Genomic DNA, 57,671 nt, shown 5'->3' with positions numbered 1-57,671 from the left:
AAAGGTTTCTCTTCCTCTTTTTTAGCATTTGATACCGTAAATTGAATGGCGTTTACAGCACTTTTGGTACGCAAATAATACATACCAGTCTTTAAGCCACTTTTCCAAGCGTAAAAATGCATTGAAGTTAATTTGGAATAGTTTGCATCTTGCATAAATAAGTTTAGCGATTGTGATTGGTCTATAAAATAGCCTCTCTGACGAGACATGTCAATAATATCTTTCATGCTCATTTCCCAAACGGTTTTATACAATTCTTTCAATTCTTGTGGAATGATATCAATATGTTGAACAGATCCGTTAGCCCTCATAATCTCTTCTTTCATTTCATTATTCCACAAACCTCTTTCAACTAAATCTTCCAATAAATGTTTGTTAACAATAATAAATTCTCCGCTCAGTACCCTACGGGTATATATATTAGATGTATAAGGCTCAAAAGCTTCATTATTCCCTAAAATTTGAGAAGTAGATGCTGTTGGCATTGGTGCCACTAATAATGAATTTCTTATGCCGTTTTTAACTACGTTTTTTCGTAATGATTTCCAATCCCATCTTCCACTTAAATCGTCTTCAGAAACACCCCACATATTAAATTGAAATTCACCTTGCGACATTGGGGAACCCTTAAATGTTGAATATGGTTCTTTTGCCTTCGCAATTTCCATTGATGAAGTTACTGCCGCAAAATAAATAGTTTCAAAAATTTCTTGATTTAATACTTTTGCTTCGTCACTTGTAAAAGGCAAACGCAATAGTATAAATGCATCTGCTAAACCCTGAACTCCAAGTCCTATAGGTCTATGCCGAAAGTTTGAGTTTTCGGCTTCTTTTACAGGGTAATAATTACGGTCAATAACTGTATCTAAATTACGTGTAATTTTTTTGGTGATTTTATGAAGTTTTTGGTGATTAAAAAATTTGGTTCCATTTTCATCTTCTTCAATAAACATAGGCAGCGCAATAGACGCCAAGTTACATACCGCAACTTCATCTTTTGCTGTATATTCCATGATTTCTGTGCATAAATTAGAAGAGCGGATGGTTCCTAAATTCTTTTGATTGGATTTTCGGTTGGCAGCATCTTTATACAACATATACGGATTTCCGGTTTCAATTTGGGCTTCCAATATTTTTTCCCAAAGCAAACGTGCTTTTATTGTTTTACGTCCTTTCCCAACTTTTTCATAGCCCGTATAAAGCTTTTCAAATTCATCACCATAGGTATCAAACAAATGCGGACATTCATTGGGGCACATCAACGTCCAGTCCCCGTTTTCCTCCACGCGTTTCATAAATAAATCGGGAATCCACATCGCATAAAATAAATCTCTGGCACGTTTTTCTTCTGCACCTGTATTTTTACGTAAATCTAAAAAGTCGAAAACATCGGCATGCCAGGGTTCTATATAAATGGCAAAAGAACCTTTTCGTTTACCGCCCCCTTGATCTACGTAACGAGCTGTATCATTAAATACTTTTAGCATAGGAACAATTCCATTTGACGTGCCATTTGTTCCTCTAATATAAGAACCTGTCGCACGAACATTATGAATTGATAACCCTATCCCGCCAGCAGATTGAGAAATTTGTGCAGTTTGTTTCAACGTGTCATAAATTCCTTCAATGCTATCATCTTGAATTTGTAATAAAAAACATGAAGACATTTGTGGTTTTGGCGTACCTGCATTAAAAAGGGTTGGAGTGGCGTGTGTAAAGAATTTTTTCGACATTAACTCGTATGTTTCAATAGCTTCGTCAATATCTTCTTGATGAATTCCAATGGCAACACGCATTAACATGTGCTGAGGTCGTTCAGCAATTTCTCCATTTATTTTCAACAAATAGGAACGTTCTAATGTTTTAAATCCGAAATAATCGTAGCTAAAATCCCTGTTGTATATAATCGTTGAGTCTAATTTTTCAGCATTATCCATGATAATTTTATACGTTTCATCAGATAACAAAGGAGCTTTTTTTCCTGTACGAGGATTTACATACTTGTATAAATCCTCCATAACTTCAGAGAACGTTTTCTTTGTGTTTTTATGTAAATTTGAAACGGCAATACGGGCTGCAAGTTTAGCATAATCTGGATGTTGAACGGTCATTGTTGCAGCAATTTCAGCTGCTAAATTGTCAAGTTCAGATGTTGTTACTCCATCATACAATCCTTCAATAACTCTCATTGCCACTTTAACGGGGTCAACAAGCTTATTTAAACCATAACACATTTTTCTTACACGAGCTGTAATTTTATCGAACATTACTGGCTCTTTTTTCCCATCTCTTTTTAGTACGTACATTTTATATATATATTTAGTTAGTAGGGGTTAAATGTTGTTATATGTTATACGTTAAATGTTATTTGTTATTTGATTTCATTTTCGTCAGATAATTGATATAACCGTTTAAAAGCGAATTTGTTTTAAAAAATAAAACCCTAAATTCTGTTAAAATAGATTCATCAATATAACTATCATCTAAAGCGGTTATAACTTGATTTAGAGATTCGTGCAAAGAGCCTCTTCCCACTCTGCAATATTGAATATTTTCCTGAAAATGATATCTTCCAAAACCCTCAGCAATATTATCCGATATTGAACGTGAAGAACGTCGAAGTTGACTAATCAAATCATATTGCTCATCTTTTGGGAGTTTTTTAAGAACCTGTTTTGAAACAAATAATTTTATTTCTCTGGCCGCTTTCCAGCATTCTAGCTCCTCAAATGAATGAATAGTACTCATTATTTCTTTTCACATTTATTAATTATCAGCCTTAAACTAAGTCAAATTTGGTCAATAACACTCAGACATAAACAACATATAACTATTAACATATAACTTTTAACTTTTTTCTGCTAAAAATCCGCGTCAAAGCTAATGCTCCCTGTACCTCCGCTTTTTACACCTGCTTTTTGATACTCTGAAACCCGTTTTTCAAAGAAATTTGTTTTCCCTTCTAATGAAATCATTTCCATAAAATCAAATGGATTTGATGAATTATAAACTTTATCACAACCAAATTCAGTTAATAATCTGTCAGTCACAAATTCCAAATATTGTGTCATTAATTTAGCATTCATGCCTATTAAACTTACGGGTAATGATTCAGTTATAAATTTACGCTCAATGTTTAAAGCATCAACAAGAATGGCTGTAATTCGTTCTTTTGGAACTTTATTTACAATATGATTGTTATGTAAATGCACTGCAAAATCACAATGCAATCCTTCATCACGAGAAATTAACTCGTTTGAAAAAGTTAAACCAGGTAATAATCCACGTTTTTTCAACCAAAAAATAGAGCAAAAACTTCCTGAAAAAAAAATTCCTTCAACAGCGGCGAAAGCGATTAAACGCTCTGCAAAACTTGGACTGTCAATCCATTTTAAAGCCCAATCGGCTTTTAATTTTATGGCAGGAAATACTTCAATTGCTTTGAATAATTCATTTTTTTCAAGTTCATTTTTAACGTATGTATCAATTAATAATGAATAAACTTCTGAATGAATATTTTCCATCATTATTTGAAATCCATAAAAGAATTTCGCTTCAGAATATTGCACTTCACTTACAAAATTTTCAGCTAAATTTTCATTAACAATACCATCTGAAGCAGCAAAAAAAGCTAAAATGTGTTTGATAAAATAACGCTCATCATCATTTAATTTATTTTCCCAATCATTAACATCTTGGTGTAAATCAATTTCTTCAGCTGTCCAAATACTAGCTTCTTGTTTTTTGTACCACTCCCAAATATCTTGATGTTGTATTGGGAAAATAACAAATCGATCTTTATTTGGTTGTAAAATGGGTTCAATAAACGACATTAATCTTTGGTTTTTTTAGATAGTTAAAAAATTGTTTGTTTTTTGAGTAAAAACGAGTGAAACAAAGATTGAAAAAAAATAGCCAAAAAAAAAGGTCACTTATTCACATTTAGAGGTAAGTTTTTAACATTTTATGAGTTATTACATAAACGATTAAATAGTCTTAAAAGCTGATAATCAATTGTTTGTGTTTTTAAATAATCCCTAACCAGCCTGATTTATTGAGGTTCACAGGAAAACGCTTAATTGAAGTTTAAAATTTAAACTATTTGTAAGTTTTTTATTGATTATGACTTTCAGCCACCTTTTCCAATTCCATATACCAATCCTTCCCAAATTTCCTAATCAAAGCGTCCTTCACAAATTTATATACAGGCACTTGCAATGCTGCACCCAAGGAACAAGCGTCATCACAAATTGGCCATTTATGATAATTTACTGCTGAAAATTCGCTGTATTCCATAATTCTAATTGGATATAAATGACATGAAATGGGTTTTCTCCATTTTATTTTTCCTTTATTATACGCCTCTTCAATTCCGCATTTTGCTATTTTTTTTTCATCAAAAATCACATAAGCACAATCCTTTTCATCAATTAAAGGTGTTTCATATTCTCCTTCATTAAAAATGAATAAGCCTTGGTCTTCTATGGCAGCAATTCCTTCTTTTCTTAAAAATGGTTTTACTTTTGGATAGATATCCATCAAAATTTTAAGTTCACTTTCTTCTAATGGCGCACCTGCTTCTCCATCAATACAACACTTGCCTTTGCAAGCAGATAAATTACAGACAAATTCCTTTTCTATAATATCTTCTGAAACTATGGTTTTTCCTAATTGAAACATTTTGCAAAAATAAGCTAATTTTTTAGATTACTTTTGCAATATACTTTATTGATTCTTATCAAAAAAATAGTTAAAAAAAACTAAAATGGTTTTAAATTTTAAAGAAATATTTACCGCAACTATGATTTTGTTTGCTGTAATTGATATAATTGGATCTATTCCAATTATTATTGAATTGCGTTCAAAAGTTGGTCACATTCAATCTGAAAAGGCTTCAATAGTTTCAGCAATTATTATGATTGCATTTCTTTTTATAGGTGAAAGAATGTTAAATTTAATAGGTATTGATATTAATTCTTTTGCTGTAGCCGGTTCTTTGGTTATTTTCTTTTTGGCCTTAGAAATGATTTTAGGAATTCAACTGTATAAGGATGAGAGTCCCGAAACTGCAAGCATAGTTCCTATTGCCTTTCCTTTAATTGCGGGAGCTGGAACTTTAACAACATTATTGGCCATTAGAGCTGAATTTGCAACCATTAATATTGTAGCAGCTATTATAATAAATACTTTTTTTGTTTATGCCGTTTTAAAATCATCAAAAAAAATTGAAAAGGTATTAGGAAAAGGAGGGCTTGGTGTTATTAGAAAAATATTCGGCGTTGTTTTATTAGCCATTGCCGTTAAATTATTTGCTACTAATATTCAAAACTTGTTTCAAATGTCGTAAGATAATTTAATATCTTATTATACAATTTTTCCGTTTGAAACTACTCCACCGTTACAGATTTAGCTAAATTTCTTGGTTGGTCAACATTACAACCTCTCATAACTGCAATATGATAGGATAATAATTGTAATGGTATGGTAGTTAACAACGGTGTAAAAGGTTCAACTGTATCTGGCACTTCTATTATATGATCAGCTAATTCCTTTACAATAGTGTCGCCTTTAGTTACAACCGCAATTATTTTTCCTTTACGAGATTTTATTTCTTGTATATTACTAACAACTTTATCATAATGACCACTTTTAGTGGCAATAATAACAACTGGCATAGATTCATCTATAAGTGCTATAGGCCCATGTTTCATTTCTGCTGCTGGATATCCTTCTGCATGTATGTACGAAATTTCTTTCAGTTTTAGGGCTCCTTCTAAAGCAACTGGAAAACTATATCCTCTGCCTAGATACAAGCAATTAGGAGCGTCTTTAAAAATGGACGCAATTTTTTCGATTTCATTATTTGTTTTTAATGCTTCTTCAACTTTAGAAGGAATTAAACTCATTTCTTGAATATAATTGTTCAAGTTAGAATTTGAGATTTCCCCTTTTAAATTTCCTAATTTTAAAGCCATTAATGCCAATACGGTAATTTGGGTTGTGAACGCTTTTGTTGAAGCAACTCCAATTTCGGGACCAGCATGAGTATAAGCCCCAGTATCAGTTTCTCTTGCTATAGATGAGCCAACCACATTACAAACTCCAAACACAAAGGCACCTTTAGATTTTGCTAATTTAATAGCAGCTAATGTATCGGCGGTTTCACCTGATTGGGAAATTGCAATTATAATATCGTTATTGTTTATAACAGGATTTCTATATCTAAATTCAGAAGCGTATTCAACTTCTACTGGAATTCGTGCTAAATCTTCAAATAAATATTCGGCTACTAAACCCGCGTGCCAAGAGGTACCGCAGGCTACAATAATAATTCTATTGGCATTTAAAAATTTAGCAATGTGATTATCAACACTGCCCATTTTTATAATACCTTGGTCAGCTAATAAACGTCCTCTATAAGTATCTAAAATTGCTTTAGGTTGTTCATGAATCTCTTTAAGCATAAAATGCTCGTAACCTCCTTTTTCAATTTGTTCAAGATTTAATTTTAACTCTTGAATGTTAGTTTCTACTTCAGAATCATCGTATATTTTTCTAACATTTATATCTTTCCCTAGTCTGATTATTGCTAATTCTTCTTCCTCCAAATAAATGGCGTCTTTAGTATATTCTATAAAGGGAGAAGCGTCTGAAGCAACAAAAAATTCTGAATTATTTTCTCCAATCCCTATGGCAATGGGGCTCCCTAACCGTGCAACAATAAGGGTGTTAGGATCATTATTATCAATAACAGCGATGGCATATGCGCCAACTACGTTGGTTAACGCCAATTGTACCGCTTTACCTAATTTACAATTGTTTTTAATTTTTACTTCTTCAATTAAATTAATGAGAACCTCAGTATCGGTATCACTATGAAAAACATATCCTCTTTTGATTAATTCCTTTTTAATGGTGTCATAATTTTCAATAATTCCATTGTGAACAATTACTAAATTTCCAGAATTAGATACGTGCGGGTGAGAGTTAACATCGTTTGGAACACCATGAGTAGCCCAACGTGTATGTCCCATTCCTAAAAAACCTTTGGTGTTATTATTATCGGCAATATTTTTTAAGTCGGCAACTTTTCCTTTAGTTTTATAAACATTAAGTGTATTATTGGATGCTAAAACAACACCAGCGCTATCGTACCCTCTATATTCTAAACGCTGTAGCCCATTAATAATAATTGGGTATGCTTCTCTCGGACCTAAATAACCTACAATCCCACACATAAATAATTTATATTAGTTCTTAATATTAATTTCCGAATATAAAACTTCTAATTTCAGTTTTTTATCTCCGGCACTTGCATGATGTCCAAACAATACAACACCTTTTGGGGTCCAACTATTTTCTTTCACTTTAGTATCGGTGACATCTACAGGTAAATCACTTGGATTATATACTTTTAAACCTAACCTCACTAAATTTATAGGATCTTTTGATTTTAACAATTCAGAAATATAATCGGTTATTTTAAACACATATTTATACGGTTTCCCATCTGCATCTTTTACTAACTTACCACTCACTTTAGACAATCCTTCAGTCATTACATCAAGAATATGAACTTTTTCGTCGTAATTAAACAGAATTAATTGTTCAGGCACAATTGCACTTGAAGCATTTTGATCTACGTAAAAGGTAAGATTGGCCTCAGTAATTAACCTATTTGCATTTTGTATTGCAGTTAAATCAACACCATTAAAAAGGTCAATGGTAGCAAGTGATCCAGCAGCTCCTTGAACATACAATCTTTCTGCCCCACTTTGTTTAGAATTAGAATAATTTCTTTCAAAAACATTTGCTTTTATAGTTCCAAAAAGAAAATCATAAGAACGTTTCACCCTTACGTTTTGTTCACCTTTAGTTCCATTTCCATTTAGATCTTCGTCAGCTGTTTCATCTGCATTGTTAGAATAGTAAATAGTCATTTTTGCATTGCTAATGTTTAAAGATAGTAAATGAGATTTTTCAGAATTTAACACTGAAGCTTCAATATACAAGCCCCTAAAGTAGCTTTGAAAACTTTCTGTAGATGCGAAATTTGAGCTACTTGCATTATCTATAAAAAGTTGTTTAATTAGCGTTTCATTTAAAGGAAGTTTTATACTCGGACTCTTGTCTGTATTTTTTATGGTATCTTTTTTATAAACAGTAATACCATCTGCTAAATATCTTTTAATATATGAAACGGTATCGTTTGGATTTACTTTAAAATTCCCTGAATAAAGAGGTGTAGGCCCTTTTTGAAATTGTTTATCAGAATAGTAAATTGCAAATTTAGTAGGATCATTAGGGTCTAAAGTATTTAAAAAAGTATTTAACTCATAAACATTCAATTTAAACTCTGTGTTTGTATCTCCAATAATCGAATCGATTGAAAATTGAGGTTTCCCGTCGGTCAATTTATCTTTTTTAGTTACTTGATATGGAATAGACACAATAACCGAATCTATACCTGCATTGGTCCCATAGGTGTAATTTGTACCAATAACTGGCACATTCAATTGCGTAACAATTGACGCTTTTAAAGATCCAAATTCGTTATCGGCATAAACTCCCAACAAATATTGACCTGCCCCATTTGTTGGAACTCTTTCAATATTTTGAGTTGAGGTAAGTACTTCGTATGCTGTTTTTTTTGATGTGAAGATGTTATTATCTATAAGGCTTACACCAATACTTTCAATGTCTTTTTCACAAGATATGGTCGAAAAAACAAGGACAATAAATATTCCTAAGTATTTTATTACTGTTACAACTTTGGTTGTCATATATAAATTTATGTTTTTAATAATACTATAACATTTGGTTTTTATAGAATTCTGTATAAGCGTCAGCAAAATTATCTTCAGAAGCATAATTTAATACTGGGACCTTACTTTTGCTTAAAAAATCTTCTAATTCAGGATTTATCTTTTCACTAGAAATAACTACAGCATCGGAATTTTCTATGGCATTTTTTAGAATGTTAATATAGGTTGGGTTAGAAATAAAATCAATTTTTGATTCGTCAATATTGTCAAATTTTATTTTGTTCTGGAAATCATTATTTAAAGAGCCTTCAAAGCCAAAATTATAAAGTGATGTAATAATTTTACTATCAGTAAATAATGCATCGTTTTTGTAATACTCCTTTATATACAGTGGTAATAAAGATGCTAACCAGCCGTGTACATGAATTATATCTGGAGCCCAGTTCAATTTTTTTACAGTTTCAACCACTCCTTTGGCAAAAAAGATTGCTCGTTCGTCATTATCACTAAACAAATTATCTTCTTCATCAGAATAAAGAGCTTTTCTTTTAAAATAATCATCATTATCAATAAAATAAACTTGCATTCTTTCTTTCGGTATTGAAGCTACTTTTATAATTAAAGGCATATCCATGTCATTAATTACCAAATTCATACCCGATAACCGAATTACTTCATGTAATTGATGTCTTCTTTCATTAATTAAACCATATCTTGGCATAAAAATTCTTGTTTGTCCACCAATTCCATGAACCAACTTGGCTGCTTCAAATGAAGTGGTTGACAATTGATTTTCAGGTAAATAAGGTACAACTTCCGAAGAAACAATCAATACTCTTTTATCTTTCATATATCGGATCTTTATTATAAAGAATATGCAAAATTACGAAAATTAATGAAGAAATTAGTTGGAAAGATGTAAGTTTGCACGCTTTTAACGTTTATTTACAAATTGGTTATGTTAGTTTTTGCTAAAATTAAATCGGTTCAAGATAAACTGAACTCGTTAAAAAAAGGAATCACTGTTGGTTTTGTGCCAACAATGGGAGCTTTGCATAAAGGTCATTTGTCATTAATTGAAAAAGCAAAAAGAGAAAACGACCTTGTAATTGCTAGCATTTTTGTAAATCCAACTCAGTTTGATAAGAACGAAGATTTAGTGAATTATCCCAAAACAATTGACCAAGATTTAACTTTTTTGAAATCAATTTTTTGCGACATTGTTTTTACTCCCACCGCTGAAGAAATTTATGAAAATAACATTACCTCTCAGCCTTTTCTGTTTGACGGTCTCGAGTTTGAAATGGAAGGTAAATTTAGAACCGGACATTTTGACGGTGTTGGAACTATTGTAAAAAGACTCTTTGAGGTTGTAAAACCACATAGTGCCTACTTTGGAGAAAAGGATTTTCAGCAATTACAAATTATTAGAAAAATGGTGGAAAAACACCATTTGCCTGTTAAAATAGTGGGTTGTCCAATTTATAGAGAAGAAGATGGCTTAGCCATGAGTTCTAGAAACACGCGACTTTCTCCAGAACATAGAGCTGCAGCTCCATTTATTTATAAAACCCTTAAGGAGGTAAAAATTAAGTTTGGCACAAAAAGTGCGGCTGAAGTTTGTGAATGGGTGAACAAGAAATTTGAAAATCACTCATTATTGAAGTTAGAATATTTTGAAATTGCTGATGAAAACAACTTAAAATCAATCAGTATAAAAAATGCACAAAGTAAATACCGGGCTTTTATAGCTGTATTTGCTGAAAAAATTAGACTAATTGATAATATAAGTTTATAAATATTAAGTATTTAACACAAAATTATTATTTTTGCGCCATGCGAATACAAGTTGTAAAATCAAAAATTCACAGAGTTAAAGTTACTGGAGCCGATCTTCAGTATATTGGAAGCATTACAATAGATGAAGATTTAATGGATGCAGCTAATATAATTCAAGGTGAAAAAGTTCATGTTGTTAATATTAACAATGGAGAACGTTTGGAAACTTATGTTATACCAGGGCCAAGAAAAAGTGGAGAAATAACTTTAAATGGTCCAGCTGCTAGAAAAGTAGCAAAAGGTGATATTATAATTATTATATCATACGGAATTATGAAATTTGAAAAAGCGAAGACTTTTATACCAACACTTATTTTTCCTAATGAAAATGATAATTCATTAACCTAAATTGGCATTTAAATTAAAAAAAACCATTTTTATATCACTTCCAATTGCATTGGGAGTTTTTTTAATTTGGTATTCTTTTTCTAGACTTTCACCATCAGATATAGAATCAATTAAAAATTCCTTTAAAACGGCAAATTATTGGTGGGTTGGTCTATCAGTGGTTTTAGGTATTTTAAGCCATTTATCTCGTGCTTATCGATGGCAATTTTTACTTGAACCAATGGGTTACAAATTGAACATTGCCAACAGTGTAATGACCGTTTTAGTTTCTCATCTTTTAAATTTGTTTGTTCCTCGTTCTGGAGAATTTGCAAGAGCCGCAAGTATTAAAAAATACGATAAAATTCCTTTTGAAAAAGCAATAGGAACCATTTTTGCTGAAAGAGTTATTGATGTATTTATGTTGTTAATAATAATTGGATTTGCATTTTACTTGCAAACAGAATTAATTGCTAGCTATATTTTTACAGATAATTTAAAAAGCAGTGTTTATTCTAAAGTATTTGTTTTTGGTGTATTGCCCATATTGGGCTATTTTACGTATCGATTTTTAAAAAAATCAGAAATCCCTTTAATCATTAAAACCATGAAATTTGTTGATGGTTTAATAGATGGTTTAAAAAGTATTATTACAATGAAAAAAAAATGGAAATTTATTTTTCATACTTTTTTCATTTGGGGAATGTACCTTCTTATGTTTTATGTGGTAACATTTGCATTACCCGAAACAACAAACTTATCCCTTTCAGCCATTATTGTTGGTTTTGTATTAGGTGCTATTAGTATGGCCTTAACAAACGGGGGATTGGGTTCCTACCCAGTTTTAGTTGCAAGTGCCTTAATTTTATATCGAATAGATGACAATGCAGCACGCGCTTTTGGTTGGATAATGTGGACAGCACAAACACTTATGGTTGTCGTATTTGGGAGTTTATCCTTAATATTTTTACCTATCTATAATAAGAAAAAGTAATTGGTTATATTTGATAAAAATTAACAATTAGTTGCTATTTTTAATGAATTTATTCAAATTAGGAGAATAGAATTCGAGATTAGGCAAACTTTAAAAATTGGAATTGCACAGATATGACCAAAACAAAAACTTCTTTTTTTTGTCAAAATTGCGGAACTCAATATGCTAAATGGTTAGGGCAATGCTCTTCTTGCAATGAATGGAACACCATTGTTGAGGAAATAATTCAGAAAGAAGAAAAAAGAAATTGGAAACAAAATAACACTCCCAAAAAGGTTAATAAACCCTTAAAAATTGATGACATTACCATTTATAAAGAGGATCGAATTGCCACAAAAAACAACGAATTTAATAGAGTTTTAGGAGGTGGTCTAGTCCGGGGTTCTATGCTATTATTAGGTGGTGAACCTGGGATTGGAAAATCTACCTTATTATTGCAGATAGCACTGGATGTGCCTAAAAGAGTTTTATATGTCTCAGGTGAAGAAAGTCAGACTCAAATTAAAATGCGAGCCGAACGGTTGAGTAGCAAAAACAATAATTGTCTAATTTTAACGGAAACGAATACCCAATTAATTTTTAAGGCAATTGAGCAAGTGCAACCAGAACTTGTTGTAATTGATTCTATTCAAACACTACATACCGATTATATTGATGCATCTCCAGGCTCAATTTCTCAAATAAGAGAAACCACTGCAGAACTTATTAAATTTGCTAAGGAAACTGCGACACCTGTACTTTTAATTGGTCATATTACAAAGGATGGCGCTATAGCTGGACCAAAAATTCTAGAACACATGGTTGATGTGGTGTTGCAATTTGAAGGAGATCGAAATCACACCTACCGTATTTTAAGAGCACAAAAAAACAGGTTTGGTTCTACTTCTGAACTAGGTATTTATGAAATGCAAGGGACAGGTTTGCGAGAAGTTGAAAACCCTTCTGAAATATTAATTTCTCAAAAAGATGGAGACTATAGTGGTACCGCCATAGCAGCAACTTTAGAAGGAGCGCGCCCATTAATGATAGAGGTTCAAGCTTTGGTGAGTACTGCCGTTTATGGAACTCCTCAGCGTTCTTCAACGGGATATGATACAAAACGGTTGAATATGCTTTTAGCCGTATTGGAAAAAAGAGCTGGTTTTAAATTAGGTGCCAAGGATGTTTTTTTAAATATTGCTGGTGGAATAAGAGTCGATGACCCTGCAATAGATTTAGCAGTCATTAGCGCTATATTATCTTCAAATGAAGACGAACCTATCGCTCAAAATATTTGTTTTGCAGGAGAAATTGGACTCGCAGGAGAGGTGAGGCCAGTAAACAGAATTGAACAGCGTATTTTAGAAGCTGAAAAATTAGGTTTTGAAAGGATTGTTGTTTCAAAATTCAATAAAATTAACAAGTCTAATTTTGCAATAAAAATTTTGAGAGTTGCCAAAGTAGAAGACCTTATTGCAAACTTATTTGCATAAAAAAACCGAGCTCGGTTTTTTTTTATTTTTTATTTACTTCAAGAATGTACTTTTCTAAAGCCATTGTCATGGAAGGAGTTTCAGGTGTAGGTGCTTGAATATTACACTTTAATCCAGCCTCGGTAGCAGCTTTAATGGTAGAATTGCCAAAAACAGCAATTCTAGTATCGTTTTGTTTAAAGTCAGGAAAGTTCTTAAATAAAGAATCAATTCCCGATGGACTAAAGAAAACTAAAATATCGTAAAACACATTTCCTAAATCAGATAAATCACTAACAACAGTTTTGTAGAAAATGCCTCTCACCCAATTGATACCAATTTCATTTAAAATTTCAGGAACCGTTTCTTTTAGTTTATCGGAAGAAGGGAGTAAAAAGGTTTCATCCTTATGTTTTTTAATAATTTTAACTAAATCATCAAAAGTGCGTTCACCAACATATATTTTTCTTTTACGGTAAACAACGTATTTCTGTAAGTAAAAAGCAACAGCTTCAGATTCGCAAAAATATTTCAAAGAATCCGGTACAACATATCTCATTTCTTCTGCAATTCTAAAAAAGTGATCAACGGCATTTCTGCTATTTAAAATAATTGCAGTAAAATTTTTTAAATCAATTTTTTGAGCTCTAATATCTTTAGCTAAGACACCCTCAACGTGTATAAAAGGTCTAAAATCAATTTTAATTTTTTGTTTTTCTGATAATTCTAAATACGGGGAGTTTTCGGCTGTAGGTACGGGCTGAGAAACCAAGATTGTTTTCACTTTCATAAACTTCAATTGTACTTTAAATTGTTAGTTTAAAAATAATCACTAATGGAGCTATTTCCAGTGCGCAAAGGTATAAAATAAAATAAAACAAGTGACTTAAAATAAAATTTTTATTATTTGCTATAAATAGGGCATATCTAAGCGCAAGCGTAAATGCTAAAATAATGAGAGTTATGTTAAGAAAAATAACTTCAAAGTTTTTAAAATAAACGCTCAAAATTAGGGTTGGTAGAATCCATAAAATAACATTATTAAAATAACTCATTTTATCAAAAGCCAATTTATTTTTTTCATAATTAAAATTAAATAACAACGCAATAATTAAATTGATTAAAAATTTAAAAATAAAGTACAAAGTAAAACCAGAAAATATTATGAAATACCCTTTTGGGCTTAATAAATAATCATACTTTAAAAAATAGAAATTGGACAAATACACTACTAGAGAAAGTGAAATAACCAATATTAGAAAAGCCGGAATTTGAAACAAATTAAAAGTTATGTTTTTCTCTTTGTTATAGTAAATATGTAGGTATTTTTTAGAAAAGAATAATACAAAGGTGTGTTTTAATCGTTCATTAAAAAACGATTTTAAAAAAGCTAATAAAAGCATAACAATTATAAAAAGAGCTGTAATCCAGTCTTTGTTAATAGTTGTAATTTCACTTGCTTCAAACATATATCAGGAGCTTTTAAAAATGTAAATTTAGGAATAAATTATTGTATCTTTGCGCCCTAATTTTAAGGTATGTCAAACACACTGGTAATAATACCAACTTATAATGAAATAGAAAATATTGAAGCTATTGTAAGGGCTGTATTTTCTCAAGAAAAGACCTTTGATGTTTTAGTTGTTGATGATAATTCTCCTGATGGAACCGCAGCCATTGTGAAAAAGTTACAAAATGAATTTTCAAATTTATTTATTGAAGTTAGAAAAGAAAAAAATGGATTAGGTACCGCTTACATACATGGTTTTAAATGGGCTTTGGGGAGAAATTATGAATATATAATTGAAATGGATGCCGATTTTTCACACGACCCAAGTGATTTAATTCATTTGTATAATGCATGCTCTATTGAAGGAGCCGATTTTTCAATTGGGTCGAGGTATTTAAATAATAAAATTAATGTAGTTAATTGGGATTTTAAACGATTGTTTTTATCCTATTTTGCTTCAAAATATGTTAGAATTATTACCCAAATACCTATCTTTGACACAACCGCTGGTTTTGTTTGCTATCATCGTAAAGTTTTGGAATGCATTTCATTAGATAAAATTAAATTTGTGGGATATGCATTTCAAATTGAAATGAAATTTAAATCATGGAAACTAAATTTTAAACATAAAGAAGTATCGGTTATTTTTACAGACCGAAAAAGGGGAACTTCAAAAATGAGTGCTTCTATAATTTCAGAAGCGGTTTTTGGCGTTATAAAAATGAGAGTTTTGGGTTTACCCAAATAAAGAAAAAAGGAAAAAAGTTTAAATAGCTATGAGTTTAACACTTATAAAAAACGCCCAAATTGTAAACGAAGGAATAATTTTTGAGGGCGACGTTTTAATTGAAGGAGAATATATTATTGATATAGATTCGTCAATAAGTTCAAAATCGGCAGATACTACCATTATTGATGCTGAGGGAAAATACTTAATTCCTGGAATAATTGATGATCAAGTTCATTTTAGAGAACCTGGATTAACACATAAAGCTACCATAGAAACTGAAAGCAGAGCTGCTGTTGCTGGTGGAATTACGTCTTTTATCGAAATGCCTAACACCAATCCAAATGCTACCACCCAGGACTTATTAGAAGATAAATTTGAAATAGCATCAAAAACATCGTATGCTAATTATTCGTTTATGTTTGGTGGAACCAATGATAATTTGGAAGAATTATTAAAAACGAATCCAGCCAATGTTGCAGGTATCAAATTGTTTCTAGGAAGTTCAACTGGAAATATGTTGGTGGACAATGAAGCTGTTTTGGAAAAAATATTTTCTTCAACAAAAATGTTGATTGCCGTTCATTGTGAAGATGAGGAAACGATTAAAAATAATTTAGAAAAGTATAAAAAAGAGTATGGAGATGATATTCCAATGGATTGTCATCCAAAAATACGAAGTGCTGAGGCCTGTTATATTTCATCGTCAAAGGTAATTAAATTAGCAAAAAAAACAGGAGCAAGACTGCATGTTTTTCATTTGTCAACTGATAAAGAAACTACTCTATTTTCAAATAAACTTCCAATTGAAAAGAAAATGATTACGGCGGAGGTTTGTGTGCATCATTTATTGTTTAATGAAGAAGATTATAAAACAAAAGGCTCTTTAATTAAATGGAATCCAGCAATTAAAACGGTATTTGATCAAAAAGGATTATGGAAAGCGCTATTGGATGATCGAATTGATGTAATTGCAACAGACCATGCTCCACATACTAAAGAAGAAAAAGAGCAAGTATACACGAAAGCACCAAGCGGAGGCCCATTAGTACAGCATGCGCTACCTGCTATGTTAAAAGCACAACAACAAGGCAAAATTTCAGTTGAAAAAATAATTGAAAAAATGTGCCATAATCCTGCTAAACTTTTCAGAATAGAAAAAAGGGGTTTTGTTAAAAAAGGATATTATGCCGATTTGGTTTTGGTTGATATTGCATCGCCTTGGACAGTTACTAAAGAAAATATTTTATATAAATGTGGCTGGTCTCCTTTTGAAGGCACTACTTTTTACTCAAAAATAACCCATACCTTTGTAAATGGTCATTTAATTTATAATAAAGGTAAATTTAATGATACTATAAAAGGGAAACGTTTGTTATTTAACAGAAATAATGATTAAATATTTTTGCATATTATTAGGTGTTTTAATGCTAGTTTCTTGCACTAGTAATACTATTATTAAAAAACCAGACAACCTTATATCAAAGAATAAAATGGTTGATTTATTAACGGATATGCACATTGCAAATGCAGGTGAAAACATAAAAAATATACATTTACAAAGAGCTGTAAATTACTATCCGTTAGTATTTGCTAAATACAATATTGATAGTACTCAATTTAAAGAAAGCAATTATTACTACACCTCTAGAATTGATGATTATGATGAGATTTTAGCACGAGTTGAAGCTAGATTAACTGCGTTAAAAGAGCAATATGATCTTGAAAGAAAAATTTCAGATTCAATAAATAGAGGTTCTAAGCCAAGGATTTTAAGGGGTGAGGATGTAGAAATGGAATAAGATTTCTTCACTTAACTATTTTCATTTTTATAAGTATCACATATTTGTTTCAATGTTTCTGAAACTGGCTCAAATTTAAAGTTAAGTGCCGTACTAATTTTTTGAGCACTATAATAATGTTTGTTATTAATAGAATGTGCTGTTTGTTTAGTTAAAACAGGTGGTTTTCCAGTTATCAAAGATTTTAACCAACCCAATCGCCAACCAATTTCACCTATAAAAGGGGTAACTTTAATGGAAGGTTCTTTTTTCCCAAAACAACGAGCAATTTCTGAAAAAACTTCTTTAAAGGATTTGTTTTCAGCAACCAATAAAAATCGTTGGTTAATAATTTTAGAATTCATTAATAAAATCATACAATTTACCACATCTTTTACAGCTACAAACCCCGTAACACCTTCAGAATAAAAAGGAAGTCCGTTGTGAATTTTGCTAAAAATGGCACCAGAACCTGTATTCCAAAAACCTACGCCAAAAATAACACCTGGATTTACAATAACAACAGGTACACCTTCTTGAGATGCACGCCAAACTTCCATTTCAGCTCCGTATTTGGTAATAGCGTACCCATAATTATTTTTCTCCGAACTCCATTCACATTCTTCGTCTATCATCGTTTTATTTACAGCTTTTTCAATAGTGGCAATGGAGCTTACATAACATAGTTTTTTTACTTTTTTTTCAATGCAAAAATTTACAATATTGGAAGTTCCTTCTATGTTAATTTTTCGCATTTTCTTGTAATCTTTTGGATTAAAAGAAACCAATGCGGCCGAATGATACACCTCAGTAATATTATCGAAAGCATCTTCAAGAGCACAAACATCGGTAATGTCAGCTTCAACCCATTTTATTTTTGAAAAAAGGGCTTCATAATTATTGGTATAGTATTTAAATACCTTTTTTACAGCAATTAAATTGCTATTTTTTCTGTGTAACGCTTTTATTGTATCATTTTTCAAAGAAAGGTGATACAATAAATGAGAGCCAACTAAACCTGTTCCGCCGGTAACTAATATCATAAAACGAAAGTAAAAAAATGTTTCTACATTTTAACCTTTAAAAACTAAAAGTTAAAATGGCTTCCTTTAAGCTAAAATTTTATCTTTGCTAAAATTTTAAAAACATAAAATGAATTTTGTTGAAGAATTACGTTGGAGAGGAATGTTACATGACATTATGCCTGAAACTGAAGAATATTTATTAAAACATAAAACTACAGGCTATATTGGATTTGATCCAACCGCCGATTCTCTTCATATTGGAAGTTTAGTTCCTATTATTTTATTGATGCATTTTCAAAAAGCTGGTCATAATCCAATTGCATTGGTTGGTGGAGCCACTGGAATGGTCGGTGATCCATCTGGAAAATCGGATGAACGAAATTTATTGGATGAAGAAACATTGAACAAAAATGTAGCTGGTGTAAAAGAACAGTTGGCTCGTTTTTTAAATTTTGACAGTACTTCTGAGAATGCGGCTCAATTAGTTAATAATTACGATTGGATGAAAGATATTTCATTAATCGATTTTGTGCGTGATATAGGAAAACACATTACTGTTAACTATATGATGGCAAAAGATTCGGTTAAAAACCGATTGGATTCCGATTCACAAAACGGAATGAGTTTTACTGAATTTACGTATCAATTATTTCAAGGATACGATTTTTTACATTTATACAAAGAAAAAAATTGCGTATTGCAAATGGGAGGTTCAGACCAATGGGGAAATATTACTACTGGAACTGAACTGGTTAGAAGAAAAGTACAAGGGAAAGCATATGCCATAACCTGCAAATTAATTACCAAGGCAGATGGATCTAAATTTGGTAAATCTGCCGGAGGAAACATATGGTTAGATTCCAACAGAACATCGCCTTATAAATATTATCAATATTGGTTAAATTCATCAGATGAAGATGCTGAAAGTTATATTAAAATTTTTACTTTTTTAGATAAAGATACTATTGAAGTGTTAATTGCTGAACACAAACAAGCACCACATTTACGGTTACTTCAAAAGAAAATTGGTGAAGAAGTGACTATTATGACCCATGGAATTGAAGCCTATGATAATGCTATAAAAGCTTCCAGTATTTTATTTGGAAATTCAACGGCTGAAGATTTAAAAAGCTTGAATGAACAAACTTTTTTAGATGTTTTTGATGGAGTACCTCAAGCGGAAATTGAGCGTTCGGCTATTGAAAACGGATTAGGAATTGTGTCTGCATTTTCTGAATCAGGTTTCTTAAAATCGAATGGAGAAGTTCGAAGAGCTTTAAGTGAAAATTCTATTTCAGTTAATAAAGAAAAAGCAACCGAAGATTTTGTGATTACCATTTCCGATTTAATAGCTGATAAATTTGTGTTATTGCAACGCGGTAAAAAAAGTTACTTTTTATTGAAAGTTATTTAAACTTTGTTAAGAGTAGGATATTGCCTCCTTTTAGCCTGTCTTGAGTGACAGTCGAAAGGTTTGTAATAATGTTTGATTTGGTAATTGTAGCCTTAAACATTTGACTTTTCAATCTTCAAACTTTCAATTTTAAAACTCACTTCAACAACATTAAATTACATCCTCTAATATCTGAGTTATCAAACCTGCCTAACACTTCAAAAGTCCCGTCTTGGTATGTTTTTCCTAAATCTTGGGTAGCAATAAATGAGCAAGAATTTATGTTTGCTAAATCAATAACATTAATTCCGCCCGATTTTCCATTTGGTAAAATTGTAAGGGCATCTTCAGTATCTCGTGTTAAAATTTTCATCCAGGGCGGACAGGAAAATAGTCCATTACCTTTAGAATATGCCTGACTCAATAATTCGGTCATTCCATATTCTGAATGAATGTTAGAAATTCCAAAACCTTCGCATAAAATTTGGTGTAATTCCTCTCTAATGAGTTCTTTTCTTCTCCCTTTCATTCCACCAGTTTCCATAACAATAGTGTTTTTTAGGTTGAATTTATATTTTTCAACCAAATCTAACAAAGCAAATGAAACTCCAATTAACAGGGTTTTTTCGCCTTTTTTATCTAATTCGGTTAAATTTTTAAATAATTCATCTAAATTATTGAGGTAAAATCCACTTGTTGGTTTTTTTGATTGATGAATCAAATCATTTACCATATAGATTAAAGACGACCCATTACGTTCAAAATAGGAAGGTAACAAGGCTAAAATGGTATAATCTTCAATATTTCCATAAAAATGCTGAAAACCTTTTTGAAAACTTTCTTTATATAAAGAAACATCCGTAACAAAATGCTTACTTTGCTTCATTCCTGTAGTTCCGCTACTTAAAAAAACTTCCTGAACAGTATCTTTTGAAGCAATTATTCGGTGCGATTTAAAAAACTGAATGGGTAAAAACGGAATTTTGTGAAAGGCGTCTATTTTAGTCGGGTTTTGCTTTAAATGAGTTATAAAAGAGGCGTAAATAGTATTGTTTTTAGCTTGAAATTGGAATATTTCGAGTGCAGTATTCTCAAATTCAATAGGATTGCTAATATTAAAAATGCGATTTCTATTCATAAAAATTGGGAAACAATACAAAAGTAATGTAAATTTACGCAACCAATTGTCTTTGATGGTATCTATTTAACAATTAAAAGCTAGCTATTTGGGTTTAAATAAACTCATAAAAAAATGTGCAAAGAATGACAGAGTTGCACAAGAAGAAATTTATCAGCTTTTTGCGGGTAAGTTATTTTCTATATGCCTTAAATATTCTAAAAATAAACAAGAGGCTCAAGATAATTTTCAAGATGGTTTTATTACCATTTTTAGTAAAATTGGGCAGTTTAATTTTAAGGGATCATTTGAGGGATGGTTAAAAAGGGTTATGGTAAACACCATTTTGCTAAAGTATAGAAAAAAGAGAGTTTTAAATATTGTAACAGAGGATATACCAGACGAAGTTATTGTTGATGTTGACGATGATATTGAAATTTCTTTAGATTTTTTATTGAATCTAATTAATGAATTACCAGAGAGGTACAGATTAGTTTTTAACATGTACGTTTTAGATGGTTATTCACACAAAGAAATTTCTAGTATGCTTTTAATCGCAGAAGGAACTTCTAAATCTAATTTAGCAAGAGCTAGGGGAATTTTAAAGCAAAAAATTGAAGCATATCAACAAAAACAACAGTCGATTTAAGAAATAGACAAGGTGAATAATTTTAAGAACATAGATAGAATCTTTCAAGAAAGATTAAAAGATTATGAGGTTTTGCCACCTTATAAATCTTGGGATGCCATTGAAAAACAATTACAACCTACTGTTGTAAAAAGAGGATTACCTTTTTGGTTCAAAATTGCTAGTATTGCTGCTGTTTTTGTTATGATTTTTGGTATTGGTACTATTTATTTATTACCTAACAGCACTTTTACTTCCAAAATATTACCAATTGTTTCAAAATCAAAAGAAAATGAAACAAAGGATGTTGAAAATAAAAAGATTCCTTTAAAAGAAAATTCGAAAAAGGATATAAATACCTTAGATAAAAACAAAAAGACTGAAAATATAGCGAAACAAATTGGAAAAGAGGATCAGCCTATTTCAGAATCTAAGGCTGAATTAAAGAGTAATAAAAAAATTATTAAAACGCAAGAAATTGTTCCTAAAAAAACTTTTTTTGCAGCTAAAAAGGAAGCAAAACATATTTCAAATCAACAAATTTCTTCAAATAAATTTACAGTTTCGACTATTTTTGCACCTATTTATTTTAATTCCTTTGGTGGAGGATCTGGGGTTGATGAGCAATTTAAAAATAATTCAACTTCTTCAAACACCTCCTATTCATATGGAGTAAAATTCGCATATCAAATTAGCGATAAATTTAGTTTGCAATCGGGTGTTAATTTAATTAGTTTAGGATATACCACTAATAATATTTATGTGGTTTCAGGTAATGGTGTTGTTGGTTTTTCTAACCTTTCTGCTATTCCATTAGAATCTAAAAATGAAATTGCTTCAAAACAAGCTTTTGGTGAAGTGTTGAGCACCTTGGATAATGTAGGAAGAATGAACCAAGTATTTGGATACATTGAAATTCCTGTTGAAGTTAAATACAGTATTAATGATGGTAAATTAGGCATAAATGTAGTTGGAGGTTTTAGCACCCTGTTACTTAATAATGATGAGGTTATTATAGAAACAAATAGTTTTTCTCAAAGTTTAGGATCTTCAAACAATTTAAGATCTGTTAATTTTAGTGGAAATATAGGAGTTGATGTAGATTATTTAATTCATAAAAATTTATACATAAACATTTCACCAATGTTTAAAGTTCAAACAAATACCTTTTCTAAAAATGCTGGAAGTTTTCAGCCATACTATTTAGGAGTTTATACCGGTTTAAATTATAAGTTTTAGTTGGTTTATTATTTGGTTGGTTACCAAATATTGAATGAAGAAAGCCATTTCAGATTTGAAATGGCTTTTCATTTTATAGTTATTATTATTCGTAGTTTTGTCTCTTCAAATTAAAATTAAATCAACTTATGGAAATTTCAACAATAGCTCAAAAAATACAGCAATCTCTAAAACTTTTAGGAGTAAAAGAGTTAAATCAAGGCACTTCAACTGGAGTTAATAGTTTTGGAAAAGGCGCTGTAATTGCATCTTATTCACCTGTTGATGGAAAGTTAATTGGAAAAGTGAGCACAACAACCAAAGAAGATTATGAAAAAGTGATGGAAACTGCTCAAACTGCATATAAAAGTTGGAGATTAAAGCCAGCCCCTTTGCGTGGAGAAATTGTGAGACAATTTGGTGATAAACTAAGAGCTTTAAAACAACCCTTAGGCGAACTTGTTTCATATGAAATGGGAAAATCCTTGCAAGAAGGGTTGGGCGAAGTACAAGAAATGATAGATATCTGTGATTTTGCTGTTGGACTCTCTCGACAATTACACGGCTTAACAATGCATTCCGAAAGACCTGGTCATAGAATGTATGAGCAATACCATCCGTTAGGAATTGTAGGTATAATTTCTGCATTTAATTTTCCAGTAGCTGTTTGGAGTTGGAATACGGCACTAGCTTGGATTTGTGGCGATGTTTGTGTTTGGAAAGCATCAGAAAAAGCACCTTTATGCAGCATTGCTTGTCAAAATATTATGACTGAAGTATTAAAAGAAAATAATTTGCCAGAAGGAATTTCTTGTATAGTAAACGGTGATTATAAGGTTGGGGAATTTATGTCTAACGACCCAAGAATTCCTTTAATTTCAGCAACAGGTTCTACCAGAATGGGAAAAATTGTGGCTAAAACAGTAGCCGAACGTTTGGGAAGATCTTTATTAGAATTAGGAGGAAACAATGCAATTATTATAACACCAGACGCCGATATTAAGATAAGTATTATTGGAGCAATATTTGGTGCTGTAGGAACCGCGGGACAGCGATGCACTTCTACTCGTAGATTAATTATTCATGAATCTATATATGATAAAGTAAAGAACACCTTAGTTGCAGCATACAAACAATTGCGCATTGGTAATCCGTTGGATCAAAACAATCACGTTGGGCCTTTAATTGATAAAGATGCTGTTAAAATGTATGAACAAGCATTAGCAAAAGTTGTTGAAGAAGGAGGCACTGTTTTAGTTGAAGGAGGTGTTTTAAGTGGAATTGGTTATGAAAGTGGTTGTTATGTAAAACCGGCAATTGCTGAAGCATCAAACGATTTTAAAATTGTGCAACATGAAACTTTTGCACCAATTTTGTATTTAATGAAATATACAGGAGATGTTACAAATGCCATTGAAATTCAGAATGGCGTAGCTCAAGGATTATCATCTGCAATAATGACTAATAATTTGCGTGAAGCAGAACAATTTTTGTCTCAAGCAGGTTCAGATTGTGGTATTGCTAATGTAAATATTGGAACTTCAGGCGCAGAAATTGGAGGCGCTTTTGGTGGTGAAAAAGAAACTGGCGGCGGACGAGAATCTGGCTCCGATGCTTGGAAAATTTATATGAGACGTCAAACAAATACCATTAATTACACAACAGAACTTCCTTTAGCACAAGGAATTAAATTTGATTTGTAAAATTGAATTAAAAATACAGAATTGTAAAAAACACTTATTTTAATGAGTGTTTTTTTATGATAAGTTAACAATAAATTCTAGAATTTTTTGATTTGATAAATGAACAGTATCACATAATTCTTCTATGGAGCCATGTTCAATAAAAGTATCAGGAACACCCAAGTTTTTTACAGAATTAGTATAATTATTTTTTGATGCAAATTCTAGAATAGCACTTCCAAATCCGCCAATAACAGTACCATCTTCAATAGTAACAATAGTTTTAAAATTGGTAAAAATGGTATGAAGTAGTGATTCATCCATAGGTTTTATAAATCTCATACTGTAATGAGCAACTTTATTTTTTGGAAAATATTCTTGAATTTCAATTATTTTGTTTCCTATTGTGCCAATACTTAAAATAGCTATTTCATCACCTTTGGCAATACAACTTCCTTTACCAATCTCAATTTTATAAAAAGGCTGTTTCCAATCTATAATAGTTCCTCTTCCTCGTGGGTATCTAATGGCTAATGGAAAATCTATTTCCAATTGTGCAGTGTACATAATGTTACGTAATTCAACTTCATTTAAAGGTGCAAAAATCACCAAGTTAGGTATACATCTCAAATAGGCAATATCAAAAATTCCGTGGTGTGTTGCTCCATCTTCACCAACAATTCCAGCTCTATCTATGCAAAAAATCACAGGTAAATTTTGTAAGGCTACATCATGAATTATTTGATCGTAAGCGCGCTGTAAAAAGGTTGAATAAATATTACAAAACGGAATTAAACCTTGCGTTGCCATTCCTGCCGCTAAAGTAACCGCATGTTGTTCGGCAATACCCACATCAAAAGCCCTTTCAGGTATTTCATCTAACATTAATTTTAAAGAACAACCTGTTGGCATTGCTGGTGTAATTCCAACAATTTTGTCATTCAATCTAGCCAATTCAACCAAGGTTTCTCCAAAAACATCTTGATATTTTGGAGGCTCTTCTTTTTTTTCTTTTACTATTAAATTACCTGTTAATTTATTAAATTTTCCTGGAGCGTGGTAAGTGACTTGATCTTGTTCGGCCTGCTCTAATCCTTTGCCTTTGGTGGTTATAATGTGTAAAAATTTAGGACCTTTTATGGTTTTTAATCGTTCTAATTCAGTAATAATCTCGTCAATATTATGTCCGTCAATTGGTCCAAAATAGTTAAAATTTAAGGCTTCAATAATATTGTTTTTTCTAACTTTTTTACCAGCCTTAATGTCTGTAAAATAGTTTTTTAAAGCACCAACACTTGGATCAATCCCCATTGCATTGTCGTTTAAAATTATTAATAAATTAGCATCGGTTACTCCAGCGTGATTTAAACCTTCAAAAGCCATGCCGCTGGCAATGGATGCATCTCCAATTACTGCTATATGGTGTTTATTAAAATCACCTTTAATTTTTGAAGCCAAAGCCATCCCTAACGTTGCAGAAATGGAGGTTGAAGAATGCCCAGTTCCAAAAGCATCATACTTGCTTTCACTTATTTTTGGGAAACCAGAAACTCCTTTAAGCTGTCGGTTTGTGTGAAAAACCGATTTTCTTTCGGTTAAAATTTTATGTCCGTATGCTTGGTGACCAACGTCCCAAACCAATAAATCATTTGGAGTGTCAAATACATAATGAAGCGCAATAGTTAATTCAACTACACCTAAACTTGCGCCTAAATGACCTTCTTTTGTTGCAACAATATCTATAATAAAATTACGCAATTCTAACGCCAACTGAGGGAGTTGGGTTTTTGAAAGTTTGCGCAAATCTTTCGGACTATTAATATGTGCTAACAAATTTTTAATCATTGTATACAAAACTACAATAATTAAATTGTTAGTTGAATTAAAAAAAATTACTTTTGAAGTATGATAAATCCTTTTGACGACACGTATTTTATGAAAAAAGCATTGCAAGAAGCGCAATTGGCTTATGATAAAAATGAGGTGCCGGTTGGAGCAGTTATTGTTATGAATAATCAAATTATTGCACGTGCTCATAATTTAACAGAAACCCTTACAGATGTTACAGCACATGCAGAAATGCAGGCATTTACTGCCGCAGCTGATTTTTTAGGTGGCAAATATTTAATTGAATGCACATTATATGTTACTCTAGAACCTTGCCAGATGTGTGCTGGTGCAAGTTATTGGGCACAATTAGGTAAAATTGTATATGGTGCTTCTGAACTTAAAAGAGGTTTTAATGTTTTGAATACAACCTTGCATCCAAAAACTGTGGTTTTAGGAGGAATTTTGGAAGTAGAATGTGCAGAAATAATGAAAAGATTTTTTATTGAAAAAAGAAATTGGAATTAGTGTTTTTTTAGGTAAAAGTCATTGGGCAAATAGGCAATAGGCAAATAGGCAATGGTTTTTTAGCGAAAAGTTGAATATTTTAGCGAAAAATGTAATTATAAACTGCGACTGTACACTAAAATACTGTTAACTATTTTTTCTCATTTTTATTTAATTCGTCAAGCCATTTATCCAACCTAAAATTGCTCATGTTTTTGTTTTTATATCTATGATAAATAAATAGCGGCATTAAAATAAAGGCGATAGACAACACTGCAATTCCTATTATTATTTCACCGTTTGGATCACTGTTTGATTTAATGTAAAAACCATAAACAAGGGTTGAAATAACCACTATCAAAATTATAATAATAATATTTTTCATTTTTCAAATTTTTATAAATTACATTTAAGCTGTAACATCAATCAATTTTCTTCGATAAGCTGTCAAGAGTCTAGATTTTGAAATAAATCCAAAGTATTTACCATCTTTTAACACCACTAAATTCCAAGCAGAACATCGTTTAAATTTTTCTAAAATTGCTTCGGCCGAATCTTTTTCATAATAAATAATATCGGAACCATCATGCATTAAATCTGCTACTTTTATTGTTTCATATAATTCTTGATTAAACATAATACTTCTAATATCATTGATAGTAAGGATTCCTAAAAATTCATTTTCTTCATTTATTACAGGAAAATGATTCCTAGAAGATTTTGCAACAGCTTTGGTTACTACATCTCCTAAAGTCATTTCAGGGTTTAGCAGAACAAAATCCGTTTCAATCAATTTGTCTAAATCCAACATCATCAACACATTTTTATCTTTATCATGAGTCAATAATTGTCCTTTTTCAGCTAATTGTTTGTGGTAAATATTATGAGGAATGTATTTTTTTGTAATGATATATGAAATTGAAGCAACAATCATTAAAGGTACAAATAATTCGTAACCTCCTGTAATTTCGGCAATTAAAAATATAGCTGTTAAAGGGGCATGTAAAATTCCTGCCATTAAACCTGCCATGCCAACCATTGCGAAATTTGTTAATGATAATTGATGGTTAAACAAGTTACTTGTATTTATTATTAAAGCAAAAACATACCCAGTAATACTACCGGTAAAAAGGGTTGGTGCAAATATTCCACCTACACCTCCAGCACCAAAAGTGACTGAACTTGCCACAATTTTAAATAAAATTAATCCAATAAGCAGTGCAATAATTATAAAAATATTATCAACCGCACTTTGGAAAATATTATTCCTAACAACTTCAGTTATATTTCCTTTTAATACATTATTAATAGTTGAAAAGCCTTCACCAAAAAGAGGTGGCACAAAATAAATAATGATTCCAAGTAAAATTCCTCCAATTAGCAAACGCTTATAGATATTGGAAAATTTTTTAAAAAACGAATCAACACCAAAAAAAACTTTACTAAAATAAATTGAAATAGCAGCCGAAAAAACACCTAACAGAATATAAAAAGACACATCACTGAATTCAAATTTATCCTGTAAAATGAAATGAAGTAATACTTCATCTCCAAAAAAGAAATAAGATGTTAAAACAGCTGTAATTGAAGCCAATAATAGAGGAATCATTGATGCTAAAGTGAGTTCTAAGCTAAAAATCTCTACAGCAAAAATAATTGCAGCAATTGGGGCTTTAAAAATAGAGGACATTGCACCAGCAGCAGCACCACCAATTAGTAATGTTCTAGTGGTTTGATTTAAATGAAATAATCGCGCGAAATTTGATCCAAGGGCGGCACCTGTAGCAACAGTTGGCCCTTCCAAACCTACGGAACCACCGAAACCAACAGTTAGAGGTGCTGTAATTAATGATGCCCACATTTGATGCTTAGGTAAAATTCCTTTAAGTTTTGAAATAGCATATAAAGTTGAAGGAATTCCGTGACCTACTTTTTTACGAATGATATATTTCTTTATTAGAAGAACAATTAACAAACCAAAAACTGGAAAAATAAAATAGAATGCATGATGAATTTCCTTTATAAATTTTCCTTCTAATAATTCTTGAATAAAGTGGGTAAAGTTTTTTAATACAACCGCGCCAAGACCGGCTAACAAACCAATAACTGCGCTGGCAATATGGATAAATTGCTTGTTAGAGATGTGTTGATATCTCCATTTTAAGAATTTACGAAATAAAACTTCTGACTTGTTTGGCATTTATTTTTTATAAAAAAAAGAAAGTGTAAAAGTACCTAAATTTATTATTTTCTAGGTTCGATTTGGGCAATTTTTGCAACGCTTTTCTTTTTTTTTCTTGTACTTTTCACAACACTCGTCTTTAATTCCTTCGATTATTTTATTCTTGCTTGGCTGCCACCAATCAAAATCGTAATTAAATATATCAGAATTATTAGAGGTTAGCACTGTCTTAATTATTTAATTTAGTAAATGAAAAAGTTATGATTAATTACTTTTTAAAAATCGTTGGATGTCTTTATTAGCCCCATAAATTACCATAATTTCATCTTTTTCTAAAATAAGTTCGCCAGAGGCAACTCCTTGCACTTTTTTCTCAGTGATATGGGTTCCTAGTTTACCAATTACTTCTGTTTTTTTAATGGTTGTTAAAATTAATAGAGCATATTTTTGTCTGAAATTTAATTCTTCAATTTTTCTACCTACATATCTTACAGGAACATTTGCTTCTACTAAGCTAAAATCGTCACTTAACTCAAAAGAGTCTATAACTCCTTTTAAACATAGCTTTTTTGACCATCGTTCCGCCGTTTCTTCTTCTGGATGTACAATTTCATCAATACCAAGTGCTTTTAAAACCATTTCATGTAATGGGTTAATAGCTCTGCTTATAAGTCGTTTAACTTTTAAGTTTTTAAATAAAGCTGTAGCCATCACATTTGCACCTTGATCTTCACCAATTGCAACAATAACAACGTCTGTGTCTTTTAATGGTAAACCCGATACAGTAAACTCATCTGTAGCATTCATGCAAATAGTATGAGAAATTTTTTCTCTTAATGCATCAACTTTAATCATGCTAGAATCTATTCCAATTACTTCATTACCTTGATTTGTTAATTTTTCAGCAAGTGAAGCGCCAAAATTTCCGAGGCCTATAATTAAAAATTTCATAATGCGTTTGTTTAAATTAATTTATGGTTATCTCTTCCGTTGGATATTTGTAATTTTTATGCTTTACTTTTTTAAATATAGCTATTAGAATTGATAACATACTTACCCTACCAATAAACATGATTAGAATAATTATCAATTTGCTAGGCGCACTTAGACTCGCAGTAATCCCTAAACTTAACCCAACAGTACTATATGCTGAAAAACACTCAAATGCAATACCTAATAATTCTTTATCTGGATCAAATACTAAAATTGCAATAATTCCAAATCCTATCACAATTAACGATAACATAATAGTTGCGAAAGCTCGTCTTACAGAGATATCAGAAATTTCTCTACGATAGATTTCAATTCTTGATTTTCCTTTTGCAAGACTAATAAAGTTAAATATTGCTATTGCAAAAGTACTTGTTTTTATTCCTCCTCCTGTCGAAGCTGGCGAAGCACCAATCCACATAAGTAAAATGGTCATCATAACAGTTGCTATATTTAAGGCATTCATATCAATAGTATTAAACCCAGCTGTCCTAGGTGTAGCAGACCCAAAAAGAGCAGTGACAAATTTTCCAATTCCTTGATGCTCAACAAGTGTATTGTTATATTCACTTAAATAAAAGAAAACAGTTCCTAAAATTAATAATGAAAATGTGGTTATTAAAGTAATTCTACTATTTAAACTTAATACCCATGGTTTGTATAGCATTTTACTTTTTTTAAAGTCTAAAATTTTATTTGCAACATGGTATTTTAAATATTTTATCAAATTTGCAATTATAGGAAACCCCAAACCACCAATAGTTAATAATAAAATGATAATTGATTGCAACCCATAATTAAACTTAAAACCAGTTTCATAAAGACCTGCTGTTAGCGTTGAAAAACCAGCATTACAAAAAGCTGAAATTGAATGAAAAATAGCGAAGAAACTTCGATCAAAAAATGTTGGTAATAAGGAGTTATTTAAGCTAAAATAAATAAAAAATGCGCCTAGTATTTCAATGGAAAAAGTAATTATAAGTATTTTTTTTAAAATACTAAAAACTTCACCAATTTTTTCAGAATTTGTTAAATCACTTAAAACCAATTGATTTTCATAGGAAGAGACACCTTTAAAAAAGTAACTAAAATAACTTGCAAAAGTAAGTATCCCAATACCACCAGCTTGAATTAAAACTAAGATAATGGTTTGTCCAAATTGTGTGAAATAGGTGCCAGTGTCTACCACAATAAGGCCTGTTACACATACTGCACTGGTTGAAGTGAATAAAGCGTCTAAAAAAGAAATTCCCTTAAAAGTTGCATTAGGTAACATTAGTAATAATGTTCCAAGAAAAATAATTCCAAGAAAACTAATTATAAAAAGTTGGGCTGGGTTCAACAATGTTCTTTTATAATTAATTTTTTGTTCTGAAAATTCTCTTATAAAAGTTAGAAGAATGGTAATTTTTATCCAATTATCGCTATATAAAAATGTTACTTGGCGGTAGGCTTCTTCTGAAAAGAAGTGAAAATAAATAACTAAAAGGGTAATTATGATACTTAAAGAGTCAAAAAGAATCACTTTTGCTTCTATATTTTTCCCCTGTGTAAGATATCGTAACACGGTTGTAAATATCCCAATACATAAAACGGTTAAAAAAAAGCCATTTATTTTATTTTGTATAGTTGTTGGTTGGTCAAAACCAAAATCGAAAATTAAAATAAATAGACCAGATAGACTTAATAAAAAGGCCAGTTTATAAAGTAACTTAATATTAAAAAAATCTTTGAAATCCCTTTTCAATTTATTTGGATTTTAATTTTTTATAGAAATTTTAAATCTTTATTTTTAAAAGTGAAAATTACGTTTTAAATGCATATAGAATTAAAAATTTAACACCTAAAAAGACACTCATCAAAATAATTTTAGAATAGGAATGATTGAGAGCCTTTATTGAATACCAATTTTTATTTAATGTTTTTTATAAATCAATTTTTAAGCATAGTTCTTTTAATTGCGCATCATCAATTTTTGAAGGAGCATCAATCATAACATCTCTACCACTGTTATTTTTTGGGAACGCAATAAAATCACGAATGGTTTCTTGTCCTCCTAAAATAGCTACTAACCTGTCCAATCCAAAAGCTAATCCACCATGTGGAGGTGCTCCAAATTCAAAAGCATTCATTAAAAATCCAAACTGATCTTTTGCTTGTTCAGGCGTAAAACCTAAATGATCGAACATTAAAGCTTGTGTTTTTTTATCGTGAATACGAATAGAACCACCACCAATTTCATTTCCATTTAAAACCATATCATACGCATTTGCTCTAACTTTAGCAGGATCGGTATTTAATAAGGCCATATCTTCAGGTTTTGGAGAAGTAAACGGATGATGCATTGCATGAAAACGTTTTGAATCTTCATCCCATTCTAATAATGGAAAATCTACCACCCATAAAGGCGCAAATTCATTTGGTTTTCGTAAGCCTAATCGATTTGCAAGTTCCATACGTAAAATACTTAATTGCGTACGTACTTTATCGGTATTCCCAGATAAAACACAAATTAAATCGCCAGCTTTAGCTCCTGTAATTTCAGCCCATTTAGCCAAATCTTCTTCTGTATAAAATTTATCGACAGATGATTTGTAAGTTCCATCTTCATTACAACGGACATACACCATTCCAACAGCACCAACTTGTGGTCTTTTAATCCATTCTATTAAGTTATCAATTTCTTTTCTTGTATAAATATTTCCACCCGGAACTGCAATTCCAACAACTAATTCAGCATTGTTAAAAACGCTAAAATCTTTATGTTTAGCAACATCATTTAATTCTCCAAACTCCATTCCAAAGCGAATATCTGGTTTGTCATTTCCGTATTTTTTTAGCGCTTCATCATAGGTCATCCGCGGGAATTTTGTAACCTCAACACCGTTAATTTCTTTTAATAAATGACGGGTCAAGCCTTCAAATGCATTTAAAACATCTTCTTGTTCTACAAATGCCATTTCACAATCAATTTGTGTAAATTCTGGTTGTCTGTCGGCACGTAAATCTTCATCTCTAAAGCATTTTACAATTTGAAAATACTTGTCTAATCCACCAACCATTAACAATTGCTTAAAAGTTTGAGGCGATTGTGGTAAAGCATAAAACTGACCAGCATTCATTCTGCTTGGAACCACAAAATCACGAGCTCCTTCAGGAGTAGATTTAATTAAAACGGGTGTTTCAACTTCAATAAAACCTTCATTAGAAAGGTATTTACGAGTTTCCATTGCTACTTTATGACGGAAGATTAAATTCTCCCTAACAGGATTTCTTCGAATATCTAAATAGCGATATTTCATTCGTAATTCGTCACCACCATCAGTATCATCTTCAATTGTAAAAGGCGGAACTAATGATTTATTTAAAACAGTCAATTCTTTTACTAAAATTTCAACTTCACCAGTTGGGATATTCTTGTTTTTTGAAACACGTTCTATAACCTCACCTTTTATCTGAATCACAAATTCACGACCTAATGTTTTAGCCTCTTCAACCATTTCTTTTGAAGTTCTGTCTGCATCAAAAATAAGTTGTGTAATCCCATATCGGTCACGCAAATCTACCCAAATCATAAAACCCTTATCGCGTGTTTTTTGCACCCAACCCGCCAAAGTAACTTCCTGACCTACATTTTCTAATCTTAATTCTCCGTTTGAATGTGTTCTATACATGGTTGTTTTTTTATAAGAATGTGCAAATTTAATGAATTAGCAGCTAGTTTTATAAGTTATCCTTCTTTTTTTGGGCGCTCCATTTGAAAATGCAAATGTCAGGCTTTCGGCTCTCGCTTTTTTTGCTGAAAATAGCAAAAAGGAGCTCAAACAAAAGCCTTAATCCTTAACGCAAAATTAGAGTTATAAAGTTAAAAAGGTTTAAAGTCAAAAGTTAAATGGCTTCATTTAAACAAACTCGCTTATTGTTAAAAATCAAAACATTAAATCTTATCAAAATCTTTGTAACTTTGAACTTAAAACTTAAAACTTTGGATTCAAAACTATATTTAGTACCAACGCCCATCGGAAATTTAGAAGATATGACTTTTAGAGCTGTTCGAGTTTTAAAAGAAGTTGATTTAATTTTAGCTGAAGACACGCGTACAAGTGGTAAATTATTAAAGCATTTTGAAATTTCAACTCATATGTACAGCCATCATATGCATAATGAGCATAAAACGGTTGCTAATATTGTTCAACGAATTAAAAATGGAGATTCAATTGCTCTAATTTCTGATGCAGGGACACCTGCAATTTCTGATCCAGGCTTTTTATTAACACGTGCTTGTATAGAAAATGATGTTGAAATTGAATGTTTACCAGGTGCAACCGCATTTGTTCCAGCACTTGTAAATAGCGGATTGCCAAATGATAAATTTGTTTTTGAAGGATTTTTACCAGTAAAAAAAGGCAGGCAGACTAGATTGACTTATTTAGCAGAAGAAACCAGAACAATGATTTTTTATGAATCTCCACATAAATTGCTAAAAACACTTACCAATTTTGGTGAATATTTTGGAGAAGACAGACCCATTTCAGTTTCACGAGAACTCACCAAACTATATGAAGAAACGGTTAGAGGAACTGTTGCAGAACTTATAGAGTACTTTACAAAAAAAGATCCAAAAGGTGAATTTGTAGTTGTAGTTGGAGGAAAGAAATAATAATTAAATTTTTTAAAGATGAATTATAGAATATTAGGAAAAACAGGGCTCAAAGTTTCAGAAATTAGCTTAGGTACATGGCAGGTTGGAGGAAAATGGGGAAGTGAATTCAATCAAAAAAATGCAGAAGAAATTATTAATATTGCCATTGACAACGGAGTTAATTTTTTAGATACTGCTGATGTATATAGCGACGGACTAAGCGAAAAAATCGTGGGTAAAGTAGTACGTTCAAGGAAGGAAGAGGTTTATATTGCCACTAAATGTGGCAGATTCTTAGATCCGCATGTGAGTTCTGCTTACCAACCGGCAGTTTTAAGAAAATTTGTAGAAAACAGTTTATCTAATCTTGGGGTAGAGCGTATAGATTTAATTCAGTTGCATTGCCCACCAACAGAGGTATATTATCGTCCAGAGATTTTCGAGTTATTTGAGGTTCTTACCAAAGAAGGAAAAATTAGAAACTATGGTGTAAGTGTGGCAAATGTGGAGGAAGCTTTAAAAGCGATTGAATATCCGGGCGTTAGTACGGTTCAAATTATTTTTAATATGTTTCGTCAGCGATCAAGCGAATTATTTTTTAGGGAAGCAAAAGCCAAAGATGTGGGTATTATTGCACGTGTACCCCTAGCAAGTGGCTTGTTAACGGGTAAATTTGGTAAAAATTCTACTTTTTCTGAAGAAGACCACCGATTTTTTAATAGAAAAGGCGAAGTTTTTGACAAAGGAGAAACTTTTTCGGGAATTGATTTTGACCTTGGTTTACAAGCGGTAGAAGAATTGAAACATATTTTTAAAGATCAAAACTTGGTGCACAAAGCATTGCAGTGGATTTTGGCTTTTGAGGAGGTAAGTTGCATTATTCCGGGAGCTTCAAGCGTTTCCCAATTGCTGTCTAATTTAGACACATTTTCCGCAACCCCTCTTTTAGAAAGTGATGTGGAAAAAGTAAATGCCATTTATAAAAAATACATAAAAAAGGAAGTGCATCATTTGTGGTAAATAACCGATGTCTCTATTTTTTTTATGGATAAAAATATTCAACCTTCTTTTTTAAATAATTAAGCATAAAATAATACATTTTTTAAGCTCGAATAGGTTATGGATAAATTTTTCACGTATGAATAGTTTGATAAATAGAATAGAAGCTTTACAAAAAGTTTCTCAAAAACTCACCAAACTATATGAAGAAACCATTAGAGGTTCTGTTGCAGAACTTATAGAACACTTTACAAAAAAAGATCCAAAAGGTGAGTTTGTTATTGTTGTTGGAGGGAAGAAGTAGGTTATTCATAAGCTACCCCTAAATAAAAAACCTAAACAACTTGTAATTATATAAGTTAGGGTTTGTGATAAGCCAGTTGATTGTTTATTCTTAAAAATTAACGCTATTAAACAAATGATTATGATTGTAAATGCAATTAAATCCTTGTAATTTTTATCGATGAATTCCATATTTTAAATATTTTATGCTAAACTAAATCTGTAGATTATTTTTTTTAAGACATGAAGAATTTTACGCAGAAGTTCGTTTAACTTAATTATTTAATAAATCTATATGATAATCATAATTCAAAAAAGGACAGAATAAATCAAAACATAAACATCACGAAATTAAGAGGTTATGTGTATTTGATTTTTATTAGGATTATTTTAAGTACTAATTATTGATATTTTATTCAAAAAAAGAGGACAAAATTCGCTAAGTTGAATTTTGTCCTCTTTTTTTGAAGTTGGCTTATTTTTTAATAACTCATTTCAACAATTTTTTCAACATCGCTTGGTGTAACTTTTCCATGTTCCCCTAAACCTAACCAGCCTCTTTCAGTAAATCGTTTTGAAATTATTTGAGCTGTGCCTTTGTAATCATCTGTATATTCTGATAACCTGGTTTTAATACCTAAAGATTGAAAAAACTCAGTTGTTTTTTTGATGCCAATCAATGCTTTTTCTTCAACAGAACCTTCGGAAACATTCCAAACCCTTGTGGCATATTGTGCCAACTTTTCTTTTTTAGTTGCAAGGTTATAGGTGTAATGACTTCCGGCAATAATTACCAAAGTTCTAGCATGGTCTATTCTAAACAAGGCTGTTAATTCGTGCCCCATCATGTGAATTGCCCAATCTGAAGGAACACCTTGTTGAATTAATCCGTTTAAAGCCAAGGTACAACTCCACATAAAGTTTGATGAAGCTTTGTAATCAGACGTATCTTTTAAAATTGCAGGGGCAACTTCAACTAATGTTTGCATTACGCTTTCAGCTAATCTATCTTGTAATTTTGCATCTACTGAATAGGTCATGTATTGTTCTAAAACATGAGTAAAGGCATCTGCTAATCCATTTGAAATTTGATGTTGAGGAATCGATTTTACAACTTCTGGATCTAATATAGAAAACACAGGAAACAATCCCGGACCGCCCATAACTAATTTTTCTTTGGTTTCTCTGCGTGTAATTGCAGCTCCAGAGTTCATTTCTGAACCTGTTGCTGGTAACGTAAGTACAGTTCCAAAAGGCATACCTTTTTGTGTTCTTATGTTTTTTGATAAAATATCCCAAGGAGAATTTCCATCGAATAAAGCTGCCGCCGCTAAAAATTTAGTTCCATCAATTACAGAACCACCACCAACAGCTAACAAAAAAGTAATGTTTTTATCTTTTATTATTTTTAAAGCGTCTATTAAAACAGCATATTCAGGATTGGCAGGAATGCCACCAAATTCGACAATATCAAAAGATGAAATTGCTTTTTTAATTTGATTGTAAATTCCATTAGATTTGATGCTTCCTCCACCATAAAGTAGTAAAACTTTTGCGTTTTCAGGAATTTCTTTTGAAAGATTTTCAATTTGACCTTTTCTGAAAAGAATTTTAGTCGGATTTTTAAATTGAAAATTATTCATATGGTTTAAATTTTTATTCAACAACTGTTACTAAATCTTCTGTAGATTTTCTTACCTTTTTAAGGTTAACTAACCAGTCTATTTCAGTATCTCTGTACCCAATTGGAAGCAGGACACAACTTCTCAACCCTTTTTCACGTAAACCTAAAATTTTATCAACTGCAGCTGGATCAAATCCTTCAATTGGTGTTGTATCAACACCTTCATAAGCTGCAGCAATTATAGCAGCACTAAACGCAATATAGGCTTGTCTTGCAGCGTGATTAAAGTTTTCTTCAGCATTTTTTTGTGGATAATTGCTCAGTAAAATTTGACGGTAATTTTCCCAACCTTCGTTTTTAAAACCGCGAACCTCATTTGTTAAATCAAACATTTTATTAATTCTGTCTTCAGTATAAGTATCCCAAGCGGCAAATACCAATAAATGAGAACAATCTGTAATCATAGATTGATTCCAAGCCACAGGTCTAATAGCTTCTTTAGTTGCTTGGTTTTTTACCACAATTATTTCAAAAGGTTGCAAACCACTTGAGGTTGGAGCCAGACGAGCAGCCTCAATAATATTGTCAATTTTTTCTTGAGATACTTTTTCACCATTCATTGCTTTTGCGGCATATCTCCAATTTAATTTGTCTAATAATTCCATATTTTTAATTTATACTTTTAGTTACTTATTTTTTACGATTTCTTTAATTTTATCTGATGTAATTCTATTTTCTTTTGAAGGCTTAGTATTTGTTAAATTCACCATTGCTTGCGCAATTGTTTCGGCTTCTATTATTCGGTATTTCTTCAATTTCCCAATAAATAAAAGTTGAATAAATTTAAAAATTGTCAATCCTATTTTTTCTGCAATTCTGGTTTCGGTTCTATTTCCTCCAATAATGGATGGTTGCAAAATGTAAGTGTTTTTAATGTTTTGTTGTAACACATCACGTTCCATTTCACCTTTAGTTTTGTTATAAAAAATACTGCTTTTTACATTGGCACCCAAAGCCGAAACTACTATAAAAGTGCTGATATTATTTGCTTTAGCCAACTTTGCCGCAGCTACAGGAATTCCATAATCTATATTTTTATAAATTGTTTTATCAGGTGTTTTTTTAGCAGTTGTACCTATGCAACAAAACACCTCATCGGCTTTAAAATAGCTTTTAAAGGTTTCTAAATTTATAATATCCTCTGTGTACTGAATCACTTTTAAAGGCAATCCATCTATTTTTTTTCGCGAAAATAATTTGATGGTTTTGTATCGTTCATCTTTTAGTAATTTTTCTAAAAGAATTGAGCCAGTTAATCCGGTTGCTCCCAAAATAATAGCAGTTTTTTCCATATCTTATAGTTTTATACTATCCCAAGCGGCTTGAAAAGCGTCATTTAATTTTTCCTGATTTAACTCACAGCTAGTTTTATATTGTTTATTTGTTAAAAATGCCAGTGGATAAATTGTAAATGCATACAATAAATAGGGCGAAATGGGTTTAATAACACTTTCCTCTTTCCCTCTTTCCCATAAATCGAGTAGTGGTTGTAAATGTTTTAACCCTTCACGTTTAATGGCATCATCAATCATAGGCGTGTTGTCACACTGTGATAAAAAATTAGCTTCTTCAACTTTATTTAGTTTAAAGTTAGCAATGTTAAACCATATCTGTTTAAAGCTTTCCATTACACAGGTTTCTTCGTTATAATTATTGAAAGCAAAAGCACTAAATGATGCTTTCATTTCTAAATATAACTGATTGATTAAATCTTGTTTGTTTTCAAAATAAATATAAATAGTTGCAGGAGACACTTCGGCCATTTTTGCAATTTTAGACATAGGCGCGTCGTGAAATCCTTGATTGTTAACTAAATGAAGCGTTGCGTTTAATAAAGCAAAGCGTTTTTTATCACATTTTTGTCGAATAGCCATTAATTTATTTTAATTACCGTGGCAAATATATATAAAATTATTCACAAAATGAATGATCATTCATTTTGTGAATATAAAATTATGTTAAATATAAAATTTAGTACTTTTACATATTATGGGAAATAAAAGTAACAATGGTCAACAACTGCATCCAAAAAATATTCATCAAAATGGATATCATTTTACTGAGCTGATTGAAGTATACCCATTATTAAAGGAATTTGTATTTGTAAATAAGTATACTACTGAAACTATTAATTTTGCGGATCCAAAAGCCGTAAAAGCATTAAATACTGCATTGTTGTTTAAGTATTATAATATTTCATTTTGGGATTTTCCAGACGATAATTTGTGTCCTCCAATTCCTGGAAGAGTGGACTATATTCATTATTTAGCAGACTTATTGGCCAATTCTGGAATTACTAAAAATATTTCTGTTTTAGATATAGGTACAGGTGCAAATTGTATCTATCCTTTATTAGGAAACGCCGTTTATGGTTGGAGTTTTATAGCCACTGATATTGATAAAAAATCGTTGGATAGAGCCGAAAAGATTATTAAAAAGAATAACCTGTCTGATTTTATTCAATTAAAAAATCAGCCAGATTCAACTCAAATGCTAAAAGGAATAGTTAAAAGAGATAGTAAGTTTTCTTCAGCTATGTGTAATCCTCCTTTTTATGGTTCACAAGAGGAAGCTATGGAAGCAAATGCTCGAAAATTGGAAGGTTTAGGGAATGATGCTAAAACTCGAAATTTTAGTGGAAAACAACAAGAATTATGGTATAAAGGCGGTGAAAAAGCATTTATTCATACGTATTTATATGAAAGTTCCATGTTTAAAACAAACTGTTTTTGGTATACAACCTTGGTTTCCAAAAAAGAAAATGCTGAAAGTATGTATGCTTCCTTAAAAAAATTAGGAGCAACCGAAATTAAAACTATTCCAATGCATCATGGTAATAAAGTTACTCGAGTTGTTGCTTGGACTTTTTTATCTGCAGAAGAGCAAAGTAATTGGTAAAAAGAATAAAGGTTCAAGCTGAAACAAGATCAAGGTTTATTTTATTTAATGTTGATGAAAAGTTTCTGAAATAAAAGACAAAACTTCTGGCAACGATTCTCGCCAATAAGTCCAAGTATGTGCTCCATTTCTAACCCGATACTCATGCGGAATCTCTTTTTTTCGCATGGCAATATGAACCAAACTATTTCCTTCATATAAGAAATCATCATCACCGCAATCAATATACCAACGAATAGATTTAAGTTTTTCTACTTCCATTTTTTCAATCAATGAAACAGCATTGTGGTTTTCAAAATATGGTTTTAATTTAGATTCATCATAGTTAGTAGTATTAAAATATTTTGCTAAAACCTCTCTAGTGTCATCAATGGTTAATGGTCCAGCGTAAGCACTTAACGGACAGGCAGATGAAAATAATTCAGGGCGATGCATTGCATACATAAATGAACCACCACCACCCATTGAAAGTCCGGCAATAGCTCTAAAACGTTTTTCACTTTTAATACGATATTTTTTCTCCACATGTGGCATTAACTCTTCAAAAAAGAAATCTTCGTAGTTCCAATCTCCATGAATAGAATTAAAATATCCAATCCGAGTTGTATTTGCATCGGGCATTACAATAATCATTGAAGTAGCAGTTCCGTCTAAAATAGATTTGTCTGTAATGCGTAAAATTTCACCAAATTGTATCCATCCTGTTTGGTCATCTCCCATTCCGTGTAATAAGTATAGAACTGGATAACTTCTTGTTGAAGTTTCATAATCAGGCGGCAAATATACCGCAAATTTGCGTTCACTTTTTAAAATTTCACTTTTCATTGTTAAGTTATCAAACACCTTTCCTGTTTGCGAAAATCCATTAAAAATGGTGTAGCAACTTAAAAATATAACAGCTAATAAATTTTTCATAATTAATTAATTTTTAGTACCAACGTTTTTTATTTTTTTTTGAAGCTTCAGATTTACGTCCTGGTTTATTTTTACTTTTCCCAGGTGTTTTATGAATTTCACGTTTTGCTTTAGGATCTAAGACAAAAGGGTGATTTTCTTCAATAGGAATTACCGTATTTATTAATTGTTGAATACCCTTGATATATGGTTTTTCGTCGGCTGAACAGAATGAATATGCTTCTCCAGAATTACCAGCCCTACCGGTTCTCCCAATTCGATGAATATAGGTTTCAGAAATACTAGGTATATCGAAATTTATTACGGCATCTAAATTGTCTATATCAATTCCACGAGCAGCAACATCGGTTGCAATTAAAATATTAATTTTACCTTCTTTAAAGTTTTCCAGTGCATTTTCACGGTCGTTTTGAGTTTTATCGCCATGAATACTATCTATTTTATAACCATTGCTTTTCAACATTTTTTCTAATTTCGAAATCCCCATTTTGGTTCGTCTAAATATTAAAATATTTCCATTAATAGTATTTCTTAATAAATGCAAACACAATTCCATTTTATTTTGTTTACCTACATAAAACAATAATTGATTTACGTTTTGAGCGGCTGACGATGATGGTGTTGCATTCACCGTTTCAGGATCTTTTAAAATGGTATTTGCAAGTTCAACTACTTTTGCTGGAATAGTAGCTGAAAACAATAAGATTTGTTTGTTTTTTGGACACAATCGTTCAATTTTTTTAACATCATCTATAAAACCCATATCCAGCATTAAATCTGCTTCATCAAGCACTAAAGTTTCTATATAGTCTAAATTAATAAAATCTTGTTTGTGTAAATCTAATAGTCTACCCGGTGTTGCTACTAAAATATCAACCCCTTTTGTTAATACATCTTTTTGAGGTTCAATGGAAGTTCCTCCATAAACAACGGTTGTTCTTAGATTAATATATTTACCGTAAACTTTAAAACTTTCCTGAATTTGTATGGCCAACTCTCTAGTTGGACTCACAATTAAAGCTTTTATTTTTTTTCCTTTTTTTCCTGAATCTTGCTTATCAAATAACATTTGTAAAATAGGTAATGCAAAAGCGGCTGTTTTTCCTGTTCCTGTTTGAGCAGTGGTAATTACATCTTTTTTAGCTAATACCAATGGAATAGTTTGATTCTGAACCGGAGTTGGAAATTCATATCCTTCTTCTAAAAGTGCTTTTAAAATAGGTTTATTTAGCTGTAAGTCTTTGAATTGCATATTTTTTGTTTAAAACAAGATTTTTGCAAAGGTACAATTATTTAGATGCACTTATTTAGGATAGCAAAACGGAGCTATTATTAGTTTAGGGGTAATTCAAAATAGAAATTAGAGCCTTTACCAAATTCACTACTAACTCCAATAATCCCTTTATGTTGAGTTACAATTTTTTTTGAAATGGCGAGTCCTAAACCGGTACTTACTTCACCATTTGTGGGCTGAATACTTGTTTTTTGAAAATAATTAAACAATTTAGATTGTTCATTTTCTGGAATTCCTTGTCCTTCATCAATAATTTCAGTCTTGATTGTTTGATTATTTGTTTTTGAAATTTTAATAATAATTTCACTGTTTTGATAAGAAAACTTAATAGCGTTTGTAAGCAAGTTATTAATTACGGTACTTAAATAATTTTTGTCAAATTCAAAATTAATTTCACTTTCATTAGCATCAAGTTTAATATTAATGTCTTTTTTTTTGGCAATTATTAAATTCAAATTTATCTGTTCATTAATAAAAGCTATATAATTTTCATTTTTTAAACATAGGTTAATGGTGCCAGATTCAATTTTTGAAACGTCTAATAAATCATGAAGCAAAAGGAGAGAGTTATTACTTAAGTCTTTAATATAAGTTAGCATTTTTATACCCCTCCCATCAATTTCCTTAGAATAATTTTCTAATAACAAATTAGAAAATGAGAAAATAGCACCTATTGGATTTCTTAAATCATGCGCTGTTATCCCTATAAATTTATTTTTCTCTTCATTTATATTTTTTAAATCCTCATTTAATTGGATTACCTTTTTGTATTTTTCTTTAAGGGATAGAATTAAAAGACCAATAATCATAAAAATTGAAAACCTCACAAAAGCATTCCAAATCGGATTAAATAAATTAGTATAATGCCGTAAATTATTATCAACGATAAACCAAATTATCGATGCAAATAGCGCATTAATAAATAACAACTTTATTTGAGAATTACGGTATTGTGAGATTAAAATAATTGGTATTAAATATGCTATTAAAAGCGAGACTTCTGAACCTATAAGGTAATCTAAATAACCAATAAAAATTAATAGAATCAATGAAAATAATGTAACGGTATAATTATTTTCAAATTTTTTAAATCTAGACATAAAAAAGTTGTTCAACGATAACGCGAATATAGGCAGAAATAATCAAATTAGAATTTTAAAAAAAGAGGTTAAATGTTAAAGAATATTTAATAAATAGCTTGTTTTCAAGAAATTGATTTCAAATATAACGCTTCAACTTTGGCTCTTGCCCAAGGTGTTTTTCTAAGAAATTTAAGACTAGAATTTATAGAAGGATTACTTAAAAAACAATTTATTTTAATAGTTGCACCAAGTTCTTCCCAACCATATATAGATACTAGGTATTGCATTATTTCTGCTAACTTTACTCCGTGCAAAGGATCGTTAGATTGTGGTTTTATATTGGTTTCTTCGGTCATAGATTCAGCAAAAATAAGATAATATTGATAAATCAACTTTTTATTTTAGAAAAAATTAATTCCCAATTTCTATTTCAATTCATTTCAAATTAGTTATAGTTTTCTGGTAATTTTCTATATTTTGTTGCTTGTTCAAAAGCATACCCAATTTTCAAAATTTTATCTTCCTCATATGGTCTACCTATAATTGTAATACCTATTGGTTTTCCTGTTTTTTCATATCCCATTGGAATTGTAATGCAAGGGTAATTGGCCGCTGCAGCATAACCTGCATTTCTGTTATTTATAGATAAAATCACATCTAAATTAAATTGAACCAATGGTTTTTCAAAAAAGGAAACACTTTCTTCATGCAGTCTTATTTTTAATAGACTTAAATCTTCATCATTAATTTTTTCAGCCAAAATCCCTTCAAAACGCGCTTGTCCATATGGAATTTTTAGCAACGAATCTTTCTTGTTGTAATCAACTATATCAGCTATTGAAAAAAGTTTTATTTCATTCGAAGCATATTTATTTAAATATTTTGGAAGATCAATTTTCATGTCGGCATTAAGTAAAGCACCAAAACCATCAAAGTTTATTTGCTCAGGTTCAAATTCGATTGCGATACCACCTAAAGCAATTATTTTTTCAATATTCAGCATATATATTGAATCTTTTAACAAACTTTTATTTACACCAAACCGAACTCCTTTTAGGCTTCCATTTTTTAATTCTTCCAAATAATTTTTACCTTTTGGATTGTTCTTAGTTGCAGCATCTTCAGGATCTTCACCACTCATTGCAGAAAGAAGAATTGCTGAATCAATTACGTTTCTTGTCATAGGTCCAGGCGTATCTAAAGTACTTGATAATGGAACAATTCCGTTTCTACTTAATAAACCAGTTGTTGGTTTAAGGCCTACTATGGAATTGGCACTTGACGGAGAAAGAATAGAGCCAGAGGTTTCTGTTCCAACTGATGCTGTAGCATAATTGGCAGCCATTGTTGAGCCACTTCCAGAGCTTGATCCTCCAGTGTCAAATAATTTTCTAGCATAGGGATTTAATGTTTGACCACCAGCGGCACTGTATCCATTAGGGCATCCTGAACAAAGGTAATTAGCCCATTCACTTAAATTAGACTTTGCCAAAATAATACCACCTTTTTCTTTTATTCTATCTATAATAAAAGCATTTGATGTTGTTCTATTGTTTCTTAATAAATGTGTTCCAGCAGTTGTTGGCAAACCTGCCATATTAATATTATCTTTTATGATGATAGGCATCCCGAAAATAGGATGATTTTGTGCTGATTTGTTTTTGTCTCTTTTTATGGCTTCATTAACAGCGTTAGGGTTAACAGCAATAATGTTATTCAGAGTTTTATTTTTGTCGTTTTCAAATTTTACAATTCTAAACAAGTACCATTGAGTTAAATGCTTATATGTAAGAACACCAGATTTAATATGTGCTTGAATTGTTGGTATATCCTGTTCTAAAATGAAAGATTTTAACCTTTGGTAATCTTCTATCTTAAAATCAGCTATTTGAGTTTCTATATTTTTCCAAATATCATTTTTATCCAAAATTTTCGATTGGATAAGTTTAAATCTCATATTTTTAGCCTCATGCGTAGAACTTTCTACCAATTCTTCAGTTTCATCATTGGAAACCCATGGAGGAATAACCGTTTTTTGAACAGGTTTACAAGCAGCCGTTAAGAATAATAAGACTAAAATTAGATTTTTCATTGAATACTATTTTTATATTGATGATTTTAGAGAATCTTGACAACTACTAATTCGCAATTTTCAATACTCAAAATTTGTAGAAATAAATTTAAGGGTTTTTCAATTACCAATACATCTCCTTCTTTAATAATTTGAAGATCTTTATTTATAAGAATCCGTACCTTTCCTTTAAAAACATAAACAAAATACCATTCCCAATTACTTTCAAGTTGAAAATCTAATTTTTGTTTTTTATTTATTATTACAGAAGATAATTCTCCAGTTGTATTTTTAGTTGTCATTAAATTAAAGTCGGTGCAAGTACCAATTGAAGTTGTTTTCCAATCTCCCTCAAAAGTATCAACATCAAATTTATTAAGTTGTTTTGAATATTTATTTTCATGATTAATCACGATTTCTCCTTCCAAAACCATCAATTTTCTTGAAATTTTTGGCAACAACGTAAATTCTGATATTTCGGTTTCAACAGTGGCGGTACTTAATCTAAAATCGAAATTTTGAGATTTATAATCGGATGTTTGTGGATAAATGAAAAGCTGTTTTGTGGTTCCTCCAGACCATTTATTTATTTTATAATTCTCCGAAGGAATGATTTTAAGTTCCATAATTCTAACCGATTTCTATTTTAAATCAAATGAATTTATTTCAATTTATTCTTAAAAAAAGTGATGGTGCGGTCCCAGGCTAAAGTTGCAGCAGGTTCATCGAACCTCGGTGTTGTGTTATTATGAAAACCGTGATTTACTTCAGGGTAAAAATGAACAATATATTCTTTTTTATGTGCTTTAAGCACTTCTTCAAAAGCGAGCCATCCTTCATTTACTCGGGTATCTAACCCGGCAAACTGAAGCATTAATGGGGCCTTTATTTGAGCGGCTTCCTCACTTGTTGGTTGTCCGCCATAAAATGGTACCGCAGCACCTAGAGTAGGAACTTTTACCGCCATCATGTTTGCAATCCAACCTCCAAAGCAAAAACCTACAACACCTATTTTCCCATTACAATCCTTATGAGATTTAAGGTATTCGTATGCAGCAATAAAGTCTTCCAGCATTTCATTACGATCCCTTTTTCTTTGTAATTCCCTTCCATCGTCATCATTTCCTGGGTAACCACCAAGTGGCGTTAGAGCATCGGGTGAAAGAGTAATAAAACCTTCTAAAGCAGCTCTTCGACCAACATCTTCAATATACGGGTTAAGTCCTCTATTTTCATGAACAACAATAATTCCTGGTAATTTATTTTTAACATCCAAAGGTTTAGCTAAAAGACCTCGAATATTTCCTCCTCCGTTAGGTGAATTATATGTTATGTATGCAGTTTCTAATCTAGGATCGGTTTGTTTAACAATAGCATTCTTATAGTTTGGCATTATAAAACTGAGAAGTGATGGAAGGGTAATTCCGCCAATTGCATAAAGCGATAGTTTCTCAATAAATATTCTTCTATCAATTTTACTATGAGCATAATCGTCGTATAAATCAAAAACTTCTTGTTTAATGTCTTCTTTTTTTAGTTTTTTCATAATAGAAATAATTAAAGGTTGGTCTTTTATCAGGTATTTTTAATTACAATTTTAATGATTTTAATTAGAATATTAACTTATTTTCAAACTATTTAATACCTTTTGAAAACACACACTATTTTCAATACCAGCATATTGACCATAATTAGAAATTATATGGTATCCATTTTTTTTATATAAACTAATGGCTTCAGGTTGTTTAAATCCTGTTTCCAAAATACAAGTTGAATATTTTAACTCAGTCGCCCAACACTCTAATTCATTTAAAATTTTGGATGCAATTCCTTCACCTCTTTTATCGGAAATGGTATACATTCGTTTTATTTCCATAGTATAGGAGTCAAACTCTTTGAGAGCACCACAACCAACTGCTTTTCCATTTTCATAAAGCACAATAACGTTCTTAATTGTATCAATTTTGTTAAACTGAGCATAAAAAGAATGGTCATCTCCATCTCTTATGGCTAAATCTGCATCGAGCTGTTTTACAAGCGCAATAAAATCGTTGTTTTCAGAATTTGTTCTTAGTATTCTTGGCATATTATTGATGGTGGTCTGATTAGAAAATTAATTCATTAAAGATACCTATTATCAGTTTGTGGATTATAAAGTATTCACTTTTTCTGTATCTTTATAAATTAGATTAAAAAATATGATAAAAGATATAAAATTAGCAGTGCTTATTGATGGTGATAATATTCCCTCAAAATACATTAAAGAAATGATGGAGGAAATTACCAAATATGGAACTCCAACAATAAAACGTATTTATGGTGATTGGACGAATCCTTATTTGTCTAAATGGAAAAATATTTTGTTAGAAAATGCCATTACACCAATTCAACAATATGGTTATACCACAGGTAAGAATGCAACAGATTCTGCAATGATTATTGACGCTATGGATATTCTATATTCTGAAAAAGTAGATGGTTTTTGTTTGGTTTCATCAGATAGTGATTTCACTAAATTAGCAACACGACTTAGAGAAGCCGGATTAGTGGTTTATGGTATTGGAGAAAAGAAAACTCCGAACCCATTTATTGTGGCTTGTGATAAATTTATTTATTTAGAAATTTTAGAAACCGAAGACGATAATCATGACGGAATTAGAACACAGAAAAAAGTAAGTTTGGATAAAATTACACCAAAAGTAATTCAGTTACTAAGAAATTCAGTTTCTGATGCCGCTGATGACGACGGCTGGGCTTTTATGGGAGATGTAGGCTCATTAATTTTAAAAAAACAACCCAATTTTGATGCTCGTAATTTTGGATTTGAAAAATTAACACCACTGTTTAAATCGCTAAAACAATTTGAAATTGATCAACGAGATAGTACAAGTGGGCGTTTTAAATTAATTTACGTTCGAAATAAATAAGCTATACGAAGCTGTTTATAAGGTAAAATCTAGTGTCATATTGAGTCTGTTGAAATATATTATTTAATTCATAATCAGCATCAACTTCGACAAGCATAGTTTGACAAATCGAATTTTATTTACCTTTTCACATTCTTAAATTCTGAACTTTCTTTCCATTTAGGATAGGTATTAGAATTGGATAAGTTATAGGTTAAATTAAATAATAATTGGCTGTCTAAAACAACCCCAGATAAATCCCAATCTTCTTCAAATTCATCAGTAGTTTTATGATATTTATCTGAAAGGTATTCTTTTTCTTTAGCGCGCATCCATTCTTTTCCTTTTTCATAATGGTCATGATAACTTCTTGCAAATAAAGCTGGAACTCCTTCTTTTGCAAAACTAAAATGGTCAGACCTAAAAAACATTCCAGTATGTGAATTTGGATCTGGCAACAAATATCGATCTTGTTTTTTAGCTTCTATTTCTAATAAATCGTCCAAATCAGATTGGCCATAACCAGTTACCATAACATCCTTTGTTTTGCCATAAGGAAACATTAAATCGTTGTTAATTACTGCAATAGTTTTTGCCAATGGATAAATCGGATTTTCGGTGTAATAAGAAGAGCCTAAAAGACCAGCTTCTTCTGCAGTTGGTGCAAAAAACAAAATAGATCTCGATTGTTTTTTCTTTAATTTTGTAAAAGCTTCTGCAGTTTCAAGCATCCAAGCAAGTGAAGTTCCATTGTCAATAGCTCCATTGTATATGGAATCTCCATTAACTTTTGGACCAATACCAAAACAATCCCAATGTGCAGAAATAACTATCAATTCGTCTTTTTTGTCTGTTCCTTCTAAATATCCAAATACATTATTAGAAGTTTTTGAAACAAATGATTGTTTAATAAAAGTGGTAGCAGTTGCTCCCAATGAGGTCGATTTATGATCTAGAGTTGCTGCTTTTTCAATTATTTTAGAATCAAATCCACAAAAAGAAACAAGTTTTTTTGCTGCTTCAGTAGTAATCCAACCTTCAATTTCACAGCGTTCTTTATATCCATTTTCACTTTGTAAATACAATTTTGAGAAAGTAGCCCCATTACGTACGACACTAAAATTATACCCAGCTCCTTTATCGTCATGAATTATTATACAATCTTTTGCTCCTTGTCTTGCCGCTTCTTCGTATTTGTACGTCCATCTACCATAATAAGTCATGGTATTTCCTTTAAAAAAGTCTTTATTTCCAGTTATAATTCCAGGATCATTTACCAAAACAACAACTGTTTTACCTTTTACGTCAATATCTTTATAGTCATTCCAATTATACTCAGGAGCCACAATACCATAACCAGCAAAAACTAATTCGGAACCATCAATCCCAACAATTTCTTTTTGAACTCTTGAAAAAATAACAAAGTCATTATTTAATGCTAAGGTTAAATTCGTGTTTCCTTTTTTTATAATTAATTTATCGCTCGGTTCACCTGTTACCTGAATTAAAGGAACTTCTTGAAAAAAACTATTTAGACCAAGTTTTGTAAATTCATCTTTTAAATAATTAATGGTTTTTGTTTCACCCTCAGTAAAAGGATTTCTACCCATAAAATCGTCTGAAGCTAAAATTTTAACATGTTTTTCAATGTCTTTTTCAGAAAAGCTTTCAAGCGCCTCAGTTTCATTCAATGAATTTTTACCACAAGAGAATAAGATCAAACCGATTAATAGAACACTAATTTTTTTCATTTTTTACAGTTATTTCGTTATAAAAATACAAATTAAGAAATACAAATTGGCATCTGATTTCTCAATCAAATATACTTAAATATAGTTGCTTAATTAAAATGAAAAGTGGAAAATGTTTATTGCTAATTTAAATTATTTGATGTAATTAATTTAGTACCTACGTCTATTTGAAAATGGTTTTCTGTGCTTTTGTTCCCCTGTAGTTTCTTTTTCTTTAGGTTTATGATGGGTAAGATGTGGTTTTTTCTTTTTCTTTTGATTTTTTGAAAGTTTTTCGGTGGCAGGAATTATTTCTGTTTCATCCACTAAAAAAGGATGATTTTCAACTACTGGAATATCTTGTCTAATTAATTTCTGAATATCTTTTAAATACGCTCTTTCTTCTAAATCACAAAATGAAAGAGCTATTCCACTAGCTTTTGCACGCCCAGTTCTTCCAATACGATGCACGTATGTTTCAGAAATATTTGGCAAATCAAAGTTAATTACCAACGATAATTCGTCAATATCTATACCTCTTGCAGCAATATCTGTAGCAATTAAAATATTGGAAACGCCATCTTTAAAATTACCCAATGCACGCTGTCTGGCTCCTTGTGATTTATTTCCATGTATGGCTGCAGATTTAATATGAGATTTATCTAAAAATTTTACAATTTTATCGGCACCATGTTTGGTTCGTGAAAAAACTAATACCGATGAAGTTGGATTTTCATTAATTATATGAACCAATAATTTTGGTTTGTTATTCTTGCTCACAAAATAAATGGCTTGTTCAATTTTATCGGCAGTTGGTTGTTCTGGTTTTACCGTAACTTGTTCGTAGTTACCAAGTATTTTACCCGACAATTCAATGATAGATGATGGCATAGTAGCAGAAAAGAATAACGATTGCCTTTTTGAAGGTAATTTTGCAATTATTTTTTTTATATCGTGTATAAAACCCATATCCAACATTTGGTCGGCTTCATCTAACACAAAAAATTCGATGTCTTTTAAAGTGATAAATCCTTGAGCGATTAAATCTAGCAATCTGCCTGGTGTAGCTACTAAAATATCGGTACCTCTTCGCAAAGAATCTGTTTGTCCACCTTGTTTTACACCTCCAAAAATCACCACATTTTTTAAATCGGTGTATTTTGCATATTGCGTAATGTTATCGGCAATTTGTATCGCTAACTCTCTTGTTGGTGTTACAATAAGTGTTTTAATTTTTCGATATCCTCTGGGTCCTGAATTATTTAAATATAAGTGTTGTAAAATAGGAATTGTAAAAGCTGCAGTTTTACCTGTACCAGTTTGTGCACAACCAAGCAAATCGTTTCCTTTTAATAAAATGGGTATCGATTGGGCTTGAATTGGTGTTGGATGTGTATAACCTTCGTCTTTAAGCGCTTTAAGGATTGGCTCTATAATACCTAATTGTGTAAATGTCATGTGTTTAAAATAAGGGGGCAAAGGTAGGTTAAATGTTTTGATTTGACTTTTTGCCTAAAAAGAAGGAAATTGGTCTTTTAAATTGAATAGAACTACTTGTATTGAATTGCTTACTTTTGCGCTTGAAAAAAAATGAAGATGACTTACAAATTAGTTTGTTCCGATATTGATGGTACACTTTTAAATAAGAATAGAGAATTATCTGAATTCACAATTGCCGAAGTACAGCGTATTTCTCCTATCCCTTTTGTACTTATTTCTTCTCGTATGCCTGCTGCAATGGTGCACTTACAGCAGCAATTTAAAAACACTACAACTCCGTTAATTGCTTATAATGGTGGCTTGGTAATAGTTGATGGAACTGTTTTACAATCTACCATTATTTCAAATATGGTACTTTCTGCCATAATTGATGTGTGCAAAAAAACATCCATCCATTTAAGTTTATATCATTTTAATGAATGGTATGTTCCTTCTATGGATTATTGGGCAAAAAGAGAGGTAAACAATACCAAAGTTAAACCCATCGTAAAATCGAACACCGAGGTTTTATATCAATGGGAAAAAGAAGGAAAAGGAGCACATAAAATTATGTGCATGGGAGATAAAATGGAGATAGATGTTTTATATAAATTCTTAAAAGAAAAGTATTCTAGCGAAATTATTTTATACCGTTCTAAATCAACATATATTGAAATTTCTCACAAATCCATCTCAAAAAAAACAGCGATTGAATGGTTATTAGAAAATTATTATCCAGCAATTTCTATAAAAAGTGTAATAGCTTTTGGCGATAATTACAACGATATTGAAATGTTAAAAGCGGTTGGGCTTGGCGTTGCTGTTGCAAATGCAAACAAAGAAGTACTTAAAATTGCTGATAGAATAACAGAATCTAATAAAAAAGATGGAGTGTCTAAAATACTGAGAGAGCTGTTTTAAGTTACCTTCTTATTAAACTAAAATGACCAGTATAAACTTTTGCATTGCCATCAGAATCTTCTAACTGAACCGTATACCAATAATCATCTGAAGGTAATTCGACCCCATTAAAAACACCATTCCACCCTTTAGATGTTAAGTCTTGTGTTGCAATTAATTTTCCAAATCTATTAAAAATATAAAGTGGGCTAATAGCATTATACGAAGAAGAAAGCCCTTTTATTTGCCAAAAATCGTTGAAACCATCGTTATTTGGAGTAAAAAATTTTGGGAAACCCAAAACAGAAAATTTTAAACTTGTTGCCCCACATTTATTTTTATCATTTACATAAATAATGTGTTCACCAGGAAAAACATTATTAAAAACAGGTTCATCTTGATAATTTAAAGGATTATCGATACTAAATTCATAATCACCTATTCCTAAAGTATTTCCATTTAAAATAGTAACAATATTGTTTTCAGAATCAGTATTAATAGAAACTAAATTACTAGTTAGAAGTGCTATTTCAGATTCAGATACTGTAATTTGTTTTGGAACCGATTTACAATTTAAACTATTGGTTGCAATCACGGTAAAAGTTCCGCCATTTGTAACGGTTAAAAATGGCTGAGTGCCAATTAAAGTGTTTGTTTGATTAAACCATTGATAAGTGTAATTTTCTAAAGCATTAAATGTCGTTAAAAGAACTTCTCCAATATTTTTGCATAAAAAGGCCGATGAATTAACTTTAAAAATAGGGCTAGGGTTTATAATTATTTGAACAGGAAGTCTTACTATGCTTTCGCAACCTGCAACAGTTTGAGAAGCATAATATGTTGTTCCAGTTTTTAATTTTTCGGATGAATTTAAAGCAGTTCCTCCATTTGCTGAAGCATACCAAATAATATTGCTCCCATTAATTGTAATTTGCTGAATACTGGCATTTTCACCTTCACAAAACACCTGAATAGGATTAACAGTTGTTGGGGCATTCGTTTTTTGTACCGTGGCAATAACTGCGGTTCTGGTGGTTGAAACACAACCATTAATTACAGCTTCAACATAATACGTTGTAGTAATACTCAGAGTTGGTGTTGTAAAACTTAGACCACTTCCTAAAGGCGTACCACCTATTGCGTTTGCATACCAAAAAATGGTTCCATTAGATGCTTGGGCAGTTAGTATGGCACTTCCAGATTCGCAAATGGTTTTATTACTAACCGATGTAATAGTTGGAGGTATGGTAACCATAGCTGTTATTGGTGTTCTGGACCCCGATAAACAGCCATTTACAGATGCTAAAGCATAATACGTAGTTGTTGAATTTATGATAGGTGTTGTAAAGGTGTTACCCGAAAATAGTGGAGCACCACCTGTTAAATTACTAAACCAAACAATAGTTCCTATAGATGGAGTTGCTGTAAGAGTAACTCTCCCTGAAGCACATACTGTATTTTCGGTATATGAATTAATTTTTGGATTGGTGATTTTTGAACTACCTGAAATATTTATAACAGGATCGCCAATTGTTCCCCCATATTCAACAATGTACCCTTTTGGCTGATAATCACCTGAGGTGCTACCATTATTGGTTAAGTCGTTCCAAGAACCTCTTATCCCTACGCCAGGTGCTGTAACATGGGCATAATCTTCATCTCCTAAATTATTGGGTTCATTTGAATTCCAAAAAGCAAAATTTGGAGTAGATCCGCCAATTCCACCATTCCAGAAAATAGTACCAGTTTCGGGTCCTGTAACCCATTTCCAAACACCTTCTGTTTCGGCATCGCTACCACCAATCCATCCTGCACCCGCCGCTTGTTCACCAGATAATTGAGCTTCTTGCGCCGTGGTAATAGTAGCTAAATATCCTTTTAACCCAAAATAAGTACGATTTTCTGCAGCAATTTTAGCAGCGTTCCAAGTGATTCCAATATTTTGTACATATTCGTAATAATGGTCTGTTAATGGTAAATAACTAATTGCTGAACCAATGGTTATAGAAAATAAACGAACTCCAGATGGATTTAAACCATTGCTTTTATAAACTACATCGTTTACCGCAGCTATTAAATCGGAATAATTTGTTGCTGGGGTTCCAGACCATTTTAAAATTAATTTTCCTTGTGATACTGAAAAAGGAACTAGTGTTATATTTGGATGTGAAGTAGGATTTTTAAAAATCAACACATCTTCACCTTGCACATATCCCGTAGAAATTTGTATTGAAATCTCAAAAATTGCCGTATTACTTGGATCAAGAATATTAAAAGATTGCACAACTTTTAATTCTGTTGTTGGGCAATAAGTTTGATCACCATTAACAGTAATATTAAGTTGAGACCAACTTTTAGGTCCTAAAAAAAAGAAAGTTAGAAGCGTTAATAACAGTATGTATTTTTTAAAAAGCATTAAAAATTATAACTAATTATAGTGGTAAAAATAAGCAATAGTTTTAAAAAGGTGTTTAATTTTCTATATCATTTCATTAAAATGTTTGAACCTTAAACGGGTTAAAATTTGTAATAACATTTAAAAAAATGTCAAAAAGGTATACTAAGTTATTTCATAAATATTTAAGTGTAAAATATTCATTTTTTAGTACTTTTATTGCTTAATCAATTTTTATGAAAATAGTCTTAAAACCATACGAGTTAAAATTACAACACACGTTTACCATTTCAAGAGAATCTTATAATGTACAACCTACTTTAATTGTTGAGTTGCACGATAATGGTTTTATAGGTTATGGCGAAGCAACATCCAATCCATATTATGAAATAACTGTTCAAAAAATGATTGATGACATCATTAAAGTCCAATCGGTAATTGAAGATTCTAACCATTGTTCTCCTGAAGACTTTTGGCAAAAATTACATCCTTATTTTAAAAAGAACATGTTTGCCCTATGCGCTTTGGACATAGCTTATAATGATTTATTTACACGTAAAAAGGGATTGAAATTATATGAATTTTGGAGATTACAAACATCCAATAATCCACTTACTGATTATACTATTGGGATTGATTCAATTGACAAAATGATTGAAAAACTAAATGAGAAACCTTGGCCTATTTATAAAGTTAAATTAGGAACTAATGATGACATTAAAATAATAAAAGAACTACGTAAACATACTAATGCTATTTTTAGGGTAGATGCCAATTGCGGTTGGAGTGTTAACGAAACGATTAACAATGCGGTTGAGTTGAAAAAATTGGGGGTTGAATTTATAGAGCAGCCATTAAATGCAGATGACTGGGATGGGCAACGTTTTGTTTTTTTAAACTCTGTATTACCAATTATTGCAGATGAATCTTGCCAAATTGAAGAAGATGTAGCAAAATGTCACCATCATTTTCATGGGGTTAACGTAAAATTAGTAAAATGTGGTGGCTTAACATCTGGTAAAAGAATGTTATTGCATGCGAAAGAACTTGGAATGAAAACTATGGTTGGCTGCATGACAGAATCGTCTGTTGGAATTTCAGCAATTGCTCACTTATTACCAATATTAGATTATGTAGATATGGATGGTGCACTGTTATTAGCTAAAGACATAGCAACTGGGGTAACTATTGAAAACGGTATAGTAAGTTATAGTAAACTAAATGGTACTGGGGTTTCCTTAATTTAATGGCTAATGAATGTTGAAAATTTTCCTGATAGAATAATTAAGGTAAATGATATTGAATATTTATATTTTGGAGGAACTTCTTATTTAGGATTGGCTAGCGAGAGGAAATTTCAAAAATTAATAAGTAATAATATTAAAAAATGGGGAACTTTTTGCGGAAGTTCTCGCAGATCTAATGTAAAATTATCGGTTTATAAAAAAGCAGAGAAAGAATTCTCTCTTTTTATAGGTTCTGAAGCTGCCATAACAGTATCATCTGGTATGTTGGCTGGAAGATTAACTGTAGATTATTTATCTAAAAACATAAAAAATTTATATCATTATCCAAAATCACATCCAGCTATTATTTGTACAAATAGTAAACCCTTATTTATTCATGGAAAATTAGACGATGCCTTACTAAATAATATAGTTGAAGAAGTTGTTATAACAGCTGACGCAATTTTATCTACGGAAGTAACCACAACATCTTTCGATTTTTTAGAGCTTATTTCACCAACCAAAAAAATAACATTGGTTATAGATGAATCTCATAGTTTGGGTATTATTGGAAAACAGGGTTGTGGAATTTTTAGTTCCATACAAGGTGAAAAAAAATTTTATAGAAAAATTTTAGTTTCATCTTTAGGAAAAGGCCTAGGATTATCTGGCGGAATAATTGCAAGTGACAAAAAATTTATTAAAGAAATAAAAAAAACATCCTTCTTTATTACGGCATCTGGAGCAAATCCAGCTTATATCGAAACTTTTTCACAAGCATATAAATTATATGAACACAAAAGGGAAAAATTAAAACAAAATTTAGAGTTCATACATAAAAATTTAATACAAAAAAAAGGGCTTTTATTCAACATAAATTATCCTGTTATATATTGTAAAAATGATAGGTTATTTAATGTTTTACTAGAAAAAAATATTGTGATAACAAGTTTTAAATACCCAACTTCAAAAAACAAAATTAATAGAATAGTTATTACGGCTAATCACACCAAAAAGGATTTAAACAAATTAATTAGAATATTAAATCAAAATTTATCATTACCTTTTAATTAATAATGCGAATTAAGGGTTAACAATTGGCTTTAAAAAACAAGCAGCAAGTTTTCCAAATATATGTACAATTAAACCTTTAAACGACCTGACTTTACTTGCATTTTGGATTTGAGTTTTTTCATTTATCCAAT

52 protein-coding genes and 1 pseudogene (1 of these 53 running past the window's edge) are annotated in these 57,671 nt (G+C 31.0%); 21 read left to right on the top strand and 32 right to left on the bottom strand.

Translation table 11 applies throughout. From position 1 onward, the window contains the following. The 4 genes from Q8S45_RS10855 to Q8S45_RS10840 all read right to left on the bottom strand — a co-directional run. A protein-coding gene (locus Q8S45_RS10855; protein ID WP_305604607.1) for a ribonucleoside-diphosphate reductase subunit alpha crosses the window boundary here: on the bottom strand, window positions 1–2,306 show its 5' portion. The gene continues 76 nt to the left of window position 1, outside the view; 2,306 of the gene's 2,382 nt are visible here — the first part of the coding sequence; the start codon lies at window positions 2,304–2,306; its stop codon lies off the left edge, out of view. 58 nt (window positions 2,307–2,364) lie between these two features. Further along, window positions 2,365–2,748, bottom strand: a complete 384-nt coding sequence (locus Q8S45_RS10850; RefSeq protein ID WP_305604605.1) for a four helix bundle protein — start codon at window positions 2,746–2,748, stop codon at window positions 2,365–2,367. A 113-nt stretch (window positions 2,749–2,861) separates the two neighbouring features. Beyond that, the gene (locus Q8S45_RS10845; protein ID WP_305604603.1) at window positions 2,862–3,833 is read right to left on the bottom strand and encodes a ribonucleotide-diphosphate reductase subunit beta; all 972 of its coding nucleotides are present in this window, start codon (window positions 3,831–3,833) and stop codon (window positions 2,862–2,864) included. A 280-nt stretch (window positions 3,834–4,113) separates the two neighbouring features. Further along, window positions 4,114–4,680, bottom strand: a complete 567-nt coding sequence (locus Q8S45_RS10840; protein WP_305604600.1) for a DUF3109 family protein — start codon at window positions 4,678–4,680, stop codon at window positions 4,114–4,116. A gap of 85 nt (window positions 4,681–4,765) precedes the next feature. Between Q8S45_RS10840 and Q8S45_RS10835 the strand changes: the two genes are divergently transcribed. After that, a complete protein-coding gene (locus Q8S45_RS10835; RefSeq protein ID WP_305604594.1) occupies window positions 4,766–5,347 on the top strand; it encodes a MarC family protein in 582 nt (193 codons plus the stop codon). Window positions 5,348–5,387: 40 nt separating this feature from the next. On the opposite strand, the gene glmS is transcribed toward Q8S45_RS10835, so the two are convergent. From glmS to Q8S45_RS10820, 3 genes are read right to left on the bottom strand one after another with little or no spacing between them, the layout of a single operon-like run. After that, on the bottom strand, window positions 5,388–7,238 hold the full coding sequence (gene glmS / locus Q8S45_RS10830; RefSeq protein ID WP_305604592.1) for a glutamine--fructose-6-phosphate transaminase (isomerizing): 1,851 nt from the start codon (window positions 7,236–7,238) through the stop codon (window positions 5,388–5,390). A gap of 12 nt (window positions 7,239–7,250) precedes the next feature. After that, window positions 7,251–8,783, bottom strand: a complete 1,533-nt coding sequence (locus Q8S45_RS10825) for a DUF4270 domain-containing protein (protein ID WP_305604590.1) — start codon at window positions 8,781–8,783, stop codon at window positions 7,251–7,253. Between the two features lie 25 nt (window positions 8,784–8,808). Beyond that, on the bottom strand, window positions 8,809–9,615 hold the full coding sequence (locus Q8S45_RS10820; protein ID WP_305604589.1) for a glycogen/starch synthase: 807 nt from the start codon (window positions 9,613–9,615) through the stop codon (window positions 8,809–8,811). Window positions 9,616–9,723: 108 nt separating this feature from the next. Here Q8S45_RS10820 and panC point away from each other — a divergent pair, with 108 nt between their 5' ends. The 4 genes from panC to radA all read left to right on the top strand — a co-directional run bounded on the left by panC (window position 9,724) and on the right by radA (window position 13,397). Beyond that, entirely contained in the window at window positions 9,724–10,563 is an 840-nt protein-coding gene (panC, locus tag Q8S45_RS10815; protein WP_305604587.1) for a pantoate--beta-alanine ligase, read from the top strand. 38 nt (window positions 10,564–10,601) lie between these two features. Then, entirely contained in the window at window positions 10,602–10,952 is a 351-nt protein-coding gene (panD, locus tag Q8S45_RS10810) for an aspartate 1-decarboxylase (RefSeq protein ID WP_305604585.1), read from the top strand. Between the two features lies 1 nt (window position 10,953). After that, window positions 10,954–11,925 (top strand): lysylphosphatidylglycerol synthase transmembrane domain-containing protein, encoded by a 972-nt coding sequence (locus Q8S45_RS10805; RefSeq protein ID WP_305604583.1) that lies wholly within the window; start codon window positions 10,954–10,956, stop codon window positions 11,923–11,925. 113 nt (window positions 11,926–12,038) lie between these two features. Continuing rightward, window positions 12,039–13,397, top strand: coding sequence for a DNA repair protein RadA (gene radA / locus Q8S45_RS10800; RefSeq protein ID WP_305604581.1), 1,359 nt, complete (start codon window positions 12,039–12,041; stop codon window positions 13,395–13,397). A 22-nt stretch (window positions 13,398–13,419) separates the two neighbouring features. Here the strand turns inward: radA and Q8S45_RS10795 are convergent, their stop codons facing one another. Together Q8S45_RS10795 and Q8S45_RS13985 are read right to left on the bottom strand one after the other, a co-directional pair. Next, window positions 13,420–14,166: a uroporphyrinogen-III synthase gene (locus Q8S45_RS10795; protein ID WP_305604579.1), complete on the bottom strand. Its 747-nt coding sequence runs from the start codon at window positions 14,164–14,166 to the stop codon at window positions 13,420–13,422. 16 nt (window positions 14,167–14,182) lie between these two features. Continuing rightward, the gene (locus tag Q8S45_RS13985) at window positions 14,183–14,845 is read right to left on the bottom strand and encodes a DUF4271 domain-containing protein (protein ID WP_371133016.1); all 663 of its coding nucleotides are present in this window, start codon (window positions 14,843–14,845) and stop codon (window positions 14,183–14,185) included. A 69-nt stretch (window positions 14,846–14,914) separates the two neighbouring features. Here Q8S45_RS13985 and Q8S45_RS10790 point away from each other — a divergent pair, with 69 nt between their 5' ends. The 3 genes from Q8S45_RS10790 to Q8S45_RS10780 are packed head-to-tail and all read left to right on the top strand — an operon-like array spanning window position 14,915 to window position 17,415. Further along, window positions 14,915–15,634 (top strand): polyprenol monophosphomannose synthase, encoded by a 720-nt coding sequence (locus Q8S45_RS10790; protein ID WP_305604577.1) that lies wholly within the window; start codon window positions 14,915–14,917, stop codon window positions 15,632–15,634. A 28-nt stretch (window positions 15,635–15,662) separates the two neighbouring features. After that, complete coding sequence (locus Q8S45_RS10785; protein WP_305604575.1) at window positions 15,663–17,012, top strand: dihydroorotase; 1,350 nt, start codon at window positions 15,663–15,665, stop codon at window positions 17,010–17,012. After that, window positions 17,005–17,415 carry a DUF4296 domain-containing protein gene (locus tag Q8S45_RS10780; protein WP_305604573.1) on the top strand — a complete coding sequence of 137 codons (411 nt, stop codon included), beginning with the start codon at window positions 17,005–17,007 and terminating at the stop codon, window positions 17,413–17,415. The genes Q8S45_RS10785 and Q8S45_RS10780 overlap by 8 nt, the downstream gene beginning before the upstream one ends. A gap of 11 nt (window positions 17,416–17,426) precedes the next feature. Here the strand turns inward: Q8S45_RS10780 and Q8S45_RS10775 are convergent, their stop codons facing one another. Continuing rightward, on the bottom strand, window positions 17,427–18,437 hold the full coding sequence (locus tag Q8S45_RS10775) for an SDR family oxidoreductase (protein WP_305604571.1): 1,011 nt from the start codon (window positions 18,435–18,437) through the stop codon (window positions 17,427–17,429). Window positions 18,438–18,546: 109 nt separating this feature from the next. On the opposite strand from Q8S45_RS10775, the gene tyrS reads away from it, so the two are divergent. After that, entirely contained in the window at window positions 18,547–19,833 is a 1,287-nt protein-coding gene (gene tyrS, locus Q8S45_RS10770; RefSeq protein ID WP_305604569.1) for a tyrosine--tRNA ligase, read from the top strand. A gap of 136 nt (window positions 19,834–19,969) precedes the next feature. Here tyrS and Q8S45_RS10765 read toward each other — a convergent pair whose 3' ends face one another. Continuing rightward, window positions 19,970–20,950, bottom strand: coding sequence for an acyl transferase (locus tag Q8S45_RS10765; protein WP_305604567.1), 981 nt, complete (start codon window positions 20,948–20,950; stop codon window positions 19,970–19,972). An 88-nt stretch (window positions 20,951–21,038) separates the two neighbouring features. On the opposite strand from Q8S45_RS10765, the gene Q8S45_RS10760 reads away from it, so the two are divergent. The 3 genes from Q8S45_RS10760 (at window position 21,039) to Q8S45_RS10750 (ending at window position 24,478) form a co-directional block, all read left to right on the top strand. After that, window positions 21,039–21,578, top strand: coding sequence for an RNA polymerase sigma factor (locus tag Q8S45_RS10760; RefSeq protein ID WP_305604565.1), 540 nt, complete (start codon window positions 21,039–21,041; stop codon window positions 21,576–21,578). A 12-nt stretch (window positions 21,579–21,590) separates the two neighbouring features. Then, window positions 21,591–22,796, top strand: a complete 1,206-nt coding sequence (locus Q8S45_RS10755) for an outer membrane beta-barrel protein (RefSeq protein ID WP_305604563.1) — start codon at window positions 21,591–21,593, stop codon at window positions 22,794–22,796. A 128-nt stretch (window positions 22,797–22,924) separates the two neighbouring features. Beyond that, window positions 22,925–24,478, top strand: coding sequence for an aldehyde dehydrogenase family protein (locus Q8S45_RS10750; RefSeq protein WP_305604562.1), 1,554 nt, complete (start codon window positions 22,925–22,927; stop codon window positions 24,476–24,478). A gap of 54 nt (window positions 24,479–24,532) precedes the next feature. On the opposite strand, the gene dxs is transcribed toward Q8S45_RS10750, so the two are convergent. After that, a complete protein-coding gene (dxs, locus tag Q8S45_RS10745; RefSeq protein WP_305604560.1) occupies window positions 24,533–26,302 on the bottom strand; it encodes a 1-deoxy-D-xylulose-5-phosphate synthase in 1,770 nt (589 codons plus the stop codon). A gap of 60 nt (window positions 26,303–26,362) precedes the next feature. Here dxs and Q8S45_RS10740 point away from each other — a divergent pair, with 60 nt between their 5' ends. After that, on the top strand, window positions 26,363–26,812 hold the full coding sequence (locus Q8S45_RS10740; RefSeq protein WP_305604557.1) for a nucleoside deaminase: 450 nt from the start codon (window positions 26,363–26,365) through the stop codon (window positions 26,810–26,812). Window positions 26,813–26,942: 130 nt separating this feature from the next. Here the strand turns inward: Q8S45_RS10740 and Q8S45_RS10735 are convergent, their stop codons facing one another. From Q8S45_RS10735 to aspS, 5 genes are all read right to left on the bottom strand, one after another. Continuing rightward, a complete protein-coding gene (locus Q8S45_RS10735) occupies window positions 26,943–27,176 on the bottom strand; it encodes a hypothetical protein (protein ID WP_305604555.1) in 234 nt (77 codons plus the stop codon). A gap of 24 nt (window positions 27,177–27,200) precedes the next feature. Next, the gene (locus Q8S45_RS10730) at window positions 27,201–28,991 is read right to left on the bottom strand and encodes a chloride channel protein (protein ID WP_305604553.1); all 1,791 of its coding nucleotides are present in this window, start codon (window positions 28,989–28,991) and stop codon (window positions 27,201–27,203) included. A 246-nt stretch (window positions 28,992–29,237) separates the two neighbouring features. After that, window positions 29,238–29,924, bottom strand: a complete 687-nt coding sequence (locus Q8S45_RS10725) for a TrkA family potassium uptake protein (protein WP_305604552.1) — start codon at window positions 29,922–29,924, stop codon at window positions 29,238–29,240. A 16-nt stretch (window positions 29,925–29,940) separates the two neighbouring features. Next, window positions 29,941–31,710: a TrkH family potassium uptake protein gene (locus tag Q8S45_RS10720; protein WP_305604550.1), complete on the bottom strand. Its 1,770-nt coding sequence runs from the start codon at window positions 31,708–31,710 to the stop codon at window positions 29,941–29,943. 178 nt (window positions 31,711–31,888) lie between these two features. After that, a complete protein-coding gene (aspS, locus tag Q8S45_RS10715; RefSeq protein ID WP_305604548.1) occupies window positions 31,889–33,637 on the bottom strand; it encodes an aspartate--tRNA ligase in 1,749 nt (582 codons plus the stop codon). A gap of 311 nt (window positions 33,638–33,948) precedes the next feature. Here aspS and rsmI point away from each other — a divergent pair, with 311 nt between their 5' ends. From rsmI to Q8S45_RS10700, 3 genes and pseudogenes are all read left to right on the top strand, one after another. Further along, complete coding sequence (rsmI, locus tag Q8S45_RS10710; RefSeq protein ID WP_305604546.1) at window positions 33,949–34,623, top strand: 16S rRNA (cytidine(1402)-2'-O)-methyltransferase; 675 nt, start codon at window positions 33,949–33,951, stop codon at window positions 34,621–34,623. A gap of 18 nt (window positions 34,624–34,641) precedes the next feature. Next, window positions 34,642–35,625, top strand: a complete 984-nt coding sequence (locus Q8S45_RS10705) for an aldo/keto reductase (RefSeq protein WP_305604544.1) — start codon at window positions 34,642–34,644, stop codon at window positions 35,623–35,625. Between the two features lie 157 nt (window positions 35,626–35,782). Next, window positions 35,783–35,908: pseudogene (locus Q8S45_RS10700) on the top strand (16S rRNA (cytidine(1402)-2'-O)-methyltransferase); the annotation flags it as partial. Between the two features lie 460 nt (window positions 35,909–36,368). On the opposite strand, the gene Q8S45_RS10695 reads toward Q8S45_RS10700, so the two are convergent. From Q8S45_RS10695 to Q8S45_RS10680, 4 genes are read right to left on the bottom strand one after another with little or no spacing between them, the layout of a single operon-like run. Then, complete coding sequence (locus Q8S45_RS10695; protein WP_305604542.1) at window positions 36,369–37,529, bottom strand: iron-containing alcohol dehydrogenase; 1,161 nt, start codon at window positions 37,527–37,529, stop codon at window positions 36,369–36,371. Window positions 37,530–37,542: 13 nt separating this feature from the next. After that, on the bottom strand, window positions 37,543–38,175 hold the full coding sequence (locus Q8S45_RS10690; protein ID WP_305604540.1) for a nitroreductase family protein: 633 nt from the start codon (window positions 38,173–38,175) through the stop codon (window positions 37,543–37,545). Between the two features lie 21 nt (window positions 38,176–38,196). Further along, window positions 38,197–38,862, bottom strand: coding sequence for an NAD(P)H-binding protein (locus tag Q8S45_RS10685; protein ID WP_305604538.1), 666 nt, complete (start codon window positions 38,860–38,862; stop codon window positions 38,197–38,199). A 3-nt stretch (window positions 38,863–38,865) separates the two neighbouring features. Then, window positions 38,866–39,444 carry a TetR/AcrR family transcriptional regulator gene (locus Q8S45_RS10680; RefSeq protein ID WP_305604536.1) on the bottom strand — a complete coding sequence of 193 codons (579 nt, stop codon included), beginning with the start codon at window positions 39,442–39,444 and terminating at the stop codon, window positions 38,866–38,868. A gap of 115 nt (window positions 39,445–39,559) precedes the next feature. On the opposite strand from Q8S45_RS10680, the gene rlmF reads away from it, so the two are divergent. Then, on the top strand, window positions 39,560–40,468 hold the full coding sequence (rlmF, locus tag Q8S45_RS10675; protein ID WP_305604534.1) for a 23S rRNA (adenine(1618)-N(6))-methyltransferase RlmF: 909 nt from the start codon (window positions 39,560–39,562) through the stop codon (window positions 40,466–40,468). A 45-nt stretch (window positions 40,469–40,513) separates the two neighbouring features. On the opposite strand, the gene Q8S45_RS10670 is transcribed toward rlmF, so the two are convergent. The 8 genes from Q8S45_RS10670 to Q8S45_RS10635 form a co-directional block, all read right to left on the bottom strand. Continuing rightward, complete coding sequence (locus Q8S45_RS10670) at window positions 40,514–41,383, bottom strand: esterase family protein (protein ID WP_305604532.1); 870 nt, start codon at window positions 41,381–41,383, stop codon at window positions 40,514–40,516. A gap of 13 nt (window positions 41,384–41,396) precedes the next feature. Beyond that, window positions 41,397–42,635, bottom strand: a complete 1,239-nt coding sequence (locus tag Q8S45_RS10665; RefSeq protein ID WP_305604530.1) for a DEAD/DEAH box helicase — start codon at window positions 42,633–42,635, stop codon at window positions 41,397–41,399. Between the two features lie 80 nt (window positions 42,636–42,715). Next, complete coding sequence (locus Q8S45_RS10660; RefSeq protein ID WP_305604528.1) at window positions 42,716–43,777, bottom strand: sensor histidine kinase KdpD; 1,062 nt, start codon at window positions 43,775–43,777, stop codon at window positions 42,716–42,718. 104 nt (window positions 43,778–43,881) lie between these two features. Beyond that, the gene (locus Q8S45_RS10655) at window positions 43,882–44,115 is read right to left on the bottom strand and encodes a VF530 family protein (protein ID WP_305604650.1); all 234 of its coding nucleotides are present in this window, start codon (window positions 44,113–44,115) and stop codon (window positions 43,882–43,884) included. Between the two features lie 89 nt (window positions 44,116–44,204). Beyond that, complete coding sequence (locus tag Q8S45_RS10650; protein ID WP_305604526.1) at window positions 44,205–45,851, bottom strand: amidase family protein; 1,647 nt, start codon at window positions 45,849–45,851, stop codon at window positions 44,205–44,207. 26 nt (window positions 45,852–45,877) lie between these two features. After that, entirely contained in the window at window positions 45,878–46,456 is a 579-nt protein-coding gene (locus Q8S45_RS10645; RefSeq protein WP_305604524.1) for a HutD family protein, read from the bottom strand. Between the two features lie 35 nt (window positions 46,457–46,491). Continuing rightward, complete coding sequence (locus Q8S45_RS10640) at window positions 46,492–47,376, bottom strand: dienelactone hydrolase family protein (protein ID WP_305604522.1); 885 nt, start codon at window positions 47,374–47,376, stop codon at window positions 46,492–46,494. 72 nt (window positions 47,377–47,448) lie between these two features. Beyond that, the gene (locus tag Q8S45_RS10635) at window positions 47,449–47,916 is read right to left on the bottom strand and encodes a GNAT family N-acetyltransferase (protein ID WP_305604520.1); all 468 of its coding nucleotides are present in this window, start codon (window positions 47,914–47,916) and stop codon (window positions 47,449–47,451) included. A 112-nt stretch (window positions 47,917–48,028) separates the two neighbouring features. On the opposite strand from Q8S45_RS10635, the gene Q8S45_RS10630 reads away from it, so the two are divergent. Continuing rightward, window positions 48,029–48,757 (top strand): NYN domain-containing protein, encoded by a 729-nt coding sequence (locus Q8S45_RS10630; protein ID WP_305604518.1) that lies wholly within the window; start codon window positions 48,029–48,031, stop codon window positions 48,755–48,757. Window positions 48,758–48,876: 119 nt separating this feature from the next. Here the strand turns inward: Q8S45_RS10630 and Q8S45_RS10625 are convergent, their stop codons facing one another. Further along, entirely contained in the window at window positions 48,877–50,487 is a 1,611-nt protein-coding gene (locus tag Q8S45_RS10625) for a M28 family peptidase (RefSeq protein WP_305604516.1), read from the bottom strand. A gap of 150 nt (window positions 50,488–50,637) precedes the next feature. Beyond that, window positions 50,638–51,924, bottom strand: coding sequence for a DEAD/DEAH box helicase (locus Q8S45_RS10620; protein ID WP_305604514.1), 1,287 nt, complete (start codon window positions 51,922–51,924; stop codon window positions 50,638–50,640). 138 nt (window positions 51,925–52,062) lie between these two features. Between Q8S45_RS10620 and Q8S45_RS10615 the strand changes: the two genes are divergently transcribed. Further along, a complete protein-coding gene (locus Q8S45_RS10615; RefSeq protein WP_305604512.1) occupies window positions 52,063–52,866 on the top strand; it encodes an HAD family hydrolase in 804 nt (267 codons plus the stop codon). A 1-nt stretch (window position 52,867) separates the two neighbouring features. Here the strand turns inward: Q8S45_RS10615 and Q8S45_RS10610 are convergent, their stop codons facing one another. Then, entirely contained in the window at window positions 52,868–55,261 is a 2,394-nt protein-coding gene (locus tag Q8S45_RS10610) for a T9SS type B sorting domain-containing protein (RefSeq protein ID WP_305604510.1), read from the bottom strand. A 215-nt stretch (window positions 55,262–55,476) separates the two neighbouring features. Here Q8S45_RS10610 and Q8S45_RS10605 point away from each other — a divergent pair, with 215 nt between their 5' ends. Both Q8S45_RS10605 and Q8S45_RS10600 read left to right on the top strand, forming a co-directional pair. Further along, window positions 55,477–56,487, top strand: coding sequence for a dipeptide epimerase (locus Q8S45_RS10605; RefSeq protein ID WP_305604508.1), 1,011 nt, complete (start codon window positions 55,477–55,479; stop codon window positions 56,485–56,487). Window positions 56,488–56,493: 6 nt separating this feature from the next. Continuing rightward, window positions 56,494–57,540, top strand: coding sequence for an aminotransferase class I/II-fold pyridoxal phosphate-dependent enzyme (locus Q8S45_RS10600; protein ID WP_305604506.1), 1,047 nt, complete (start codon window positions 56,494–56,496; stop codon window positions 57,538–57,540). Window positions 57,541–57,671: the final 131 nt, after the last annotated feature.

Origin of the sequence: Lutibacter sp. (assembly GCF_030692605.1) — a bacterium.
GTDB lineage: Bacteria > Bacteroidota > Bacteroidia > Flavobacteriales > Flavobacteriaceae > Lutibacter.
This window is presented reverse-complemented; position numbering and strand designations above follow the sequence as displayed.

Coding starts and splice junctions, on each gene's coding strand:
- Q8S45_RS10780 (WP_305604573.1), top strand. CDS start 17,005: ATGATTAAATATTTTTGCATATTATTAGGTGTTTTAATGCTAGTTTCT.
- Q8S45_RS10790 (WP_305604577.1), top strand. CDS start 14,915: ATGTCAAACACACTGGTAATAATACCAACTTATAATGAAATAGAAAAT.
- Q8S45_RS10640 (WP_305604522.1), bottom strand. CDS start 47,376: ATGAAAAAACTAAAAAAAGAAGACATTAAACAAGAAGTTTTTGATTTA.
- rlmF (WP_305604534.1), top strand. CDS start 39,560: ATGGGAAATAAAAGTAACAATGGTCAACAACTGCATCCAAAAAATATT.
- Q8S45_RS10785 (WP_305604575.1), top strand. CDS start 15,663: ATGAGTTTAACACTTATAAAAAACGCCCAAATTGTAAACGAAGGAATA.
- tyrS (WP_305604569.1), top strand. CDS start 18,547: ATGAATTTTGTTGAAGAATTACGTTGGAGAGGAATGTTACATGACATT.
- Q8S45_RS10635 (WP_305604520.1), bottom strand. CDS start 47,916: ATGCCAAGAATACTAAGAACAAATTCTGAAAACAACGATTTTATTGCG.
- Q8S45_RS10630 (WP_305604518.1), top strand. CDS start 48,029: ATGATAAAAGATATAAAATTAGCAGTGCTTATTGATGGTGATAATATT.
- Q8S45_RS10820 (WP_305604589.1), bottom strand. CDS start 9,615: ATGAAAGATAAAAGAGTATTGATTGTTTCTTCGGAAGTTGTACCTTAT.
- Q8S45_RS10655 (WP_305604650.1), bottom strand. CDS start 44,115: ATGACCGAAGAAACCAATATAAAACCACAATCTAACGATCCTTTGCAC.
- Q8S45_RS10690 (WP_305604540.1), bottom strand. CDS start 38,175: ATGGAATTATTAGACAAATTAAATTGGAGATATGCCGCAAAAGCAATG.
- aspS (WP_305604548.1), bottom strand. CDS start 33,637: ATGTATAGAACACATTCAAACGGAGAATTAAGATTAGAAAATGTAGGT.
- dxs (WP_305604560.1), bottom strand. CDS start 26,302: ATGATTAAAAATTTGTTAGCACATATTAATAGTCCGAAAGATTTGCGC.
- Q8S45_RS10735 (WP_305604555.1), bottom strand. CDS start 27,176: ATGAAAAATATTATTATTATAATTTTGATAGTGGTTATTTCAACCCTT.
- Q8S45_RS10725 (WP_305604552.1), bottom strand. CDS start 29,924: ATGAAATTTTTAATTATAGGCCTCGGAAATTTTGGCGCTTCACTTGCT.
- Q8S45_RS10660 (WP_305604528.1), bottom strand. CDS start 43,777: ATGTCTAGATTTAAAAAATTTGAAAATAATTATACCGTTACATTATTT.
- Q8S45_RS10600 (WP_305604506.1), top strand. CDS start 56,494: ATGAATGTTGAAAATTTTCCTGATAGAATAATTAAGGTAAATGATATT.
- Q8S45_RS10615 (WP_305604512.1), top strand. CDS start 52,063: ATGACTTACAAATTAGTTTGTTCCGATATTGATGGTACACTTTTAAAT.
- panC (WP_305604587.1), top strand. CDS start 9,724: ATGTTAGTTTTTGCTAAAATTAAATCGGTTCAAGATAAACTGAACTCG.
- Q8S45_RS10625 (WP_305604516.1), bottom strand. CDS start 50,487: ATGAAAAAAATTAGTGTTCTATTAATCGGTTTGATCTTATTCTCTTGT.
- Q8S45_RS10835 (WP_305604594.1), top strand. CDS start 4,766: ATGGTTTTAAATTTTAAAGAAATATTTACCGCAACTATGATTTTGTTT.
- Q8S45_RS10705 (WP_305604544.1), top strand. CDS start 34,642: ATGAATTATAGAATATTAGGAAAAACAGGGCTCAAAGTTTCAGAAATT.
- Q8S45_RS10685 (WP_305604538.1), bottom strand. CDS start 38,862: ATGGAAAAAACTGCTATTATTTTGGGAGCAACCGGATTAACTGGCTCA.
- Q8S45_RS10775 (WP_305604571.1), bottom strand. CDS start 18,437: ATGATATTAGTTACCGGCGGAACAGGTTTAGTTGGCTCTCATTTATTG.
- Q8S45_RS10795 (WP_305604579.1), bottom strand. CDS start 14,166: ATGAAAGTGAAAACAATCTTGGTTTCTCAGCCCGTACCTACAGCCGAA.
- Q8S45_RS10730 (WP_305604553.1), bottom strand. CDS start 28,991: ATGCCAAACAAGTCAGAAGTTTTATTTCGTAAATTCTTAAAATGGAGA.
- Q8S45_RS10740 (WP_305604557.1), top strand. CDS start 26,363: ATGATAAATCCTTTTGACGACACGTATTTTATGAAAAAAGCATTGCAA.
- Q8S45_RS10620 (WP_305604514.1), bottom strand. CDS start 51,924: ATGACATTTACACAATTAGGTATTATAGAGCCAATCCTTAAAGCGCTT.
- Q8S45_RS10840 (WP_305604600.1), bottom strand. CDS start 4,680: ATGTTTCAATTAGGAAAAACCATAGTTTCAGAAGATATTATAGAAAAG.
- Q8S45_RS10610 (WP_305604510.1), bottom strand. CDS start 55,261: ATGCTTTTTAAAAAATACATACTGTTATTAACGCTTCTAACTTTCTTT.
- Q8S45_RS13985 (WP_371133016.1), bottom strand. CDS start 14,845: ATGTTTGAAGCAAGTGAAATTACAACTATTAACAAAGACTGGATTACA.
- Q8S45_RS10665 (WP_305604530.1), bottom strand. CDS start 42,635: ATGCAATTCAAAGACTTACAGCTAAATAAACCTATTTTAAAAGCACTT.
- Q8S45_RS10845 (WP_305604603.1), bottom strand. CDS start 3,833: ATGTCGTTTATTGAACCCATTTTACAACCAAATAAAGATCGATTTGTT.
- Q8S45_RS10765 (WP_305604567.1), bottom strand. CDS start 20,950: ATGAATAGAAATCGCATTTTTAATATTAGCAATCCTATTGAATTTGAG.
- panD (WP_305604585.1), top strand. CDS start 10,602: ATGCGAATACAAGTTGTAAAATCAAAAATTCACAGAGTTAAAGTTACT.
- Q8S45_RS10825 (WP_305604590.1), bottom strand. CDS start 8,783: ATGACAACCAAAGTTGTAACAGTAATAAAATACTTAGGAATATTTATT.
- Q8S45_RS10670 (WP_305604532.1), bottom strand. CDS start 41,383: ATGAAAAATTTATTAGCTGTTATATTTTTAAGTTGCTACACCATTTTT.
- radA (WP_305604581.1), top strand. CDS start 12,039: ATGACCAAAACAAAAACTTCTTTTTTTTGTCAAAATTGCGGAACTCAA.
- Q8S45_RS10750 (WP_305604562.1), top strand. CDS start 22,925: ATGGAAATTTCAACAATAGCTCAAAAAATACAGCAATCTCTAAAACTT.
- Q8S45_RS10645 (WP_305604524.1), bottom strand. CDS start 46,456: ATGGAACTTAAAATCATTCCTTCGGAGAATTATAAAATAAATAAATGG.
- Q8S45_RS10850 (WP_305604605.1), bottom strand. CDS start 2,748: ATGAGTACTATTCATTCATTTGAGGAGCTAGAATGCTGGAAAGCGGCC.
- Q8S45_RS10650 (WP_305604526.1), bottom strand. CDS start 45,851: ATGAAAAATCTAATTTTAGTCTTATTATTCTTAACGGCTGCTTGTAAA.
- Q8S45_RS10605 (WP_305604508.1), top strand. CDS start 55,477: ATGAAAATAGTCTTAAAACCATACGAGTTAAAATTACAACACACGTTT.
- Q8S45_RS10695 (WP_305604542.1), bottom strand. CDS start 37,529: ATGAATAATTTTCAATTTAAAAATCCGACTAAAATTCTTTTCAGAAAA.
- glmS (WP_305604592.1), bottom strand. CDS start 7,238: ATGTGTGGGATTGTAGGTTATTTAGGTCCGAGAGAAGCATACCCAATT.
- Q8S45_RS10680 (WP_305604536.1), bottom strand. CDS start 39,444: ATGGCTATTCGACAAAAATGTGATAAAAAACGCTTTGCTTTATTAAAC.